The sequence below is a fragment of the Ruegeria sp. CL6 genome (assembly GCF_056536465.1).
In genome coordinates this window covers 337,104-394,774 of record NZ_JBQFPR010000003.1, presented here as the reverse complement: position 1 = coordinate 394,774, position 57,671 = coordinate 337,104, and the positions used below count along the sequence as shown (strand labels likewise).

General features: G+C 56.9%; 49 protein-coding genes, 1 tRNA gene and 4 pseudogenes (1 of these 54 only partly in view). 27 read left to right on the top strand and 27 right to left on the bottom strand.

What is annotated here, in order from left to right:
• Positions 1–1,061, top strand: the 3' portion of a protein-coding gene (locus ACR0LH_RS11505) for a terminase gpA endonuclease subunit (protein ID WP_480721047.1). 196 nt of this gene lie to the left of the window's left edge; 1,061 of the gene's 1,257 nt are visible here — the last part of the coding sequence; the start codon falls outside the window, past its left edge; the stop codon is at positions 1,059–1,061.
• Positions 998–2,124 (top strand): IS3 family transposase gene (locus tag ACR0LH_RS11500; protein WP_480721046.1). Its coding sequence is split into 2 segments (ribosomal slippage): positions 998–1,262 and positions 1,262–2,124, totalling 1,128 coding nucleotides; the frame shifts between segments, so codons are not numbered across the junction. The genes ACR0LH_RS11505 and ACR0LH_RS11500 overlap by 64 nt, the downstream gene beginning before the upstream one ends.
• Positions 2,125–2,651: 527 nt before the next feature.
• On the opposite strand, the pseudogene ACR0LH_RS11495 reads toward ACR0LH_RS11500, so the two are convergent.
• The 4 genes and pseudogenes from ACR0LH_RS11495 to ACR0LH_RS11480 form a co-directional block, all read right to left on the bottom strand.
• Positions 2,652–3,293, bottom strand: a pseudogene (locus tag ACR0LH_RS11495) (IS6 family transposase).
• 135 nt (positions 3,294–3,428) lie between these two features.
• Positions 3,429–5,171, bottom strand: coding sequence for a DCC1-like thiol-disulfide oxidoreductase family protein (locus ACR0LH_RS11490; protein ID WP_480721045.1), 1,743 nt, complete (start codon positions 5,169–5,171; stop codon positions 3,429–3,431).
• Positions 5,168–6,133, bottom strand: coding sequence for a sterol desaturase family protein (locus ACR0LH_RS11485; RefSeq protein ID WP_480721044.1), 966 nt, complete (start codon positions 6,131–6,133; stop codon positions 5,168–5,170). Before ACR0LH_RS11485 ends, ACR0LH_RS11490 begins: the two co-directional genes overlap by 4 nt.
• A gap of 1,066 nt (positions 6,134–7,199) precedes the next feature.
• Positions 7,200–7,811 carry a TetR/AcrR family transcriptional regulator gene (locus ACR0LH_RS11480; protein WP_170668968.1) on the bottom strand — a complete coding sequence of 204 codons (612 nt, stop codon included), beginning with the start codon at positions 7,809–7,811 and terminating at the stop codon, positions 7,200–7,202.
• 114 nt (positions 7,812–7,925) lie between these two features.
• Between ACR0LH_RS11480 and ACR0LH_RS11475 the strand changes: the two genes are divergently transcribed.
• From ACR0LH_RS11475 to ACR0LH_RS11455, 5 genes and pseudogenes are all read left to right on the top strand, one after another.
• Positions 7,926–9,479, top strand: coding sequence for a phospholipase D-like domain-containing protein (locus tag ACR0LH_RS11475; RefSeq protein WP_480721043.1), 1,554 nt, complete (start codon positions 7,926–7,928; stop codon positions 9,477–9,479).
• Positions 9,480–9,677: 198 nt separating this feature from the next.
• Entirely contained in the window at positions 9,678–9,926 is a 249-nt protein-coding gene (locus ACR0LH_RS11470) for a hypothetical protein (protein WP_170668966.1), read from the top strand.
• A 332-nt stretch (positions 9,927–10,258) separates the two neighbouring features.
• Positions 10,259–10,621: pseudogene (locus ACR0LH_RS11465) on the top strand (IS5 family transposase); the annotation flags it as partial.
• Positions 10,622–10,625: 4 nt separating this feature from the next.
• Entirely contained in the window at positions 10,626–11,015 is a 390-nt protein-coding gene (locus ACR0LH_RS11460) for an IS5 family transposase (RefSeq protein ID WP_480721042.1), read from the top strand.
• 8 nt (positions 11,016–11,023) lie between these two features.
• Positions 11,024–11,197: pseudogene (locus ACR0LH_RS11455) on the top strand (3-hydroxyisobutyrate dehydrogenase); the annotation flags it as partial.
• A gap of 36 nt (positions 11,198–11,233) precedes the next feature.
• Here ACR0LH_RS11455 and ACR0LH_RS11450 read toward each other — a convergent pair.
• Entirely contained in the window at positions 11,234–12,130 is an 897-nt protein-coding gene (locus tag ACR0LH_RS11450; RefSeq protein WP_170618822.1) for a LysR family transcriptional regulator, read from the bottom strand.
• Between the two features lie 100 nt (positions 12,131–12,230).
• On the opposite strand from ACR0LH_RS11450, the gene ACR0LH_RS11445 reads away from it, so the two are divergent.
• From ACR0LH_RS11445 to ACR0LH_RS11430, 4 genes and pseudogenes are all read left to right on the top strand, one after another.
• Positions 12,231–13,415 (top strand): lipid-transfer protein, encoded by a 1,185-nt coding sequence (locus tag ACR0LH_RS11445; RefSeq protein ID WP_170618823.1) that lies wholly within the window; start codon positions 12,231–12,233, stop codon positions 13,413–13,415.
• A 32-nt stretch (positions 13,416–13,447) separates the two neighbouring features.
• The gene (locus tag ACR0LH_RS11440) at positions 13,448–14,596 is read left to right on the top strand and encodes an acyl-CoA dehydrogenase family protein (protein WP_480721040.1); all 1,149 of its coding nucleotides are present in this window, start codon (positions 13,448–13,450) and stop codon (positions 14,594–14,596) included.
• A gap of 13 nt (positions 14,597–14,609) precedes the next feature.
• On the top strand, positions 14,610–15,434 hold the full coding sequence (locus ACR0LH_RS11435; RefSeq protein ID WP_480721039.1) for an SDR family NAD(P)-dependent oxidoreductase: 825 nt from the start codon (positions 14,610–14,612) through the stop codon (positions 15,432–15,434).
• A 160-nt stretch (positions 15,435–15,594) separates the two neighbouring features.
• Positions 15,595–15,748: pseudogene (locus ACR0LH_RS11430) on the top strand (IS6 family transposase); the annotation flags it as partial.
• 548 nt (positions 15,749–16,296) lie between these two features.
• Here the strand turns inward: ACR0LH_RS11430 and ACR0LH_RS11425 are convergent.
• Positions 16,297–17,595, bottom strand: coding sequence for a nucleotide disphospho-sugar-binding domain-containing protein (locus tag ACR0LH_RS11425; RefSeq protein ID WP_480693330.1), 1,299 nt, complete (start codon positions 17,593–17,595; stop codon positions 16,297–16,299).
• 4 nt (positions 17,596–17,599) lie between these two features.
• On the bottom strand, positions 17,600–18,718 hold the full coding sequence (locus ACR0LH_RS11420) for a GntR family transcriptional regulator (RefSeq protein ID WP_480721037.1): 1,119 nt from the start codon (positions 18,716–18,718) through the stop codon (positions 17,600–17,602).
• Here ACR0LH_RS11420 and ACR0LH_RS11415 point away from each other — a divergent pair.
• The 8 genes from ACR0LH_RS11415 (at position 18,702) to ACR0LH_RS11380 (ending at position 26,111) form a co-directional block, all read left to right on the top strand.
• Entirely contained in the window at positions 18,702–19,772 is a 1,071-nt protein-coding gene (locus ACR0LH_RS11415; protein WP_170486029.1) for a polyamine ABC transporter substrate-binding protein, read from the top strand. The genes ACR0LH_RS11420 and ACR0LH_RS11415 overlap by 17 nt on opposite strands.
• Before the next feature lie 78 nt (positions 19,773–19,850).
• Complete coding sequence (locus tag ACR0LH_RS11410) at positions 19,851–20,705, top strand: ABC transporter permease (RefSeq protein WP_170463247.1); 855 nt, start codon at positions 19,851–19,853, stop codon at positions 20,703–20,705.
• Positions 20,705–21,487, top strand: coding sequence for an ABC transporter permease (locus tag ACR0LH_RS11405; RefSeq protein WP_170486028.1), 783 nt, complete (start codon positions 20,705–20,707; stop codon positions 21,485–21,487). The genes ACR0LH_RS11410 and ACR0LH_RS11405 overlap by 1 nt, the downstream gene beginning before the upstream one ends.
• On the top strand, positions 21,484–22,545 hold the full coding sequence (locus ACR0LH_RS11400) for an ABC transporter ATP-binding protein (protein ID WP_170486027.1): 1,062 nt from the start codon (positions 21,484–21,486) through the stop codon (positions 22,543–22,545). Before ACR0LH_RS11405 ends, ACR0LH_RS11400 begins: the two co-directional genes overlap by 4 nt.
• A gap of 24 nt (positions 22,546–22,569) precedes the next feature.
• A complete protein-coding gene (locus ACR0LH_RS11395) occupies positions 22,570–23,856 on the top strand; it encodes a nucleotide disphospho-sugar-binding domain-containing protein (protein ID WP_170486026.1) in 1,287 nt (428 codons plus the stop codon).
• Positions 23,853–24,218 carry a cupin domain-containing protein gene (locus tag ACR0LH_RS11390; protein ID WP_170463251.1) on the top strand — a complete coding sequence of 122 codons (366 nt, stop codon included), beginning with the start codon at positions 23,853–23,855 and terminating at the stop codon, positions 24,216–24,218. The genes ACR0LH_RS11395 and ACR0LH_RS11390 overlap by 4 nt, the downstream gene beginning before the upstream one ends.
• Positions 24,215–24,559 (top strand): cupin domain-containing protein, encoded by a 345-nt coding sequence (locus ACR0LH_RS11385; protein ID WP_010442245.1) that lies wholly within the window; start codon positions 24,215–24,217, stop codon positions 24,557–24,559. The genes ACR0LH_RS11390 and ACR0LH_RS11385 overlap by 4 nt, the downstream gene beginning before the upstream one ends.
• Before the next feature lie 34 nt (positions 24,560–24,593).
• Positions 24,594–26,111, top strand: coding sequence for an aldehyde dehydrogenase family protein (locus ACR0LH_RS11380; RefSeq protein ID WP_170486025.1), 1,518 nt, complete (start codon positions 24,594–24,596; stop codon positions 26,109–26,111).
• Positions 26,112–26,401: 290 nt separating this feature from the next.
• Here the strand turns inward: ACR0LH_RS11380 and ACR0LH_RS11375 are convergent, their stop codons facing one another.
• The 4 genes from ACR0LH_RS11375 to ACR0LH_RS11360 form a co-directional block, all read right to left on the bottom strand.
• On the bottom strand, positions 26,402–27,259 hold the full coding sequence (locus tag ACR0LH_RS11375; RefSeq protein WP_170782226.1) for a DUF302 domain-containing protein: 858 nt from the start codon (positions 27,257–27,259) through the stop codon (positions 26,402–26,404).
• A 16-nt stretch (positions 27,260–27,275) separates the two neighbouring features.
• On the bottom strand, positions 27,276–27,713 hold the full coding sequence (locus ACR0LH_RS11370; protein ID WP_480721035.1) for a DUF4345 domain-containing protein: 438 nt from the start codon (positions 27,711–27,713) through the stop codon (positions 27,276–27,278).
• Between the two features lie 63 nt (positions 27,714–27,776).
• Positions 27,777–29,339, bottom strand: a complete 1,563-nt coding sequence (locus ACR0LH_RS11365; RefSeq protein WP_170782225.1) for an arylsulfatase — start codon at positions 29,337–29,339, stop codon at positions 27,777–27,779.
• 587 nt (positions 29,340–29,926) lie between these two features.
• A tRNA-Ser gene (locus ACR0LH_RS11360) sits at positions 29,927–30,016 on the bottom strand.
• 320 nt (positions 30,017–30,336) lie between these two features.
• Here ACR0LH_RS11360 and ACR0LH_RS11355 point away from each other — a divergent pair.
• Positions 30,337–31,350, top strand: a complete 1,014-nt coding sequence (locus tag ACR0LH_RS11355) for a FecR family protein (RefSeq protein ID WP_480721034.1) — start codon at positions 30,337–30,339, stop codon at positions 31,348–31,350.
• Positions 31,351–31,383: 33 nt separating this feature from the next.
• Positions 31,384–33,618, top strand: a complete 2,235-nt coding sequence (locus ACR0LH_RS11350; RefSeq protein ID WP_480721033.1) for a CHASE2 domain-containing protein — start codon at positions 31,384–31,386, stop codon at positions 33,616–33,618.
• Between the two features lie 67 nt (positions 33,619–33,685).
• Here the strand turns inward: ACR0LH_RS11350 and ACR0LH_RS11345 are convergent, their stop codons facing one another.
• From ACR0LH_RS11345 to ACR0LH_RS11335, 3 genes are all read right to left on the bottom strand, one after another.
• Entirely contained in the window at positions 33,686–34,765 is a 1,080-nt protein-coding gene (locus ACR0LH_RS11345) for a hypothetical protein (protein WP_480721031.1), read from the bottom strand.
• Positions 34,766–34,918: 153 nt separating this feature from the next.
• On the bottom strand, positions 34,919–35,236 hold the full coding sequence (locus ACR0LH_RS11340) for a DUF3775 domain-containing protein (RefSeq protein WP_170387622.1): 318 nt from the start codon (positions 35,234–35,236) through the stop codon (positions 34,919–34,921).
• An 88-nt stretch (positions 35,237–35,324) separates the two neighbouring features.
• Positions 35,325–36,098 carry a DUF1365 domain-containing protein gene (locus tag ACR0LH_RS11335; protein ID WP_480721030.1) on the bottom strand — a complete coding sequence of 258 codons (774 nt, stop codon included), beginning with the start codon at positions 36,096–36,098 and terminating at the stop codon, positions 35,325–35,327.
• 246 nt (positions 36,099–36,344) lie between these two features.
• Between ACR0LH_RS11335 and ACR0LH_RS11330 the strand changes: the two genes are divergently transcribed.
• From ACR0LH_RS11330 to ACR0LH_RS11320, 3 genes are read left to right on the top strand one after another with little or no spacing between them, the layout of a single operon-like run.
• Complete coding sequence (locus ACR0LH_RS11330; protein WP_480681287.1) at positions 36,345–36,902, top strand: sigma-70 family RNA polymerase sigma factor; 558 nt, start codon at positions 36,345–36,347, stop codon at positions 36,900–36,902.
• Between the two features lie 10 nt (positions 36,903–36,912).
• The gene (locus ACR0LH_RS11325) at positions 36,913–37,563 is read left to right on the top strand and encodes a ChrR family anti-sigma-E factor (RefSeq protein ID WP_170483669.1); all 651 of its coding nucleotides are present in this window, start codon (positions 36,913–36,915) and stop codon (positions 37,561–37,563) included.
• A 59-nt stretch (positions 37,564–37,622) separates the two neighbouring features.
• A complete protein-coding gene (locus tag ACR0LH_RS11320; protein ID WP_480721028.1) occupies positions 37,623–38,024 on the top strand; it encodes a hypothetical protein in 402 nt (133 codons plus the stop codon).
• A 3-nt stretch (positions 38,025–38,027) separates the two neighbouring features.
• Here the strand turns inward: ACR0LH_RS11320 and ACR0LH_RS11315 are convergent, their stop codons facing one another.
• From ACR0LH_RS11315 to ACR0LH_RS11290, 6 genes are all read right to left on the bottom strand, one after another.
• Positions 38,028–39,257: a DNA recombination protein RmuC gene (locus tag ACR0LH_RS11315; RefSeq protein ID WP_480721026.1), complete on the bottom strand. Its 1,230-nt coding sequence runs from the start codon at positions 39,255–39,257 to the stop codon at positions 38,028–38,030.
• 52 nt (positions 39,258–39,309) lie between these two features.
• Positions 39,310–41,160 carry a DNA mismatch repair endonuclease MutL gene (gene mutL / locus ACR0LH_RS11310; protein WP_480721025.1) on the bottom strand — a complete coding sequence of 617 codons (1,851 nt, stop codon included), beginning with the start codon at positions 41,158–41,160 and terminating at the stop codon, positions 39,310–39,312.
• 278 nt (positions 41,161–41,438) lie between these two features.
• A complete protein-coding gene (locus tag ACR0LH_RS11305; RefSeq protein WP_170602275.1) occupies positions 41,439–42,368 on the bottom strand; it encodes a metal ABC transporter permease in 930 nt (309 codons plus the stop codon).
• Positions 42,365–43,570: a metal ABC transporter permease gene (locus ACR0LH_RS11300; protein WP_170483658.1), complete on the bottom strand. Its 1,206-nt coding sequence runs from the start codon at positions 43,568–43,570 to the stop codon at positions 42,365–42,367. The genes ACR0LH_RS11305 and ACR0LH_RS11300 overlap by 4 nt, the downstream gene beginning before the upstream one ends.
• Before the next feature lie 2 nt (positions 43,571–43,572).
• Entirely contained in the window at positions 43,573–44,376 is an 804-nt protein-coding gene (locus tag ACR0LH_RS11295; protein ID WP_170387992.1) for a metal ABC transporter ATP-binding protein, read from the bottom strand.
• 3 nt (positions 44,377–44,379) lie between these two features.
• Positions 44,380–45,333, bottom strand: coding sequence for a metal ABC transporter solute-binding protein, Zn/Mn family (locus tag ACR0LH_RS11290; protein ID WP_480721023.1), 954 nt, complete (start codon positions 45,331–45,333; stop codon positions 44,380–44,382).
• A 199-nt stretch (positions 45,334–45,532) separates the two neighbouring features.
• Between ACR0LH_RS11290 and deoC the strand changes: the two genes are divergently transcribed.
• Genes deoC through ACR0LH_RS11275 form a run of 3 tightly spaced genes read left to right on the top strand, consistent with a single transcriptional unit; the run spans position 45,533 to position 49,118 of the window.
• Positions 45,533–46,531, top strand: a complete 999-nt coding sequence (deoC, locus tag ACR0LH_RS11285) for a deoxyribose-phosphate aldolase (protein ID WP_480721022.1) — start codon at positions 45,533–45,535, stop codon at positions 46,529–46,531.
• 10 nt (positions 46,532–46,541) lie between these two features.
• Positions 46,542–48,875, top strand: coding sequence for an aldehyde dehydrogenase family protein (locus ACR0LH_RS11280; protein WP_480721021.1), 2,334 nt, complete (start codon positions 46,542–46,544; stop codon positions 48,873–48,875).
• Between the two features lie 48 nt (positions 48,876–48,923).
• On the top strand, positions 48,924–49,118 hold the full coding sequence (locus tag ACR0LH_RS11275; RefSeq protein WP_480721020.1) for an SDR family oxidoreductase: 195 nt from the start codon (positions 48,924–48,926) through the stop codon (positions 49,116–49,118).
• Positions 49,119–49,140: 22 nt separating this feature from the next.
• Here the strand turns inward: ACR0LH_RS11275 and ACR0LH_RS11270 are convergent, their stop codons facing one another.
• The 7 genes from ACR0LH_RS11270 to ACR0LH_RS11240 all read right to left on the bottom strand — a co-directional run bounded on the left by ACR0LH_RS11270 (position 49,141) and on the right by ACR0LH_RS11240 (position 57,608).
• Positions 49,141–50,451, bottom strand: a complete 1,311-nt coding sequence (locus ACR0LH_RS11270) for a M16 family metallopeptidase (RefSeq protein WP_480721019.1) — start codon at positions 50,449–50,451, stop codon at positions 49,141–49,143.
• Positions 50,448–51,788: a M16 family metallopeptidase gene (locus ACR0LH_RS11265; RefSeq protein ID WP_170483648.1), complete on the bottom strand. Its 1,341-nt coding sequence runs from the start codon at positions 51,786–51,788 to the stop codon at positions 50,448–50,450. The genes ACR0LH_RS11270 and ACR0LH_RS11265 overlap by 4 nt, the downstream gene beginning before the upstream one ends.
• Positions 51,789–51,870: 82 nt before the next feature.
• The gene (locus ACR0LH_RS11260) at positions 51,871–52,389 is read right to left on the bottom strand and encodes a DUF3035 domain-containing protein (RefSeq protein ID WP_480721018.1); all 519 of its coding nucleotides are present in this window, start codon (positions 52,387–52,389) and stop codon (positions 51,871–51,873) included.
• 50 nt (positions 52,390–52,439) lie between these two features.
• The gene (lspA, locus tag ACR0LH_RS11255; protein ID WP_170387653.1) at positions 52,440–52,910 is read right to left on the bottom strand and encodes a signal peptidase II; all 471 of its coding nucleotides are present in this window, start codon (positions 52,908–52,910) and stop codon (positions 52,440–52,442) included.
• Positions 52,910–54,499 carry a bifunctional phosphoribosylaminoimidazolecarboxamide formyltransferase/IMP cyclohydrolase gene (gene purH / locus ACR0LH_RS11250; protein WP_480721016.1) on the bottom strand — a complete coding sequence of 530 codons (1,590 nt, stop codon included), beginning with the start codon at positions 54,497–54,499 and terminating at the stop codon, positions 52,910–52,912. The genes lspA and purH overlap by 1 nt, the downstream gene beginning before the upstream one ends.
• 22 nt (positions 54,500–54,521) lie before the next feature.
• Positions 54,522–56,261, bottom strand: a complete 1,740-nt coding sequence (locus tag ACR0LH_RS11245) for a heparinase II/III family protein (protein WP_480721014.1) — start codon at positions 56,259–56,261, stop codon at positions 54,522–54,524.
• A 90-nt stretch (positions 56,262–56,351) separates the two neighbouring features.
• Positions 56,352–57,608 carry an RsmB/NOP family class I SAM-dependent RNA methyltransferase gene (locus tag ACR0LH_RS11240; protein ID WP_480721013.1) on the bottom strand — a complete coding sequence of 419 codons (1,257 nt, stop codon included), beginning with the start codon at positions 57,606–57,608 and terminating at the stop codon, positions 56,352–56,354.
• Between the last annotated feature and the right edge of the window lie 63 nt (positions 57,609–57,671).

Here is a 57,671-nt window from a genome sequence, read left to right as displayed (position 1 = left end):
AGCGCGTGACGATCCTGAAGAGCGCCCGCGTCGGCGCGACACAGTTGATGGTTGGGGCGCTCGGGCACTTCGTCCAGAACGACCCCAGCCCGGTCCTGTGCGTGGTCCCCGCTGAAGCCGACGCCCGGCACCTGATGGTGTCCGTCATCGAACCGACCTTTGGCGAGTCTCCTGCGCTGCGGGCGGCACTTTCGACCGACGCATCGGGCCGCGATTTGCTGATGCACCGCCATTTCGCGGGCGGCAGCCTGTCCATCGTCTCGGCCCGCGCCCCGCGCAACCTGCGCGCCCGGACGGCCCGCATCCTCTTCGCCGATGAGATCGACGCCTACGAACTGAGCGCGGGCGTGGAGGGCGACCCCGTGGAATTGGCCATGCGGCGAACCATGACCTACGGCAATCGGAAGATCGTCTTGGCCAGCACGCCGGTCGATGCAGAGACCAGCCGCATCCTGCGGGCTTATGACCAGAGCGACAAGCGGGTCTTCGAGGTCCCGTGCCCCGGCTGCGAAGAGTTCCAAGAGATCGTTTGGGCGGACATTCGGTGGAACGACGGCAAGCCCGAGACGGCCCATTGGGTCTGTCCCGAGTGCGGCAGCGTGGTCGAAGATCGGCAGAAGCCCCGGATGGTCGCAGAGGGTCGCTGGCGGGCCACAGCGCCGCATGTGGAGGGGCACCGGGGCTACAAGCTGACCAGCCTGACCAGCACGCTCCCGAACGCCTCGTGGCCCCGTCTGGCAGCTGAGTTCCTTCAGGCCAAGCGCAGCCCGACCACGTTGAAGCCGTGGCTGAACACGGTGCTGGGCGAGCCGTGGCGCGGCGAAGGCGACGATCTGGACGACGCCGAGCTGGCGTCCATGCGCGAGCCTATCGGTCTCGACCGGCTGCCGCCCGAAACCCTCTACCTGACCGGCGGCGCGGACGTGCAGAAAGACCGGATCGAACTGACGACGCTGGGCTGGACAGCCGACGACGTGGCGCTGGTGCTGGCCCACGAATGGCAAACAAGAGACCAAAGCCCGAAGAGATTGTCTCGAAGTTACGGCAGGTTGAAGTTCTGATGGGGCAAGGCATGTCCCGTCTTGATGCGATCAGGCAGATCGGCGTTGTTGAACAAACCTATTACCGCTGGAGAAAGAAGTACGGTGGAATGGGTGTAGATCAGTTGAAAGAACTCAAGCGGCTTCAGAAAGAGAACGAGCGACTGAGACGCGCGGTTTCAGATCTGACGCTGGACAAACTGATCCTGACGGAAGCCGCAAAGGGAAACTACTGAGCCCCGCTCGTCGTCGTGCCTGCATCGATCATGTTCGTAGCCATCTGAACGTTTCCGAGAGACGCGCCTGCCGCGTGCTTGGACAACACCGGTCCACGCAACGGCGTGTCCCAGAAGGTCGCGCAGACGAAGACCGATTGGTGGCCGACATGATCGAGCTGACCCGTCAATACGGTCGATATGGCTATCGCAGGATCGCTGCACTGCTGAGAGAGGCTGGCTGGTCTGTCAGTGATGGGCGGATTGAACGGCTTTGGCGACGGGAGGGGCTGAAAGTGCCAGTGAAACAACCGAAGAAAGGACGGCTCTGGCTGAACGATGGGTCGTGTGTTCGGCTACGGCCAGAGTTTCGCAACCATGTTTGGTCGTATGACTTCGTCCATTGCCGAACCGATGATGGAAAAGCCTTCCGAACGCTGAACATCCTTGATGAATACAGTAGGGAATGCTTGGCAATCAGGGTTGAGCGGAAACTGAACTCGACCGATGTAATCGACGTTCTGACGGATCTGTTCATACTTCGCGGCGTGCCGAGTTTCATACGTTCTGACAATGGGCCGGAATTTGTCGCCCAGGCTGTCCGAGACTGGATTGCTGCCGTCGGCGCCAAGACGGCTTACATCGAACCCGGCAGCCCATGGGAGAACGGATATTGTGAAAGCTTCAATGGCCGGTTCAGGGATGAGCTACTCAACGGAGAGATCTTCTACAGCTTGCGCGAAGCACAAATCCTGATCGAACAATGGAGAAAACACTACAACACAAAACGACCCCACAGTGCTCTGGGTTACCGCCCGCCAGCGCCCGAAACCATCATCCCGATGGATCACAGGCCGATGATGCACTAACAATCAACTTGGACCAGTCAGTTGAGGCTGCTCACAGATAGGTCTTCTTGATTCGTGTCAGGTGTGTGCGAGGACGCCAAAGCCAAGGCTTGATTAAAGTCCAGGATCTTTCCAGAAGTATTGGTAAGATCATCAGCTACTCCCAGCGCATGATAGGTGTAACTTCCCTCCAAGTCAGCCGTTCTCACTAGCCATCGTCCAGCAGTGGACTCAGTTCTTCGTCGGTAGCAAAGGCTTCTACCAGTGTTGATCCTATGGGCATAAGGGCTGCTCCTTGGCTTCAGAAGCATCCTACTCTTAGGTGTAGTCAGGTCGATCTTAGGCATCAGGTGGCTCAGAAAATGGTTAAACTCTCGTGTCAGAGCCATCTGTGTTTATCTGTGGATAGGAAGTATACCCCCTAAGACAGAGACAAGATTTACTGGGGTTAACCAGTGTTATCTCTGATTTTCATAGCAAAAAAGTGTGGGTGGCGGTGCTGTCAGACGAATTCGAACCAGTCTCAGTTTGCCGCGGAAATCGCGAACTTATCCGGAACAAAGTTGACGCCACTCGCTAAGAGCGGCGGCGCGGGTCAGCTTGAAGGTATCTCTGCTGGCGAGCGATCTTTCCTGGTTGAAGTGGTTGTAAACGGAGGAATAGACGGAGGCGAATTTCTGCAAACTTCGCATGCGCCTGAAACGTTGCATGACGCGTTCTCGTCGTCGAAACGGCAGGTGCGAATTCTCAACCCGGTTATTGAGCCACCTGCCCGTCTGTTGTTTTTCATTGGCGCTCAGCTCTTTGAGCGCGGCTCTGTATGAGGCGAATCGATCCGTCACGACGTTTTCCGCTTTACCGTGGCGCTTCATCAATTTCCTGAGGAATTTCAATGCCGCCTGCTTGTTTCGACGTTTGGTAACGATTGCTTCCAGCACTTCGCCCTCATGATCGACGGCCCGCCAGAGGTAGTGTCTCTTGCCGTTGATCTTCACAAAGATCCCGTCAAGGTGTCAACGCCAGCGGCTCGATTTCATCCCTTCGATCCGGCGCTTCCGGATCTCGGCCGCGAACAGCGGCCACAACCGATGCCGCCAAAACCGCACCGTTTCGTGGCTTCCGTCCACGCCGCGCTCGTGCAGCAGGCCCTCAACGTTCCGAAGCGACAGAGGGAACCGAACGTAGAGCATCACCGCCAGGCGGATGATCTCGGGGCTGCTTTTGAACTACTTGAAAGGGCTGTCTTTGTTCATTGGCAGACGCTAGCCAGCGCTTTGTTGCGCCTCAAGCCAATTTCCTCTGACAGAGACCGATCCGAAGCATTACTAGATCGTGCAGTGCTCCGGCGTTTCCAATTGAACCGGCTGGAAGTGGAACCACTTGCGCACCCAGGGATGATGCAGCGTGCCCGCGATCTCATCCGCAAAATCAGCGCGACCGACGTCACGATAGAACGTGCCGTTCAGTTCAAAGCTGACCTGTACCTCCGGATTGTCGTCCATATGTGCCAGCAGGTCATACCAGACCACGGCGAAATTGCGCGCCTGATAGCCTTTCAGCAGACGGCTGTTCTCCGAGCCGGTAATGACCGCGACATCCTCAAGGTATGTAAAGGGTCCGGGCGGGTTTGGGAGAACGAGGTGGTTGCTGATGCCCTGTTCCAAGCGCAGGTTGGCAAACATGTTTATCGATTGCGCGGTCTTGAGGCCCATATAAGGCATGATCGCACTGAGAAAGTATAGCGACGTGGCGAAGGCGCCGATTGCGATGGCGGAGCGTCCGGGCCGATCACGGGTTTCGCCCGGCACATGTCCGCCATAGCGCAGGATCAGATAGCACAGCGGCAGCACCAAGGGCATAAGGTATATGTTCGCCAGCGTGAAGTTGTACTGGGACATTGCCATGGCGCCGCCGGCAATCAACATCACAAAGACACCCAGATAAAGTGGCCGCTTGGCGTTCCGGCGTATCAGCATCATTTCAGGCGATGCGTTGATCCGGTCGAGTTGGCTGGCGCTCAGGAACAGCACGTGCAGGGAGATTGTCAGCGTTGTGAATGCAAGATAGGCCGCATAGTTGCTCAGGCCCAAAAGCAAGTGAAAGACTATGCCGCAAACCAGGCCGATGTAGCGGGTGCGCGTAAAGATAAGCGCAAGCATGATCGCCCCTTCAACAACGAAGGTTCCATAGATCGCGAGAATGTCTATCGCCCGACCCTGAATTGCGTGCAGCGGCCACGGCATTTCAGCCCATAAAGCCATCGCGCAGGAGGTCTCGGGGTTCAAAAAATCCGTGTTGATCTTGTGAAATATGCCGAAGACGTACATCACGAGTAGTCCGCCGCATCCGGCCAATCGGAAGTTGGCGAATATATCCGACGCCGGTTGGGACCGAATGGCCGCCACCGCAAAGGAAAGCCAGTAGCCAACGACAACGATATTGCGCAGGATCGTGTGATTGGACTGGGCCGGCGCTTGCACGATGGCGCTGATCAGGCTCGCCAGCATCAATAGTGCTAGCGCGCGCGCCGACTTCGGGCGCGCCAGCACAAAAATAGCAGCCGCAAATACGGCGATCAGATCAGATTGTGGCGGAAAGCGACCGTAGGCAAAGGCGTAGTTGAAGACGTGGAAAAGCGAAAACAAGGCAAAGATTGACGCGAAAAGCGTTTGCCGCGCGGCAACATGCGCACCGGGCTCGCTTAGGCCTTGCTGTCCCATAGAAAAAAGCGTGATCCAGCGCCCAGTGCGCAGGACCGGGTAAGTTATCGCCGCCACCATCGGATTCGAGAAAATTGCGCCGTTCAGCTTGTTGAACCAATTGACCGGTGTCGACATCAACGCAAGCTGATTTGTCGCTTCTCCGCCGCAGTAGCGGCGGCCTCCGATCTCGACCACCATCCCCTGATCCAGATCGAACCCCTGAACCTGCAATTCGCGGCGCATCTCGGCGTGTTCACGCAGGTCGATCAGGCGCAGGTGACCGACGGCTTCTTTCAGCCGAAGCATTGTGACATAGCGGGCACAAAAGGGGCATTCGCCGTCGTAGTAGACGTCGACCGTGCTCATGTGTCCGTGTCCCGCGATGGGTGAATGGATGTGCCGCGGGTGATGTCTTCCCAGACTTCGACGAAGGGGCCGATAAGGGCATCGTAAAGCGTCGGATGCTTTTGCGGAATTTTGTTCCCGTCTCCGTCCGCGAGGCCGAAGTCTAATTCTTCATAGCCGTCTGGAACATAGAGCGTCCCGAAGATCCAGTCCCAGATGGCGAATACCTCGCCGTAGTTCTTGTCGTGATGTTTGAGGTCGCTGGAATGATGGATCTGGTGCTGGGCCGGGCTGATCAGGATATGTTCCATGACGCGACCGTAACTCAGCCAGATGTGGCTGTGCCTGATGTTTGCCCCGAAGAACACATAAGCATTGAAGGCCAGTGCACCCGCATAGATGATCCAGTTATCGATCCGTCCGACGAGGCCCCAAAGCACGAGCGCCGAGACAAGGCCGACGAGAACTGAAATGATGATAGCCTGCACAGCGTAATAGCAAGGATGGGCGCGCATGAAGGTGAGCGGTGTCATCACCTCCGCGGAATGGTGCACGGCGTGAAATGGCCACAGACACCGCGTTTCATGGTGCAGGTAGTGGTTGAAGAACCGGCCCAGATCCTGCGCCAGAAACAAGAGCAGGGCGGCAACTGCCCCCTTAATCCATCCGGTATCCGTATCTGCCGGGCCGCCAAGCCATTGAAGAATTTCAATCGTGACGAATGGCGTGAAGATCAAAGCGGAAATCGCGCCGGTGGCCAGAAAGAAGGTATTGAAAACGGCAACTTTGAGGTCCACGAGCGTGGATGGATGGATGTAAAGCTCACGCGGCAGCGCAAAGCGCAAGAACCGGTCCGGTTTGCCGCGGATAAGCCAGACAATGTAAACGATGACCAACGTCGACGCGACGTAGATCGGGGAGAAGAGGTATTTTACGGCAAACGAATCGCTCAGTTGATCCAGGATGCCTGACAGGATTTCCATTTCGCCTTCCCACTTTTTTACCAGAATATTCGCCTTCCCACTTTTTTACCAGAATAGCGAAAAAAATTGGCGCGGCCTTGGCCCGTTCGCGTTGTTATTGAGGCAAATTTTGGGAACGACTGATCTACGCGATCGGCTGCGCCGAGATCGCGGCTTGAACGCTTCGGGAACTGTGGCGCGAATCCTTGGTGGCCAGTCCTCGCGGTTATGGGCCACCTTCGTGCCGGTTCGGCCGATCGCGGACAGACTTGTCCTCGCGCCAGCAGGCCCGAGGCAGCAGCAGAGTACCCCCGACCAAAGCGGAACAATCTGCCATCACTGACGCGTGGGCCAACAAGTAGCTCCGTCACGCACCATGAACCCCACGCTGCGCGCCTCGTTCATTGAGAACGCCATGCGCAACGACCCGGAGCGCGCGTCCGCCGAATACCTCCCCCACGCACGGACAATTCTAGTCCAAAGCTGTGAGCATGCGCCGTGCCGATCACACGGGCCGTGCTGCATCGTGCTTTGAGACGCGCCGGCAGCATGTTCGATCCATAGGTAAAGTATGCAAAGCTCATCGCTGCTCTCTTGACCCGAGAACGCCAACCATTGATTTTACTTTCAAAGAACTATCCCCCCTTCGACCCGTACTCCTTTGCAAAAGACAAGGCGGAGTCCAAACGATCCGGAGTCGGATTTGGTGGAGCAAGAGCCGAAGCACCAGGCACCAGTGCCCAGCCCTATTCTTCAATAATGATCTCGAGGTGCAGTATTAGCTTTCCTCGAGAACGAGCATCCGTCAGCCCGCGCCCGATTGCCCACTAGGAATGCTGTCCGAGCATCCAAACCTCAAGAATATGTCTTAAGAAATCTCGCGCTGTATCGTCCTTGTGCTGAATATACTCCGCTTGGGTGCGGGCTGCCAACCAGCTAATCATACAAGCTGTGAGGATAGGCAGCTCTGAGCCCAAGTGGACGATTGAAGTTGACGTAAACTGTTTTTCGACCTGCATTGATCAAAGTTTACTAATGGAAGGGAAAGCCTGGCTGTTATTCTCGAAGAGACGACCTCATACATTGGTCATATCTCGTTTTCTTGCATACTCTTTCTAATCCCGGTTACGTAATTCTTCATTAAAGACTCGATATACGACTCCGAGGTTTCATATCGGGATAACTTGTCTGAGGCGTCAAGGGCGGCGATTCCATAGAGGCAAGCCCAAAGAACACGAGCGTCATGAATGGCTTCATCAACATGGCTCTCTGGGTACAATGGGCGAATTGCCGCGACACCAATATCAATAAGATTGAAAATGGCACGATCGTATTTTTCGGGAGTTACCTTTCCCGGTGGCAACTTGTGTTCAAACACTGCGCTCCAAAGGTTGGAGTTTTTCTGAGTAAATTCCAAATAGGACTTCGCTAACTCCGTCAATGCCTTCTCGGGCGAGCCATCCAAGATCACGCCCGACAAATACGTGTGAAGGCTCCGCAATGTGTTGACGTGCAATTCCAGAATTAGATCATCGCGATTTTCAAAAATCAGATAAAGCGTCCCTGATGTGTACCCAATTTCCCTAGCGATACGCCTAATTGTCAGCTTTTCGAGACCTTCGCTCGCAACTAGTTTCGTTGCCGATTTTAAAATCATTTCCCTAAGCTCTGCACGGGTATGGTCTGATCTCCTTGCCACTTAAACCTCTGAAACTGTACAATTAATATCCTCTAAATATTATATATTGATCATTGATTATTTTCAACATATGATAAATAATCAGTGATCAATAAATGTTAAGTGAGTTCAAAGATGTTTGGGGCACTTCGCGTTTTCAAAGTTTTCTTGCTTAGACAAATTGACGGAACGTCGCTCTGCGCAGGGGCGCTCTTCCTAACATTGAGCGCGTGCACCTTGTTCGTTGAAACATCACCAATGGTTTCACGCTCAATGCCCCAAATATCTCCCTACACCCCCGTCAAAAAATCTTTAAACGTTGAGGTGAAAACAAAAACATCCTATGCATTAGTCAAACCGCTCCGAGACGGATTGGAAGCGTTGGGTAACCGTTTGAACGCCATTGATCAGGCTCAAAAAACACTTGATGTTAGCCTGTTCATTCTGCGAGAAGACGATGCCGGTCATCTATTTGTAAGCAAAGTCCTGAATGCGGCTGATCGAGGAGTAAATGTCCGATTGCTCTTCGATGACTTGTTCAATCGACGAACCGCAAATCAGTTCTTTGCGCTAGACAATCACCCCAACATTGAAGTCCGCGTTTTCAATCCATACTCGCGCCTTAGCCCGACGCTATTTTCCTTTATAGTTGACTACGAAAAAAGCCGACGGCGAATGCATAGCCGATTTCAAATCTCTGATAACCTCTACGCAATTATTGGAGGTAGAAATATCGCTGATGAGTACTTCGCAGATAACGGCACTTCCAAGTTCCTTGATTTCGAAATTGGGGTTCGCGGCGAGAAAGTGAAGGCCATTTCTGAAGCATTCGAGCTCTACTGGACCGATAAATGGAGCGAAGACATCTCTAGCCTTCAGTTGCTGCCTCCAATGGTCGGCCTCGATGATCTTCGCGTTACCGCACGCCGAAGGGCAGAAGAAGCGTGGCAAGGAACATATCGGGACCTGCAAAAACCATCTGAAAGACGACCGCTGAAGAACGATGGAATTAGCGCCAAGGTTTCTTTTGTATCGGACGTTCCGGGAAAAATACGTAGGCATAAATTTGAGGGTCGATACCTCGTTTCGCAATCGCACTACGACGAGATCGCTCGAGCGACAGAAAAAGTATTGATTGTCACACCCTACTTCATTCCAACGGACAAGGGCGCCAGTCTTCTGGAGCGGTTGAGCGACAAGGGCATTCGGGTCGAAGTCGTGACCAATTCCTTAGCTTCGACCAACCATGTGTCCGTGCATGGTGGATACTCCCAGTATCGTGCGAGGTTGTTAAAGGCCGGGGTAAAAGTCTTCGAGTTAAAACCATTCAATAGCACAAACTTTGGCAAGGCTGGCCCGATACTTACTCTTCACGGAAAGTACACAGTCATTGACGGTAAAACCACTGTTGTAACGACCATGAACTTTGATCCAATTTCCATTACCGGAAACTTGGAATCCAGCGTTACGGTTCATAGCGCTAGCTTCGCGCGTTTAGTTTTAAGCGACACAAAAAACCTAATTTTAAATGGTTGCTACCGGCTAGCCCTGAACTACAATGGCAACTTGGTTTGGTATGAAGAAACAGGTTTAGGAACAGTTGCGTTTGACGATGAGCCAGGAGCATCAATCGGTCGAAATTTCATCTCCGATTTCGTCGCCGCATTAAAAATCGAAGGCCTGCTCTGAATTCAACTTGATTATCTGCATCGATCGTCAATCAGCGGCGGACCAACAAGTAAACATAAAACACTATTCCATTATAGGAATGGATGACGTGAAACCTTCCAGTGTGGATTTTTACTTTAATATTAAATGTTTGCGGTTCGAGTGATGCTTCATATCCGATCTTTTACTTTAGCAATTACCAGCAAAGGGAGATGAGAAATGCTGAGCAAGACTATTCAAATAACTCTTATCTGTATTGTTGTAACCGCATGCGAGACAAAGGCGCAAAAAGCTGAAACCGCATTCATGCGCGAACAGCTGATTGCATCAGGCCAAAGCACGAAACCGGCCGATGAGCTCCGAGAAAAGCACATAGGTAAAAATCTAGCTATAACTTCAGCAGCAGTACTGACCTCTCCAATCTGGGTCCCACTCGCAATTGTGTCGTGGCCGGCATTGGGGCTTTGAGCTGTTCACGCCGTTATGGTTCAGTTAACGCTGAGTCAGCTTTAGACCGTATGCTGAACAAGCGATACATGTTCAAATTGGCAGCAAAGTCCGCAATGCGGTCGTTCACGCTAGTTGCAGCGAACGGCCGCTTCGAGCCCAAAGCAGTCGGAAGATCTCTGTTGCTTTGGGGTTGATAAGCGGTCATGGCTGTGGGGATGGCTAGTTCAAACAGTTTTACAAGCGTTTCATCGCTAGAATTAAAGATGCACACTATGCGAGTTTTCTAGGGTCAGAACCCATTGATTTCTTCGGGGTTGCGTGTTTCACGGTTCGAAAACCGAGCGGTGAACATGTCTGATCTGTTTTGGCTGACCGACGCCCAGATGGCGCGTCTTGAGCCCTTCTTCCCAAAGTCTCATGGCAAACCCCGCGTCGATGACCGGCGGGTGTTGAGCGGGATAGTCTTCATTAATCGCGATGGTTTGCGCTGGCGCGATGCGCCGAATGAATACGGCCCGCACAAGACGCTCTACAACCGCTGGAAACGTTGGAGCGACAAGGGCATCTTCGCCCGGATGATGGTCGGATTGGCCGCTGAGCACGGCGAAGATAAGACCGTGATGATAGATGCGACCTACCTGAAGGCGCACCGCACAGTGACCAGTTTGGGCGTCAAAAAGGGGGCGTGGGCGCCTGATCGGTCGGACCAAGGGCGGCATGAACACGAAGCTGCACGCTATCTGCGACAGCAAGGGACGCCCACTCAACTTGTTTGTGACGGCTGGGCAGGTCAGCGATTGCATCGGCGCACGGGCATTGTTGAGCAGCCTGCCAGATGTCGAATGGCTGCTTGGGGATCGCGGATATGACGCTGATTGGTTCCGGGAAACGTTGAAAGACAAAGGGATACGCGCGTGCATCCCAGGCCGGAAGCAGCGGAAGAAAGCGGTGAAGTACGACAAGCGTCGCTACAAACGTCGCAATCGGATCGAGATCATGTTCGGAAGGCTGAAAGATTGGCGGCGAGTGGCAACCCGATACGACAGGTGCCCAAAGGTCTTCCTCTCAGCCATCGCACTGGCGGCTACCGTCATCTATTGGCTATGAGTCCTGACCCTAAGGATCTGCGACTTTCGCAACACGCTGCAGAAGCAGCAGTTGCTGATACGCCGTTGGGGCTCGTTGCGACGCAACTCTATGAACAATATGTAGAAAATGAGAAAGGGCTCGGCACTGACTTTTCGGCAATGTTACCGCGCTTTGCCGAAGGCACACGTTCTGGTGGGTGAGAATGGAACACTGATTCCACCGCGCTCGCCGTCCTATCAACCAGTGGGTGGGAAAAGCTCCAGTTTTCCCAGAAATCGCTGCAGAGCCTTGCCCATAGGTTGCGACTTGCGCGTCGCCACCGCCATGGGCAGTGCTCCTCCCATGTCGAAGTCGAGAATGGAAAATCTGCTGGAAAACTCATGACTGTCCGCGAAATTTCCCAACACCACGCCTATTGCGTCGGATTGATCAATCAGGCGTGCGGTAATGGGGTAGGTTTCGATGACATGAACGCGACGCAGCGGGTTTCCACCAAGGAATTCCAAAACGGTGAGAAGTGGAGATACCAGCGGTCCCTGAATGTCGGGAACAATGATTGGAAACATCGCGATATCCTGGGGCAGCAAGTCATTGCGACCAACAAGCGGATGCGTCTTGCGCGCATAAACGAAGGGCCGCATGGGCGGTAACTCCCGACTTACCACTCCCGGTTCGGCATCTAACGCCAGTTTCGGCCCGACGAGTGCGTCAATGTCACCTTGGCGGAACAACATGATTCCGGTTTCGAAATTGCTAGCACGCATGTGCAAGCGTACGTCCGAGTCCGCTAGCAATAGGGCTTCGACGCACCGGTTCATCAGGCCTTCCAACGACCCAGGTGTTACGCCTACGCGCAACAGCAAATCCTTCGTCTTGCGCCCTTCTTTTGCATCCATCGCGAGTTGATCGACATCAGAGAGAATACGCGCAGTGCGATCAACAAAATCACGTCCTGCCGGAGTGGTTACGACTCCGTGGGCCTTGCGATCAAAGAGCGCAAAGCCCAGCTCGCTTTCAATGTCGGCGACGGCTTTTGTCACGGCAGACTGACTGATGTTCAAACCTTTTGCGGCGACCGAGACGGAGCCTGCGCGATCAACAGCCACGACGTATGAGAGTTTTGTGAAGTTCATTGGGTATTCCAAAAACAGATAAACACTGAGAATATTCTATTTGTAATATGATCAGAATTCTAGGAAAACACGCGCGAGAAAAAATATGCGGAGTCGGAACATGACGGCACGAAACATAGTCGCAGGCGTTGGCATGACAAAGTTCGCCAAGCCGGGTCAGTCTGAAACCTATGATGTGATGGCTGCCGCTGCCATAAGGCAAGCCCTGGATGATGCTGGGCTGACTTACAGTGACATCCGTCAGGCCTATGCCGGTTACGTTTATGGCGACAGCACGTGCGGTCAGAAAGCACTCTATAACGTCGGCATGACAGGCATCCCAGTCATAAACGTGAACAACAATTGTTCGACGGGATCGACAGCGTTGTTTCTCGCTCGGCAAGCGATTGAACATGGCATTGCGGAATGTGTTCTTGCCGTTGGTTTTGAACAGATGAAGCCCGGCGCCTTGGGGAGTGTGTTTACAGACCGACCCAGCCCGTTTGACGATTTTGACGAAGCCTGTGACATACTCGTGGGTAATGGGGATATCCCACTGGCTCTGAGGTACTTTGGTGGAGCTGGGAAATCCCATATGGAGAAGTATGGAACCACGTTGACAGACTTCGCGCGGATCAGGGCTAAGGCCAGTCGTCACGCCTCGCGCAATCCGCTGGCGTTGTTTGACAAAGAGGTAAGTCCTCAAGAGGTCCTTGACGCCCCGGTCGTGTGGAACGGTGTCATGACCCGGCTGATGGCTTGCCCGCCCACCTGTGGCGCAGCTGCAGCGATCCTTTGCAGTTCTGACTTCGCCAAACAGCATGACATAGACGCCCACGTTTCAATCGCTGCGCAGGCGATGACAACAGACACTCCGTCAACCTTTGAGGCAGAGGACATGATGCAGGTGGTGGGGTACGATATGACAGTATCGGCCGCGTCTCAGGTTTATGAAGCTGCGGGCATCGGCGCGGAAGATGTCGATGTGGTTGAGCTGCATGATTGCTTTGCTCAAAACGAACTCGTCACTTATGAGGCCTTGGGGCTTTGCCCCGAGGGAGACGCCCAGAAGTTTATTGCCGACGAAGACAATACCTATGGCGGCAAATATGTGACGAACCCTTCCGGTGGCCTATTGTCCAAGGGCCATCCGCTGGGCGCGACAGGTTTGGCACAATGCTATGAGCTGACCCACCAGTTGCGCGGGACCGCCGATAAGCGTCAGGTCGAAAACGCGCGCCTCGCGCTCCAGCACAATCTCGGTATTGGCGGTGCGTGCGTCGTCACGCTTTACCAGGCAGCTTAACGCACAAAAAACCATCAACGAGGATAGTTCAAATGACCACACATCCCTGGATGAACGAAGACCATTGCGCGTTCGCAGGCAGCGTTGAGAGGTTTTTCGCTGAAGAGTTTGAACCCAACCGCGAACAATGGGCAGAAGATGGTTTGGTGCCACGATCTTTCTGGAAGAAGGCTGGAGAACTGGGCATCCTCGGCGCAACGATCCCGGAAGAGTATGGCGGATTGGGGCTTACCCAGCACTTTGACGTTGTAAGTTATCTGGAACAGTCCAAGGCGGGTGACAGTGGCTGGGGGCTGTCCGTACACAACATCGCGACACATTACATTCTGGCGTTTGGCACCGAAGATCAAAAACACCGTTGGCTGCCCAAGCTGGCAACCGGAGATTACGTTGCTGCTATTGCCATGACAGAGCCAGGTACCGGCTCGGACCTACAGGCAGTGAAAACAACGGCGATCCAGGATGGGAACGAATACGTCATTAACGGTTCCAAGACATTCATTACGAATGGGTCGAGCGCCGATCTCCTGCTTCTTGTCGCCAAAACCGATGCGAAAGCAAAGGCCAAGGGCGTGTCCCTTCTGGTCGTCGAAACAGCTGAGTTGGAAGGTTACAGTGTTGGTCGCAAGCTGAAGAAGCTGGGTATGAAGCGTAACGACACTGCGGAGCTGAACTTCGAAGATGTGCGTGTGCCACGCTCGGCGCTTCTGGGCAAAGAGGAAGGCAACGGCTTTTACCAATTGATGCAGCAATTGCCGTGGGAGCGGCTGCTGCTGGGTTACATGGCTCTGGGTGCATCTCAGTGCGCATTGAAGGCCACCCTTGAATTTGTGCGTGAGCGGAAAGCGTTCGGTAAACGAATTATGGATTTCCAGAACTCGCGCTTCAAACTGGCCGAGGCGGCGACGAAGATCGAATTGCTCGCGGCTTACTTGGATAAATGTCTGGTAGAGCTCGAAGCCGGAAACCTGACAGCAGAAAGCGCCGCTATGGCAAAATGGTGGGGAACTCAAATCCAGTGTGAAATTGTTGATGAATGCCTTCAACTGCACGGAGGCTACGGGTACATGAGCGAATACCTCATTTCAGAGCTTTACGCTGACGCGCGCGTGCAAAAGATCTACGGCGGCACAAACGAGATCATGAAAGAACTCATCGCACGATCTCTCGACATCGACTAAATCGGAATAACACATGAAAAAACTTGACAACAAAACGGCTTACGTCACAGGGGCGGGCCGGGGGATCGGACGTGCGGTTGCTTTGAAACTGGCGTCCGAGGGTGCAAATGTAATCGTCAACGATCTTGACATGGCCCCGGCAACAAAGGTTGTGGCAGAAATCCAAGACCTTGGTCAGAAAGCAATTTCTGTCTCAGGAAGTGTTGTGGAAGAGGGGTTCGCGGAACGCTTCATAAATGCAGGCGTAGACGCGTTTGGTGGCCTGGACATCATTGTTAACAATGCAGGCTACACTTGGGACGGCTTCGCGGCCAAAATGACAGATGATCAGTTCGATGCGATGCTCGATGTGCACGTAAAAGCACCTTTTCGCATCTTGCGGGCAGCTGCGCCTCATATCCGTGGCTATGCAGAAAAAGAAAACTTAGAAAACCGCGAAGTGTTTCGCAAAATTGTCAACATCTCTTCCATCGCCGGGCTGGGTGGCAATGCTGGCCAGGCCAATTATGCTTCTGGCAAGTCGGCTGTGCTAGGTCTCACCAAAACGTTGGCGAAGGAATGGGGGCGAATGAAAGTCAACGTGAATTGCGTGGCTTTCGGTTACATTGCGACGCGGCTCACCGAAGCCACTGAAGAGAAAAAGTCGATCGAAGTTGATGGCAACAAGGTAGGCATTGGCATTCCACCTAAAAGTGCGGACGCATTCAGCGCAATGGTTCCTCTGGGGCGCGCTGGTACGCCTGAGGAAGCCGCGGACGGTGTGTACCTCTTCTGTTGCCCTGAATCGAACTATGTGTCGGGCCAAACACTCGTGGTCGGTGGTGGTCTAGTGCTGTAACGGCTTTGAAGTGGCACTACGAAGAAGTCGAACCGTCCGGCGCGATGCCGATATGAGTCAGGTTCTGTCTTTAGACATGCAACCCAGTGAGCGGGCTTCTAGTGGTCTTGTCAGAAGTACTTTGCTTGAGCGGGGCAGGGGTGTTGCGTAGCTTTTGCCCATGACCAATCCTGCCTCTTTCAAGTATTTCAAAACCAGCCCCGAGATCATCCGCCTTGCGGTGATGTTGTACATCCGCTTCCCGCTCTCGCTTCGGAATGTCGAAGATTTGTTGCACGAGCGAGGCATCTACGTGAGTCACGAGGCTGTCCGATATTGGTGGAACAGGTTTGGCCCGGTGTTTGCATCAGAGATCCGAAGAAAGCGTGTTCAGCAACTTCGTGCATACTCGAAATGGAAGTGGCACGTCGACGAGGTCTTTGTGAAGGTGAACGGCAAGGATGAACGCGTGTCCATCCAGTCCCCCAAAATCGAAGCCGGGCACGTCCGGCTGCCTGTTTCGGCGTCATGGAAAGAGGCCTTCATCACCGAAGTCGCGGCTTTCCCGAACGGCAAACACGATGATTAGGTCGATAGTATGTCATAGGCGCTTTTTGCACTCGATCGGAAGCTGCACGAACTGCGCCACTGTTCCCGTTACAAAGGTAAATTGGGGCGGGTTCTGTGATAACGGCAAATGTCGTTGTAGGAATTGGAAAGCTATCAACAAATGACCGCTTTCTGTCGCGAGGCAGCCATTGACGCACACCGCAGCGAAGGTCCGCTCAGAGCCCAAACCGACACGTTAGGTTCAGTGATTTAGAGGTCATTGCGATGCACCCTTCCATCCTTCATGACAAAACGGATGATCGACGGGAATAACCTAGATTCGGTTAGGATTTACACAATCCAGAATTTTCTGAGCAGCTAACTGAACCGACTTTCTCAACTGCATGATCTCTGAGTTCGCAGCCAGCCGGGCCTTCATCTCCGCGTCCCCAAGGAGTTGGTTAATCGAATTATCCAACTGATCCGGTGTCCAATCCCATCGATTTACCCTGAGTCCGACACTGGTCTCAACTGCCCGCTGGGCGTTATCGTGTCCGTCCCAGCAATAGGGAAGGATCAGCGACGGGACCCCGAAATACAGCGCTTCGCAAAAGCTGTTGTTGCCGCCGTGGTGAATAAACAGATCGCATTGTTCAACCACGGAAGGCTGCGGGAACCATTCCTGCAGATGAACATTGTCTGGGACTCTGGAATAGGCATCGATTTGGGCCCCGACATTGACTAGAAACCTCATGTCCATTGTCTTGAATACGTCGAACAGGCTCTCAAAGAATGGGACATCCATGGCGCCCAGACTGCCAAAACTCACGTACACCAGAGGCCCGTCGTTTCGGGGCATTTGAGGTACACGGTAAGGACCTTCCTGGCGAACGCAGCCTTCGAGAAAGGTGAATTGTCCAGAGTCCAGCACCTGATCACGATCATGGCGAATGATAGATGGCGCTAAAAGAAGGTTTTGATGCGGTGATGTTTCTAGGAACTCACCTTCAGGCAATAGCTCAAGCCCCTTATCCTGGCGAAATTTGTTGTAGCGAGCATGAATTGGGCCAAGGGTCTCCAGGTACTGGTCTCGAAATGCCGCACACCCGGCAGCGTCAGATGCCGGCAGACCGGACAGGTACGGCGGTAGGCAGTTGTCTGGCAACTCGGTTTCCGCGCAAGAAATAACCCTGACCCATGGGCACTCGGATCGTACGATGGCCGGGAACATGATGACGTTGTCGAGGACGACGACATCTGGGTTGATCCGCTCTAGCGCCGTTTCCAACCCCTGTTCGACCGATTCCGCTGTCTCGACGATTGCGTTCCAAACGGGCTCTACATAGGTGGTTAGTTGGTCAGTTGGATGCATGTTAAAATGCGGCAGATGATGGCTCAGGAATTCCTGCCAGTAGGTCTGGGTTTCCTCTTCTGTCAACTCTGACTGAACAGGGACGGCGAACTCGTCAAAACCGTAATCTGCGAATACGCCACCAAAGCCACCGTGGGTGAGGAAAACGGGGTGTGCACCCATTGCGCGAAGTTCCTGAGCGATCCCCACACAATTCAGTGCAGCCCCAAAACTAGCTTCGGGGAAAAACGCGATTACGGGTGCTTCCTTGCGGTTCATCATTCACTCACCGGATTGACCCGCGGGTTGCTTGGACTAGCGCCGGAGCACCACGATTGGCGACGCTGGGCCTTTGGTGCATTGAAAGCCGCAAGTGCACCCTCATCTGATCCGCCGCAAGATCGAAATGATCCTGTTCGATGAAATCAAGGATACGCAGATGTTCATCGAGCGCCTGCCTCATCCGAAAGTCGATCATACCGAATGATCCGCCTGGCAGGTGGCGCAACCCATGATGGGCCATGAGAGCAGAAGCTAGATACTGGTTTCCGGACGATCGAGCGATGAGCTTGTGAAAGGCAAGATCCGCGTCTTGGAAATCCTGGCTATTGAAAGAGTTTTCCGACTGCGCCAGAAGCGCTTCGGTCTGGCTGCGGACCAGATCGGCGCGCTTGGTGTCCAACTTGAAACCGTCGGACAGAATGGCCTGCGGTTCCAGTATCAGACGAAATTCGTAGCTCTCTATTCGTCCGGAGCGGTCTCCCGGCATGCGCGTAAAAACCCAGGATTGACCTTCGGCTTTCTGAATCACGCCTTGGGCCAGGAGGGCTTCGAGCGCACGCTGTGCAGCGCTGCGGGAAACCGAATATCTGCGGATCAGGTCTGTGACATTGATGGCACCGTCCAGGCGTCGGGCGCCGCGATCTCGTAGGATGGCACCAGCGAGATCCACGCCTGCTCTGACCGCATGCTGGTTGAGTATCGAATGCCCCTTTTCGGGTTCGCATTCTAGGACAAACCCGCCTTCTGCCGCTTTGCGTGCCATCCCCTCCTTTTCCAGCAGCCTCAATGCGGATCTAACCGGAGTGCGAGAGACGCTGCACGAATCAGCAAGGGTTTTTTCCACCAGTCTGTCGCCCTGATGCAAATCGAGATCCATCGCAACATCCAGTATTTTTTGAGCAAGTTTCAAGTATTTGCTTGGTGGCATAAGAAGACGGCTTTCGTCACACTCAGTTAATATACAATAAAAACGGTATCTTAAATGGCTTTTCCGGGCCACACAAAAATGATTCAAAAAATTGTTGAGTTTTATTTCATCAAAAAATACCGTGACTGCATTATATATCTCGCCCCAGAAGCGAGCGCGGATGTCAAGGGAGGAAGACATGACCAACAAGTTCACCAATTCGTTCCGTTTGCCATTTGCTTGGCTCACCGCCGGGGCGACCTGCGCACTCAGCGTATTCGCCGGAGCGGCCCAAGCAGAAAAAATCGTGATCTCGAACTGGGACGGCTACATGCCGCCGGACCTGCTGGAGAATTTCACCAAGGAAACCGGTATCGAGGCCGAGCTCTCGGTGCATGGCACTAACGAAGAAATCATGGGCAAGGTCGTAGCCGGTGGAGGAAAGGGCTACGACGTTCTTTTCGTCTCGTCGCCTTTTGCCGAGGCGTTAAACAACCTGGGGCTGGTGGCTGCAATCGACCACGACAAGGTTCCGAATGCCTCTAACCTGTATGGCGAAGCTAAAGAACTAGCCCATGATCCGGGCAACAACTATTCAATGCCATACGCTTGGGGCACGACGGGCTTATGCTACCGGTCAGACCTGATGCCAGAGCCAACTTCGTGGAACGATCTGCTCAAACCCTCTGACGACCTTAAAGGCAAAGTGACAATGCTCTCGACGGATCGCTGGCTGATGGGGGCTGCTGCGCTAGCCCTCGGAAAGTCGCTGAACGATACGTCGGATGAGACGTTGGCGGCTGCAAAGGACCTGCTGGTTGCGGCGAAGCAGGATCTGCTGGCCTACGACGACGCAACTTTTTATCTGAAGTTGGTATCGGGCGAGGCAACGATGGTTCACGCCTGGGATGGCTGGTGCAACTACGGCATCGGTGAAAACGCGGACATCAAGTACACGATACCATCAGAAGGATCGGATCTGTGGGTAGATGCGCTAGTCATCGCGGATGCATCTGAAAACAAAGATGCGGCGCATGCCTTTGTGAACTATGTCTTGGGCGCGGACGTCGGTGTCTGGGTTGCCAGCAATATCCTTTACAAAACGCCGAACAAGGCTGCAATGGAGGCGCTGGACCCCTCCTTGATCGAAACCTTCCCGAACATGGGAATGTCGCCTGCAGACCTTACCAAGTATGAGCAGTTGCGCGATCTCGGCAATGGCCAGAAACCCTTTGCACGGACCGTGACCGAAATCATGGCCGCACAGTAAGTGATCAAACCCTGAGCAAAACCCGACCCGAACAAAGGGTCGGGCCTGTACGACATCACTCCACAGATTGCCAAGAATATGACCAATCGACTGAAATCGGTGATCTTGCTGGGGCCGGGCTTGGGCTGGCTTGCGCTTCTTATGGTGGTGCCGTGTGGTCTTATTTTTACCTATGCGTTTTTTGAACGCGGTATCTATGGCGGCATCGACCACGTCTTTACATTTGAAAATTTTGTGCGGGCCGCCGATCCTCTTTACCTTGGGATCTTCTTACGCTCGGCTAAGATCGCATTTCTAGCCACGATAATCGCGATCCTGATCGCCTATCCGGCGGCCTATGCCATCACGCTGGCGCCGCGCCGTTGGCAGACCGGTTTACTGATCTTGGTGATCCTGCCGTTCTGGTCCAACTACCTAATCCGCACTTACGCCTGGATCGTGATGCTTAACCGCGAGGGCTTGATCAATAATACTCTCCAGGGGGCAGGCTTGATCGATGAGCCGCTGTCTCTGCTTTATAACAATTTCGCGGTGATCGTTGGGCTTGTCTACAACTACACCCCCTTTGTGGTTCTGGCGATCTATTCGTCGCTGAACCGCATAAATGTCGAAACCATAGAAGCCTCGGAAGATCTTGGAGCGCCCGCTTGGACCACTTTCTACCGGGTGATACTGCCACAGACCGTTCCCGGCATTGCGGCAGGTGGTGTCTTTGTTTTTGTATTGTCGATCGGCAATTTCATTACGCCCGATTTGCTTGGTGGCGGGCGACTTCAGATGGTTGGAAACCTGATCTATGACCAGTTCCTGAGCGCCCGCGACTGGCCGTTCGGAGCAACGCTGTCGATGTTCCTGATTGCGATTATGATGGGGCTTTTGTTCGCACAGGCGGTATTGGCCAATCGCGCAGCGGGACAGAGAGGGCAGGACTGATGCGGGACCGATCCAACATGGGCCTGAAGCTGCACCTGGTTTTGTTTTACACCTTTCTCTATGTGCCGATCCTTGTGCTCATGGCGTTAAGCTTTAACCGGGCCGGACTTCCAACTGTATGGACCGGGTTTTCGTTGGAATGGTACGGCAAGTTGTTTACCGCGGATCCAATACTGTCGGCGGCGCGCAACACGCTAATCGTGGCCTTAATCTCGACCGTTCTGGCGACAATAATCGGCACGCTTTTGGCGGTCGGTGTCGAGACACGGCGTAATTCTTCAGTTCTAGACGCGGTTCTGTTCGCACCGATGATCATCCCCGACATAGTTCTGGCCATCGCGCTCTTGTCCTTTTTCACCCTACTCAACATGACGCTGGGGCTTCATTCGATCATCCTCAGCCATGTCGTTTTTAACATAGCCTTTGTTGTCGCCGTGGTGCGTACGCGGATGCGCAATTTCGACCATTCGATACTTGAGGCCAGCGCCGACCTTGGGGCCAGCGAATTTACCACCTTTCGCCGCATCCTGCTGCCCGCCATCGCGCCGGGGGTTATCGCCGGGGCGCTGTTGTCTTTCACCCTGTCTGTGGACGAATTCATTATTGCCTTCTTTACCGCCGGTGCTGGGCAATCCTCGACCACGTTGCCGATGCAGATTTACGCAATGATCCGATTTGGCGTCACGCCGGAAATCAATGCGATGGCTACCATCGTCATGTTCGTTTCGTTCACGCTGGTCTTCTTCGCGCAGCGTGCCGACAAAGAGGTTTTCAGCCGATGAGCCAAGGGATTCAACTCAGGAATATAACAAAGCGATACGGTTTGGTGACCGCGATCGACAATGTTTCACTGGATATTCGCGATAACGAGTTCTTTGCACTTTTGGGCCCATCGGGCTGCGGCAAGACCACACTATTGCGGACGCTGGCAGGATTCGAAACGCCACAGGAAGGACAGGTAATCGTTGCCGGGCAGGACGTGACAAACATACGTCCCAGCAGGCGGCCCCTGAACCTGATGTTCCAATCCTATGCCTTGTTTCCGCACATGAGCGTCGAAAAAAACATCGCCTATGGGTTAGAAATGGAGAAATTACCCATGGACGAAATTGCCACGCGAGTGGCCGAGGTTCTGGAAAGTGCGAAACTTTCGGGATTTGCCGGGCGCAAGCCGGATAAGCTTTCTGGTGGGCAGCGACAGCGGGTTGCTTTGGCGCGCGCGCTGGTCAAAAGGCCAAAAGTCCTGTTGCTGGATGAGCCCCTTTCAGCTCTGGACAAGAAACTACGAGAAGAGATGCAGCTGGAGCTCAAACGGTTGCAGCACGAGGTGGGGATTACATTTCTAATTGTGACCCATGACCAGGAAGAGGCCCTAGTCATGGCCGACCGGATCGCGGTCTTGCATGATGGCAAGCTGGCGCAGGTCGGTACTCCTCACGAGCTCTACGAACACCCCGGATCGCGCTTTGTTGCAGATTTTATCGGCGTGATGAACTTTCTGGATGGTAACGCCGTCGACGGCGGTGTCGATGTCGACGGGGCGGGAATGCTGAGGGGCGTTTCCGAGCTGCGCGGTGCTGCAACGATCGCTGTGCGCCCGGAACGGGTCAGCCTGATGCAGACCGCCCCTCAAGATGGACGCAACTGCCTTCCCGGCACTGTTGAAGAAGTCGCCTATCACGGGTCAGACCTGGGTGTGCATGTACGCGTTTGCGGCGGGAGGAGCACCCTTTCCGCCCGCGTTCCCGCCAGCCAAGCCGACCGTGAAAATATCCAGCCGGGTCAGGATGTCCACTGCGTATGGGACGCGAAACATTCCCGCATCCTTCCCAACTGCTAAGCCAAATCTAACCGGAGACCTACAATGTCACAGAAAACCATCGCCTTCTTCCCCGAAGCTGCCTTTGGCCCTGCGCTGAATTCGGTTGGCATCGCGCAGGCCTGCGAGAAACTGGGCCATAAGGCTGTATTTCTAAGCGATCCCGGCTTTGTCGAGGTATATGAAGGTTATGGGTTTGAGGCGCATCCTGTTGCCCTGTCCGAGCCGATGGAACCCGAGGCGATGGCAAAGTTCTGGGAGGATTTCATCAACGGTCACATCCCAAATTTTCGCAAAGCCCCGATCGACCAGATCGATAACTACGTCAAGGATTGCTGGGAGGCGATCGTCGACAGCGCAAAATGGGCGCAAAAAGATCTGCCCGAGGTATTGGCAAAAATCAAACCAGATATGATCTGCGTGGATAATGTCATTATGTTCCCAGCCATCAAGCAGTTCGGCGTACCGTGGGTGCGGATCATCTCATGTTCCGAAAACGAAATCCCGGACCCGATTGTGCCGCCGCACTTATCGGGCTGCCGGGTGGATGACCGCGAGGGCATGGAGGCCTATGAGGCAAAGTTCCACGATGTGATCAAGCCGATCCACGACGACTACAATGCGTTCCTAGCCAGATGCAACGAAGACGCCTATCCGATTGGAGAGTTTTTCGAAGCGTCGCCCACAATGAACCTTCTGCTTTATCCCGAGCCGGCAAAGTACGAACGGCAGAACCCACTGGACCCAAACCGGTTTCAGTATCTTGAAGGTTGCGTGCGCGAAGAAGAACCCTTTGAGGTGCCAACGTTTAAGTCCAACAATGACAAACCACTTCTCTATGTATCTTTCGGGTCGCTTGGCGCAGGCGACACCGACCTGCTAAAGAGGATCATTTCGACCATTTCCAGGTTGCCCTACCGGGCGCTCGTAAATGTCGGGGATTACATTGACGAATACACAGACATTCCCGACAACGTGCACATACAGAGCTGGTATCCCCAGCCTTCGGTAATTCCGCAGGTTGACGCGGTGATACATCATGGCGGTAACAACTCGTTCACAGAGTGCCTATATTTCGGCAAAGCAGCAATCATTATGCCCTATGTCTGGGACGGCCACGATAACGCCACCCGTGTTCAGGAAACCGGCCACGGGTTCGGGTTTCACCGATACGACTGGACCGATGATGAATTGGCTATTGCCCTCGACAAATGTATCAACGATCCAGGAATGCAGGCGAAGATGGCGGCAACCTCTGCTCACATGCAGTCACGGCATGGCCCGACCAAGGCAGCTGGCATTCTCGACGAAATCCTGAAAGCCGCGGAATGAGCAGCGCCCCGCATCTTTCGGAAATCTCGACCCGCACCGACCTCACGGACTGGGGGCTACAGCCGGACATGATTGAAGGCCAGTCGCATTCATCGGGTATGCTGGTTCACAAGGGTCCTGACAACCGGCCGGAGATCGGCGCATGGGTCTGTACTCCAGGCCGCTGGCGCCTAACGATACCGCGTGACGAGTTCTGCTATTTTGTGCAAGGCCGCGCGGTCTATCGGTCGGATGCAGGCGAAAGCATCGAAGTTACGCCCGGAACGGCCGTACTATTCCTCGCCGGTTGGGTAGGGGAATGCACTGTCGAGGAAACATTGCGCAACACCTACTACCTAACGGATCGCGAACCTGAAACATGACCACGCCACGTATGCAAAACCCGCTCCAGCAGACTGATCTTGTCGATTGGGGGGTAATCCCGACGATGATTGAAGGGCAATCCCGCACCTCGGGAAAGTTGATCCACAAGGGGCCTGACGGCCAGTCAGAATGCGGCCTTTGGGTCTGCACTCCCGGTAAGTGGGAATGTCACGTCACCAAGGACGAGTTCTGCCACTTTCTGGAAGGCCGCTGTACCTATGTCCATGAAAGCGGCGAGGTAATTGAGATTACGCCCGATACGGCGGCCTTTTTTCCGCAGGACTGGAAAGGCGTTTGCACTGTCCACGAGACGGTCAAGAAAGTGTACATGATCCGCTAACGGCTCAATGCCTGTCAAATAAGGAGGCTGCCAAATGCGTGACCCGTTCAAATCCAGCTACTACCTTAACCCCAAGCATGTGCCATTGGAGGGTGGTGGGACCACTCTGTTCAACCCGTCTACCTTGCAGCCCGTCGGGGTTTTTGGTGAACCGTCGTCGCAGATCGTGGACCAGGTTCTGGACCGGGTCAATGCGGCGCAAAGGAAGTGGTCTGCAATGGACTGCAAGTCTCGCGCGCGGGTATTGCACCAGATCGCCAACGACATCGATAGCGGCGACATGACTGAGATCGCCCGCTTGATGACACTGGAAACGGGCAAACCTTACCCTGAATCGATCGGCGAGATTGCGAACATCCCGCCGGTTTTCCGGTACTATGCCGAGATGGCGCGCAATGACGCTGGCAAGATCGCCGGCACGATGCAAACTGGATCTTTTCAGTATCAGACATTCGAGCCCTACGGCGTATCCGTGCATGTGGTTCCGTACAATTTTCCCCTCATTCTTGGCTGCTGGTCGATGGCCGCATCACTTGCCGCAGGTAACGGTGTAGTGTTGAAAGCCTCACCCGCAGGAACTTTGTGCACGATGGCGTTCATGGAGTTTTTTCGAGCGTTGCCCCAAGACCTGATAGCTTGCCTGCCGGGGGGGGCAGACGTGGGCAAACAGCTGATTGCCAGCCCCAAAACCCATGTGGTCGCTTTTACAGGGTCCGTGCCGACAGGTCGTGCAGTCGCAGTGGCCGCAGCAGAGAACCTGAAACCCGCAGTGATCGAGGCTGGGGGAAGCGATCCACTGATCGTCAGTAAACACGCCGACATCGCGGTCGCTGCCGCCGGGGCGGTTACCGCTGCATTTTTGCAGTCGGGCCAGGTTTGCACATCGTCTGAACGGATTTTTGTAGTGGATGACGTGTACGACGATTTTGTCGATGAATTCGTGACCCGAACCCGGAAACTGCGCATCGGTGACGGCATGGGGGTGGCGGAAATCGGACCTTTGGTCTCCAAGGGGGTGCGCGACAAGGTCGAGCGGCTAGTGCGCGATGCAACTGAGAAAGGCGCGGTGGTTGAGGTAGGAGGCGGTATCCCGGATGACGTCGGGCCGGGTTGGTTTTTCGAACCAACGATCCTGACCGGCGTCACGACGGACATGGCGCTAACTCAGGAAGAGGTCTTTGGGCCAGTCGCCTCGGTCATTCGGGTGAGCGACTTTGACCAAGCGCTTGAAATGGCAAACGCGTCACAATTCGGTCTTGGCGGATGCCTGTTTACCGGCGACTTGGACGAGGCATTTCAAGGGGTGAACAAGCTACAGGTGGGGATGGTCTGGGTCAACAACCCGCTCGTAGACAACGATGCCTTGCCTTTTGGCGGCGTCAAGAATTCTGGGCTTGGGCGCACGCTAGGCCTTCAAGGCCTCGAGGCTTTCAGACGACCCAAGATGGTCGTGATTGATCCAAAGGCGAAGGAGGCGGATTGGTGGTATCCATATCCCGACGACTGGTTCTATTCAGATGACGTACAGGGCGGGAGAAAGCACACCGGCTAGGGTGATCGGTGCGACCTGATCGACTCTACAACTGAAGATGAGATAACGGCAGGATTGTCCGCAACGCAGACGTTCACGGAATTCTGCCGAATGACCGCACCGAGCCCATTTTGACCAATGCTGCACGATACCCCAATGACGGCAAAGCGCAGAAAGCGGCCTTTGCAAAGTCTAACGAACGGCCCAAAGCGTGGTAGGCCTGTTGTGTTGAAAACCGCTGAAATCAACCCAAAGCGGACGACGAAAAGATGGCAAATCTGCAAAGGTTTTTTGCGTTTTCCTAACAGCGGCTACTCAATTGCCTTGCGAAATGTCTCGGTCAGCCGTTTGTTCAATCCGTGATGAGGTTCGGCTGAAGAACCGTAGTGCAACTCCGCCAAGGCAGCGATGTCATTGAAAATGACCACGGAGCCGCCCTCTTCATTCGCATAAACCAGTAGTTTTTGGCAAAAGGCATCCAAACCAATTGCTGGAAAGCCCGCCATTGCCACGCCACCGGGTGCTGGTCCGCCGAACAGCAAGAGAACCGTATCCGGTAGCGCCACCCCTAGTTGGGAAGCTTCGGTCGCAAAATCGATTTCTCCAAACCAGACAGTATCGTCCTGCCCCATCACGGCTGTCCTGAGACGTTCGACTGCCTCTGGTACGCTGAGCTGAGATCGCAGTTCGATGATGCCATAGTTAGTATTCAATCCGTTGGTCGGCGCTGGTGCTGCATCTAAGTCCTTAAGAACTTCGAGCAACTTGCTCTGAAACGAATTCAACGCCTGGGTGTTGTTCAGATCATGCCGAACTTTGATAAACTGAGAGTCTGTGTAGACGATCTGCGGGCGACCATCCTGATCGAATGAAAGAACGCGAAACGGAAGGTCCAGACCTGCTCGTACGTTCTCTTCCAGTACAGGTGTGTTTATCTCCGGATCAGAGAAAATGAGTACACGAGACGCTGGCATTTCTACGCCTTCGGCTTTGGCCAGACGCGAATGATCTATCGATGCGATTGGAGTAGCTCCCGCTTCGGCAACGGCAGTCTCAATCCCTAAGAAGTTTTCGTCCACCGCAGTCTGGCCAGATGAAGATTGTGCAAAAGCGGATGTCGAAACTGACAGAGTTGCAATCATCGAGAAAACAAAGCCAAACCTCACCATTTTACTACTTCCTATTTCACCGTACTTTTTTAAGAGAAACCGCCGCCAGAGCTGCAAAAGCTATCTCGGCTGCAAGATAAAAGAGAAGTATCCCGTTCGGAACTCCATCGATAAGGATGCTTAGTATGCGTCCAACGGCCAGTCCTGACATAAACAAAAAAAGAACCCACAGCGCGGGGCGTTGTAATTCTGGTTTTGAAGCGGCTGCCAACCAAAACAAAGCGTTTGCCAGATAAAGACCCATAATCGCTCGGAAGACATGCGTCTGATTCGTTCCTTCTACCGGGAAGCCCAGCAAAACTGGGATCGAACTGCCTGGCATCAGACCATACGATAACGCAATTGGCACGAGACCAACGGCAGCAAGCAAAAGGACTAATCTAGCACTCATGGAGGCCTCCTTTTGGTAGAGGTTTTGCTTTTTTGCATAATTACCAATCGGTTTTTGGGGCATCCGATGATCCGAGCCGGATGCCCTCGCCACTGTCAGAAAAGCGTATTGAATGCCTCGCTTCTTCTACTGAGAGATGCCGCCTTCGGTTGATGTTTGTTCCTCAACATGGTCTTGATTGGCGACCGGCTTCCCGCGCGGAGGGAACTCCTCGAAGGTAGCGAGATGTGCCTGCACTAGACGGGCGGCTGGACCGAATGCCCACATTTTCTCGCCCATCCAGCGGACGTACATCCCGCTTTCATCCGCAGCTTTCTCATAAGGATCGCGGCGAAGGTTGAAAAGCAAGGGGGCGACCAACTCTTCCTTCGGGCCTGACCAGCCATGGTTTTGAACGACAAAGTGCGCTTTCCAATCGTTGTAGCGTACTGCTTGGAGGTCCGTACCCTGATAGTAGATCAGCTCGCGGCGATTGCTCTCTTTATCCTCACCTGTCAGGTAAGATAGTTGGTTGTAGCCATCGAGATGCACTTTATAGCCTTCATATCCCTCTAGGAGCTTTTCTCTTAGATCTGTCGGACCTCCAGCCGCTGCTACAAATGTTGGCATCCAGTCCATTCCGCTGAAGATGCCGTTCAAGACTTGACCTTCAGGAATTTTGCCCGGCCAGCGAATAATCGCAGGAACTCTAAAGCCACCTTCCCAGGTAGTACCCTTTTCCCCATGAAACGGTGTCGTACCACCATCAGGCCACGTCAGTGTTTCCGGGCCATTGTCGGCGGTGAACATCACTATGGTATTATCGGCAACTCCTAGATCCTCAAGGTGGCTGAGAACGTTACCAACGTTGTTGTCCAACTCCTTCATGACAACATCCTGAAGTCCGCGCCCATTGCCCAACATAGCTTCGTATTCGGGGCTGAGGTGGGTCCAGACGTGTGCACGGGCTGGAGCCATCCAGACAAAAAACGGAGTGTCCGACTCTACTGCACGAGAAATGAAGTCCTTCGTGTAAGATGTCACTTCGTCATCCAAAGTCTTTTGGCGCTCAGGAGGCGCAGGCCCGTCATCAATAATGCGCTGCTTCCCGACTTTTCCAAATCGCGGGTCGACTGTTTCGTCTACTTCCTCTGTTGCAAATGAATGAATGATGTTGCGAGGCGCAAATTGCGCGTTGAATTCTGGGTCGTCTGGCCAATCCGGATCAGACGTATATTCCATAGCATTCAAGTGATACAGCCAGCCCCAATACTCGTCGAAACCTTTTGTAGTCGGTAGGAACTCATTGAGATCGCCTAGGTGGTTTTTTCCGAACTGCCCCGTCGTATACCCCAACTTTTTCAGGAACATCGGAAGCGTTGGGTCATCTGGGTTTAAACCTATCGGATCTCCCGGCAGTCCAACCGTGTGCATACCAGTCCGTATTGGCAATTGTCCGGTCATGAAAGCTGATCGACCGGCAGTACAACTTGGCTCGGCATAATAATCTGTGAGACGAGCACCCTCAGAGGAGAGGCGATCCAAGTTCGGCGTCTCGATGCTTTTGACACCTCCGTGGTAAACGCCGACGCTCGCCCAACCCACGTCATCTGCCATGATGACAAGAATGTTGGGCGGGGTATGTTCGTCGGCCCAAGCTCCAGTGAAAGCAAAGCAGACGGCACCCGTTACTGAGATAAGCTTGTTCATTAAGACCTCCCGACTTGGTACTTCTTACCAACCATAGGAAAAACATCGGCTTAGAGGAACGGTCTGATTTGTTAACTTTTTGGGCTCAGCACCTTGGTGCAAGAAATTTCTTCGACCAAAAAGCCCGCCAAGCCGGAATTGCAAAGTCCTGGGTTGAATGTCCGGTTTGGGCTGACTGCGGTCCTTTGGAGTAAAAATGCGGATGGCTGCAATGTCCGCAAAGTAGACGTTCAAGCAAGTTGCAGCGAATGACCGTTTAGACTTCCAAAGCGGTCGTTCGCGCTTGGTGCAACAAATGACCAAAAGGCTTATGTACTCTCGGCGAAACGCACGAGTAGCTGCACGGATGGTCTTGTCTCGTCTGACACAGCAGTCAAAATGCCCGGACATCCCGCGCTTACTAAGCGTGGGGTATAAACAAAATCGCGCGGCGTCCGGGTGAGGCCGGGAGGGGGTGCGACAATCCGACTCGGCTGGCGGTGAGCAGGTTGCTTTGCCAAAGCCATGTAATGCAAAATTCCACAAGGGGGCAAATAAGGGGGCTGGCAACTTTCGAGCCAATTAACCCATTGATTTTATAAGAAATATGGCGGAGACGAAGGGATTCGAACCCTCGAGACGGTTTCCCGCCTACTCCCTTAGCAGGGGAGCGCCTTCGACCACTCGGCCACGTCTCCGCTGGCCGGTATATCCTCGGCGGTGGACCAGATACAAGGCGATTTTCCCGTGCATCGTCAATTTTCTGGAAACCGGCACCTATTTGATATCCGTCGTCCCGAAACCTCTGCCAATCCTATGAGAATAGGTCTGCAGATCGGGGCGAATTATGGCCTCCTCGGACGTGCAAAAGTAACCAACTTGCCAAAACCACGGTGTTTAAGGCATATTTGGCTAGACATATTTTCAGCATCAATAAAAAAACACGCGATTTTCCAGAGGCTAAAACCGGGCAGTGAGCGCATCGCTCACGACATAATCTATTTGGGGGAATAGAAGCTTGGCCTGGTTCAGAGTATTCATAATTGTTTTGTGTATTTCGCTGGTGCCCGCAACGGCATTTTCCAATATCGGCACGGTTATCGGCGTCAAGCAGGGCGCCGAGATAACACGCGCCGGAGAATCACGGCCGCTTCAATCCGGTATGGAGGTCGCATCAGGAGATGCGATTTCAACAGACGGCAATGGATTGGTCCAACTCGTTTTCGTGGATGAGACCAAAATCGCCATTGGTCCGAACGCCAGCATGATTCTGGACGTGACGATGCTGCGCGGCAACCGCAAGGCCAAGTCTTTTGCGGTTCAAGCCTTGGGCGGCAGCTTTCGTTTCATCTCGGGCAAAAGCAAGAAACGGGCCTATTCGATCCAAACACCGACAGCGACAATGGCCGTTCGTGGCACGACGTTCGACATGTGGGTGGTGCCCGGCACCCAAAGCGCGATGTTGGTACTGGAAGGCAACGTTGAAATGTGCAGCCTGAGTGGAAGCTGTCGGTCAACCGGGCGCCAGTGCAGCCTGTTTGCCACGAGCCAGCAGGGAAATGTCGGGCGCCCCGTGGATCAGGAACAATATGAACTGGCTCTGCAAAACGGTTTCCCCTTTATCCAATCGCAGGAAAACCTGCTTAGTCCGCTGCAAATCGATATTGGCGGATGTGCCGGAGAGCTTGCGCCTGTTCCGGTCCTGAAATCTGACGCACCGGTTCCAACACCTGTACGGCGGCAAAGGGCTGCATTCCGAGAAGCCCCGGCCCCCACCAGCAGGCCACAGTCGCCTGAGCCTCGGTCACCTGAACCTCGGACGCCAGAGCCGCCTACACCTGAACCACCCACGCCAGAGCCGCCGACGCCAGAGCCACCGACGCCGGAACCGCAAACCAAGACAAACCGCTCGGGTCACGGGGACGGCAGCAATCCGGGTGGGCAAAACAGAAACGCTCGTGGCTTTGGGAACCCCGGAAAGGGGAAGGGGCCGGGCAACGGGAAGGGGAAAGGCAATCAAGCAGCGCGTTAACATGGGCATCGCCCAGTGACTTCGGAGGTTAACGTGACCGTGAAGCCCAAAGAAAAGATTGGCCGGAGGCGCGGCTTTCGGCTGGTGGGCCTGGGCCTGATCCTGATCGGTTGTTTCATCAGGGTCATGGATCCTTACCCTGTGCGGATGACCCGGCTGATCTACTTTGACATTCTTCAGCGCATCATGCCGCGGGAATACAACCCGGATTTGCCGGTCCGGGTTCTGGACATCGACGAAAAGTCATTGGCGAATTGGGGCCAATGGCCGTGGCCGCGAACAATTCTGGCACAGATGGTTGAAAACCTGGGCGAATACGGTGCCGCGGCGATTGCGTTTGATATGTTGTTTGTTGAACCAGACAGGTATTCGCCGGCTCGGTTGCTCAACGATCCTGCCCTCGCAGGCGTTCTTACGGTAGAACGTCGCGCGCAAAAGATGGACTACGATGTTCTGTTCGGGCTGGAAGTCGCCAACTGGCCCGTCGTGATGGGAACAGCGGCACGGCTTTCGCACGAAGGCAGTCAGGTGACTCCGAAAACCGGAATTATCGAAATCGGTGAAAACCCGACTGCCGGGCTGATTGCCGTCCCCTATTGGACTCCGATCGCGCCGCCGCTCGACCGCAGCGCAGCCGGGATCGGCGGAGTGAATGTATCCCCGCTGGGTGGAACGGGAATTGTGCGGCGTGTTCCGGTGCTGTGGGGCGGCCCCAATGGTCCCCTCCCCGGTCTTGGGATCGAAGCCTTGAGGGTTGCAATCGGCGCACCATTTATTCTGGCCGAAGGTGCGCCCGATGAAAAAGGGATCATGCTGGCGGTCGAACTGGGTGATTTTCGGTTGCCGACGACCGAAAACGGCGAGGTCTGGGTTCGGTACCGGCAAGACAGGCCCGAGCTTTACCTCTCGGCCGATGATGTCATGCAAAATCCGAACGACCCGGCGTTGAGGGCGGAAATCGAGGGCCGGATCATTCTGGTTGGCACTTCGGCGGCTGGTCTGTTCGACATGCATCAGACGTCGCTGGGGGAATCTGTCCCGGGCGTTTCGATCCATGCTCAGATGCTGGAACAGATAATTACCGGGGAAATGCTCAGCCGTTCGGACGTCACAGCCGCGCTCGAATTGCTGTCCTTCGTGCTGCTTGGTCTGATTGTAATTGCGGTCATGTCCAGCTTTGGTGCGGTCGCCTCGTTTGTTGCGGGCGGCGCGGCCGCCGCAGTTGTTCTGGGCACCAGTTGGCTGGCCTTCCAGAACCAGCTTGTCTTGTTCGATGTGACATTTCCGCTGATGGGCGGGATGGCCAATTTTGGCTTGCTCGCCGGGTATCTGTTCGTTTCGACCGAGCGGGAAAAACGGGAAATCCGGCAGGTCTTTTCGCACTATGTCGCCCCCGAGATTCTGGATGAAATGGAAATTTCAGGCCACAGTCTGCAACTGGGCGGCGAGACTCAGGAGATCACGGTGATGTTCTCGGACATCCGGGGGTTCACACCGCTGTCCGAGTCCGTGTCGGCCACCGACCTTGTCGCGTTGCTGAACGAGCTTTTTTCAAAGGTGGGCGACCAGATTTTGAAGGAAAGGGGTACGATCGACAAGTTCATCGGGGATGCTGTCATGGCATTCTGGAACGCGCCCCTTCCGGTCGAGGACCATCCGTGTCGGGCTGCGCACGCAGCGCTGTTGATGCGCAAGGCACTGGTGAACTTCAACGCGTCGGACGTCATGCGGGGCCGGCCGCCCATCGCCTTGGCAACAGGATGCGCGACAGGTCAGGCGTGTGTGGGCAATATCGGTTCCCGAAGCAGGTTCAACTATACCGTCATTGGCGATGTCGTGAATGTCGCGGCGCGGATCGAGCAGAGTTGCCGTCATGTCGACTACGATATTCTGGTCTCAAGCGCGGTCTACCGGGCAGCTCGGCAGGATTTAGCCATGCTGGAGGCAGGGTTTGTCGATCTCAAGGGCAAGTCCGACCTCGAGGCTGTTTACGCTCTGGTCGGTGACAAAACCCTGATAGACAGTCCAGAATTCCAAAAGCTGTCACAGGCACATGCTGATCTTATCGCGGCAGTACGCGAGCGCCATTCGCACCTGCGCATCGAACGGATGTGCCACCGTTGCGCGGCAATGGCGGCGGATATCGAACCCGGCCTGCGACAGTTTTATCTGACGCTGCCGGGGCGGGCTGCGGATTTCCGGTCGGATGTCCAGTCGAGTCAGGTTATCTTCAGCCATCACGGTCACGCCCGGCGACCCTCTGCCTGAGCCGAGGCGTCCAGTACACTCCAGACATCCCAAAATTGGCTAGCCCTGCTGCCTGCAACACGCTGTCCTAGCGTAGCTCGCTCATACCGAGTGTGTTTTCAACGAGAAACTGGGCTGCTGGCTCCAATTCTTCACTGATCAATATCGAGCGGAACCGGGAATTCAGCACGTCCGTTTCCCAAGACTTCGCGGCAAGGGCAATCCAGACCGCAAGCGAGGCGTCTTTCTCCAGCTCACGCTCGAAGATTCTCAGGATTTGGGTTTGATGCTCGAACCGGGCGGTCCCACCATCTGTCAGGGCCTGAACCAAGTCCCGCTTGGCTTCGAGAGCGTGGTTGGATTGCGTCAAGGCACCACCAATCGCCTCGATTGCCTCAGAGCCATCAACCTCGATGCCTGCAAGCGCCCAATCATAAAGGTTCAAGTCGCCGACGCCCAGCGCCGTGCGGTACCGCGTTCTGACCGCCTGCGCAGCTTCGGGGCCGGATTGCAGGCCCAGCAACCTTATGATCGCCGGGGCATACGCAAGGCGGTTTCTATCATTCAGCTCCTGCAAGAGCGGGGAAATCGGGTGCGGAACGCGCAACTGCCTGACAATCTCATAAGGTGCGCGGTGAAACTCGATCAGTGCCGCATTCCGCAATACGTCGTCTTCGTGCCCCAGAAAGTTGCCGAAGAACGACACACGGGCAGGATCAGCCGATTGCCCAAAAGCCCACGCGCGTCCCTGTTCGCGTATCTCCGATACGAACTCCGCGCGTTCTGGAGTCATCAGGAACCCTTTGCTCCAGCCTGTTGAAAGGCTGCGACCGGCTTTGTCCCGCAACCCGTCTCCATAAATCATGAGAACGGTTCTGTTCGGATCTACGCGAAACGCGGATCTGGTCACGCTGTCGACCAGATACGGAATGTCCGGCAAGCCTGAAACCTGCTTTGGCGTCCCTTTCAGGATTGAAACAGGCGAATACCTGAAGGGATTTTCCGGTGTTGGCGCCGCCAGCACGATCACGCGCGCCGACAGGATGCGGTCAGCCAACGAATATTCTGGCAGGGTGATGCAGACAGGACAGGCCATAGACGGACGCGGAGCAACAACACCACCCGCGAGGAACGCCAAGACCGAAACCGTCAGCAACGCGGATCGCATCGCTTACCCTCCCTTGTCCTTGCCCAGAGTGCGCGACGGCATTCCCGGGCTACAGGAGCAGGCTACCCGATCACTGGCATCTGGGCGACAGTTCTGTGCAGGTGATCAGACGGGTTGAGAAATCCGTGCCCGCCCCTCCTGCCGTCCGCAAGGCTACATCAGGTCGTTTTCAACGTCCTCGGCTGAGATACCAAGCGAATCCAGGCCATTCTCAAGGTGGTCCGACAGGTGCGGCGTTCCGATCAGATAGTCCGCGCACGGAGTAGACGCCTCGGCCTTGGCGGTTGCGATGGCTTCGGCCAGATCCTCGGCGAAAAAGCTCTCGCGTCCGATCCACATGACGGCAACCAGTTCGGCCTGTTCATCTTCGCTCATCCGGTCGATGAAAGCGCGCAATTCGCCCTCGGCCCGGTTCAGTTCCCGCCCCATCATGGCGACCTGAGCGACTTTTCTTGCCGAGATTTCCAACATGACCCAACTCCTTCGTGTTCGCGGTTTCCATTCTACCACAAACACTCGGCGTGGCCTGAGTCTTTGATCTTACGCAAATAACGCCCGCTTATGGCTCGCGGACCCGCGAGATTGGATGATCCGGGACAGGAGCGGAACGAAACGGGCGAAACCGGGCCTTTTTCAGTTTCAGTTTCAGCGCCTGCCACAGGATCAGAGCAAACGCGCGCCGCGCGCCAAACGGTCTGCGTATCAACGACCAGAGGATCGCTCGGTCCGTCAGCGCAGCACGTGGGCCGGTAAGCGTTGCAATCAGCCCGCCATTCTCGCGCCCGTAGTCTATCCAGACGCCGACCCTGTCGGCTCGGAAGTCAAACCGGAACGTATAGGTGCCTTCGATCTTCTGGAACGGTGACACATGCATCAGCTTGTCGGCCACAATCCGGTCTGACGGTTGAATCGGCGCAAAGTTTGGATTGTGGCACAGATAGCTGTGGCGCGTGCCGTAAGTATTGGTCACTTCGGCCACAACAGCATAAAGCACGTCTTCCGCGTCAAAGCAGAACCAGAAGCTGACCGGATTGAACACGTGCCCGAAAACGCGCGGCTGGGTCAACAGCATGATCCGGTTCGGCTGCGTGACCCCGAGGTCATGGAACTGCTCGCGCAGCCACGCGGCACCGCGCCCTTTGCCGGGCTCTCCACCGTGATCGCGATCCCGCCAGTTCGTTACATTTGCCCCGTTGACAGAGAACAACGCGGGCGTAGGACCGGTATTTTCCGGGTCCAGCAGGATGTAGTCGAGCGAATACCGAAAGGCGTTTTCTATCGCGCCTTTCCGCCCGTGATACGTATGCCCCGCGATGTGATCGACCCGCTTCATGCGACCTTTTCCAATCTGTCTGTAAACCGTTCAAACGGCGGCCTTTTCCTCAGACCTTATACAGATATTCTACGAAGCGAATGCCCATATGGATTATTATTTGCCACAGAAAGTGATCCGCCTTGGGCAGCCCCGCGTAATGTGGTTATGTTTACCGAGATCGATACCGCGAGCTTGGATGAACCGGTGGCCGACGGGCCCCTAGCAAAAACCTGGCACGCGAAGGAACGTACCAGGGGCAGGCCGGTGAACGAAGCAAACGGCAGTTGCAATACCAAGACCGAGTGGGTTGGACATGTGACCCGCATTCGGGATGCGCAGGATCAGGCGGCATTTGCCGAACTGTTCCAGTACTTTGCGCCACGCATCAAGGCGTTCCTGATCAAATCGGGGTCTGATGCGGCGATGGCCGAGGAATGCGCGCAAGAGGTGATGGCGACCTTGTGGCACAAGGCGCATCTGTTCGACCCCTCGCGTGCGACAGTGGCCACTTGGGTCTTCACGATCGCACGGAACAAACGCATTGACGTCCTGCGCAAGCAACGGCGGCCGGAACCCGAGGATCTGGGTTGGGGTCCCGAGGCAGAACCGGAACAGCATGACGTCGTTGCGTTGCAACAGGAAACCGCGCAATTGCGCGACGCATTGTCGGCGTTGCCAGAAGCGCAGAGAGAACTGATCGAAAAGGCGTATTTCGGCGACCTGAGTCACCGAGAGATTGCGTCTCAGACCGGGTTGCCCCTGGGTACGATCAAATCACGTATACGGCTGGCGCTGGACCGCTTGCGCCACGCGATGAACTGAGATGATGACGATGAGCAACAAGATCAAACATCACCTGACAGATGACCTGCTGATGGCTTATGCCGCAGGCGGTCTGCCAGAAGCATTCGACCTGATGGTCGCAACGCATCTGTCGTTGTGCGACCACTGCCGCGCGCGCGCCGAAAGTTTTGAGGCCGTTGGCGGGTGTGTCTTGCAGGATCAGGATGATAGTGCGGCGCTGAGCGACGGTTCGCTGGCCGCAACCATGGCGCTGATCGCCAAGGGTGCGCCGGTGGCCAAGCCAGCGCGCCCCGGCTGTTCCGTGCTTCCCGCGCCGCTGCAGGATTATGTCGGCGGCGACGTGAATGCCATCCAGTGGCGCTCGATCGGGATGGGCGTTAAACAGGCGATCCTGCCCACAACGCGCGAAGCGACAGCCCGATTGCTGTTTATCCCGGCAGGGGCCGCCGTGCCGGATCACAGTCACAATGGCATGGAACTGACGATGGTCCTGCAAGGGGCTTTCTCGGACGAAGTCGACCATTTTGCGCGCGGCGATGTCGAGATTGCGGATGAAGACCTGCACCACATGCCAACGGCGGACATCTCTGAGGATTGCATTTGCCTGGCCGTGACGGATGCGCCGCTAAAGTTCAGCAAGCTGATGCCGCGCCTGTTCCAGCCCTTTCTACGCATCTGACCTGAACAGCCGTTTTGTGCTACACTGAGACTTCGACCCTGCAATCGGAGGATGTAGTCATGAAAGCACTTGCTCTGACCCTTGCCTGTATCGGGTTCACCACGCCTGCCAATGCACAGAGCGTTTCCGACGTGAAGTTTGAGACAGGCAACTATGGCGCGATGGTCAACGGAACCGTTACGGGCAAAGAGTATTTTGACTACCGACTGGGTGCGAAAGCCGGGCAGGAACTATTCGCAGAACTTCAGGTCAGCCACACCAACGGGTATGGTGTAATCTACTTTAACGTCCTACCTCCGGGCAGCGACGGCGCAGCAATCTACAACGGGTCCATCAACGGGAATACCGCACGGGTTGAACTGCCAGAAGACGGAGATTACACGATCCGCGTATACCTCATGGGCAATGATCGGGACACTGACAAGACGGTTGGGTACAATCTGGACCTCTCGATCCAGTAGCGCTTAGGCCTCACTTTTACCAAGCGGCACCACGTTGGCGTGATCCTCCGGCGCGAGTTCCTCGAAATCGAAATTGTCCAGACGCTGCGCGCGACGTCCGGCTTTTTCAGCGCTGATCTTGATGTCCGAGATATCCTTGGCCGCCTGTCCAAAGTGACGGTCCAGATTGGCCACGCGGTCGCCCAGCCGTTCGACATCCTTGTGCAGCATCCCCAATTCCTTGCGGATGGCCCCCGCCTGTTCCCGCATCCGCGCGTCTTTCAGGATCGCGCGCATGGTGTTCAGCGTCGCCATGCAGGTGGTGGGCGAGACGATCCAGACTCGTTTTTTGAAACTCTCCTGCACCAGTTCGGGGAACTTGGCGTGCAACTCGGCATAGACAGCCTCGGACGGTAGGAACATCAGCGCGCCATCGGCAGTTTCGCCGTCCAGAATGTATTTTTCGGCAATATCGGTGATGTGTTTGCGCACCGTGCTGCGGAACATCTGAACGGCGGCCTTCAGCTCCATGTCATTGGTTGCACCGATCAGCGCCTCATAAGCCTCCAAAGGGAATTTGCTATCGATCACGATCGGCCCCGGCGGGTTCGGCAAATGGATCAGGCAATCCGCCCGACGTCCGTTCGACAGCGTCGCCTGCAACTGAAAACTGTCCGAGGGCAGCGCCTTGGACACGATATCGTTCAACTGAATCTCACCAAACGCACCGCGCGTCTGCTTGTTCGACAGAATGTCCTGCAACGACAGCACATCGCCCGATAGTTTGGTGATATTGTCCTGCGCCTTGTCGATGGCGGCCAGCCGTTCCTGCAACTGCGTCAGCGAGGTCGCGGTCTGTTTCGACGAACCATGCAGCGATTCCTTCATCCGCTCCTGCATCTCGGCCAGCGCGCGGGCGGACTTCATCGCGTTGTCCGCCAGCCTGTCATTCATCTGCTGCTGGACCGAGGACAGCCGCGCCTCAACCGTCTGGATCACCTGAACCTGCGCATTGGCCTGCGTGTCCGAGACATGCTGGAGGCCGCCGCGCAACTGTTCCTGCCCTTGCCCCAACTGCTGCACATTCTGTCCCAGATGCGCCATCTGCCGCGCCAATGGCTCTGCCATTCGCGCCGAGCGGTTGGCGGCACGCAAAGACAGGAAAAGCAATAGCAGGATCAGCGCGACAATGCCGCCGCCGATCAGGATCACGGGGTCGTTCAATGCAATCTGGGTGCCAGCAATCTCGATCATGTCGCCTCGGGTGTTCTTGTTTTATTCTTCTTACCGCGCAGCACGCGCGGGATCAACTGCGCCCGAACAGACGTTCGATATCGGCCAGTTTCAGTTCCACATAGGTCGGCCGCCCGTGGTTACACTGCCCGGAATGGGGCGTCGCCTCCATCTCGCGCAGCAGGGCGTTCATCTCCTCGGCCCGCATCCGACGGCCCGACCGGACCGAGCCATGGCAGGCCACCCGGCTGAGGATCGCCTCGATCCGCGCTTGCACGGTCTGGCTTTCGCCCTGATCGGCCAGTTCATCAAGGATATCCAGGATCATCGCGCGGGCATCGACTTCGCCCAGTATCGCCGGGGTTTCGCGCACGGCGATGGCCCCGCCGCCAAAGGGCTCCAGCGTCAAGCCAAGGCGTGTCAGGTCGTCGGCCACGGCCATCAGGCGCGCGCAGTCGCTTTCGGACAGCTCCACGATCTCGGGGATCAGCAGCGCCTGCGCAGCCACGCCATTTTCAGCCATCTGACGTTTGAGCTTTTCATAGACCAGACGTTCATGCGCGGCATGCTGGTCGACAATGACCATCCCGTCAGCGGTCTGGGCAATGATGTAGTTCTCATGCACCTGACCGCGCGCCGCGCCCAACGGCAAGTCCTGCGCCGGAGGCTCTTCTGTGACCACGGGCGCAGGTTCCACAATACTGCCGCTGTAATCCCGCGACAGCTCGGCAAACCCGGGTGCTTGCGCCTGATATGCCACCTGCCGCGCGACCTGAGAAGGGCGGTCCATCTGGTAAACGCGCACTGGTGCAGGCTGCGCCGGTTCGGGCTTCATCGCGCCCAGAGTTGCATTGGCCACGGTCGAGGATGCCCGGTGCCCTGCCTCGGCCAGCGCGTGCCGCAAGGCCGAAACGATCAGCCCCCGCGCCACGCCCGGATCGCGAAACCGAACCTCGGATTTTGCTGGGTGGACGTTCACATCCACCAGCGTCGGGTCACAGTCGATGAACAAAGCCGCTGCCGGGTGGCGGTCGCGGCTGAGAAAATCGAAATACGCTGCCCGCAAGGCGCCGGTCAGCATCTTGTCGCGCACAGGGCGGCCATTGACGAACAGATACTGCGCCACCGCCGCGCCCCGAGAATAGGTCGGCAAGGCGGCATACCCATAGAGGCGTATCCCCTCGCGCGTGGCGTCGATTTGCAGGGCATTCTCAGCAAACTCGCGCCCGATCACGCGGGCAAGCCGGGCGTGCAGCGCATCGAACAGGTCGCCATTCTCGCGGTCGGCGCGAAACGTCACACGCCCCTCGCCCCCGCCCGAGACATCGCGCAGGGTGAAGGTGATCGCAGGCTCGGCCATCGCCAAGCGCTTGACGGTGTCCGCGATCGCCTGCGCCTCGGCCCGGTCGGTACGCATGAATTTCAGACGCGCGGGCGTGGCAAAAAACAGGTCGCGCAGTTCAACCACCGTACCTGCACGCAGAGCGGCGGGTTTCACGGCCTCCATCTTGCCGCCCGCGACATGGATCGAAGCGGCCTCATCCCCCGCTACGCGGCTGGTGATTGTCAGCCGCCCTACCGCGCCCAACGACGGCAGCGCCTCGCCCCGGAACCCGAAAGTATGAATGTTCAGCAGGTCGGACCCGTCGATTTTGGACGTCGCGTGGCGAGACAGCGCCAGTGGCAAATCCTCGCCGGAAATACCGCACCCATCGTCGGTGACGCGAATGAGTGTCTTGCCGCCGTCGGCAATATCTATCGCAATTCGTGTCGAACCCGCGTCGATCGCGTTCTCGACCAGCTCTTTCACAGCAGAGGCTGGCCGTTCGACAACCTCACCCGCTGCAATACGATTGATCGCCGCGTCGTCAAGCTGACGAATGATGGGTCGCGTTTCGCTGATATTGTGGTTTGCCTGCGCCATACCCCTAGAGCTAGCACAGCCGCATACGATTCTGCCACAGGTTTGGGATGGTCAATTTTCTGGCGAGGGGGCGTTCGGACAATCGCGTCGCGTTTACGAGAGGCGGCGAACATCGTCGCAATTGTCCGAACGAACCGTTGTGAGTGGTGGACGTTCTTTAGCAATACGTGGTTCGTAGCACGAAGAACCGCGTGTGACTCTTAAACTCTGGACCGTGACACATCTTGGGCGGAGATCAGCCGATAAACCATATCCTGACACAGCAAGATCATGCCGAATCATGCAGCGCCGGGCGCGCCGGTCCGTGTCCGGCACGGCCCCCAAACAGCGGCACAGGCAAGGATCAGGCCGGATACGGTCGCAATCATTCCGGCCGCGCTGACCGCATCCGTCGCGCCCAGCCACAAAGGTCCGTAGCCTGCCAGAACATACCCGGCAACGGCCGAAATCACCGCGAAAACCACGCTCCACCCGATTTGAGTTTCCAGCCGATTGGTCATCATGCGCGCCGCCGCAGGAGGGCATATGAACATTGCGATCACGATGATCGAGCCTACGGCATCAAACGCCGCAACAGCCGCAATCGCCGCGACAATCACCAACGCCATGCCGAGGGCTCCGGTCCTGATGCCGATCGTTCGGGCAAATCCCTCGTCAAAGGTAGAGATTTTCAGCGGCCGCCAGAACAGCCACGTAAACAAGGTGACTCCGGCCAAGGTCAGCGCGATCCGGGGCAATTCCGGCGGCAAGCCAGCCAGCGCCTGAATATCCCACAGTGATGTCCATCCCACCGCGTCCAACCAGATCAGGCTTTCCAGATTGCCATACAGTGCGTGTTCGACGTCCAGATGAACGGTCGAGGTGTCGGTTTGTTCCAGCAGCAGCACCCCGCCCGCAAACATGGTGGTGAAGACAACCCCCATTGCCGCACCGGGTTCAATCTGGCCCAACCTCCGTATGGCCTCGATCATCATGACGGCAACAACCGCCGCGCCTGCTGCGCCCAGCATCATCGGCCAGGTCGAGATTGCTCCGGTCAGCAGGAACGCCACAACGATACCAGGCAAAACGACGTGGCTGATCGCATCACCGATCAGCGCTTGTTTGCGCAGCACAAGAAAGTTGCCCGGCAGGGCGCAGGCGATGGCTGCGAAAGTCCCGATCAAAAGCGGCGTCAGGGATAGGGGGACGAATTCTTCTCCGCTCATGGGTTCACTCCCTGCGGCCCACCGATCTGACGGTCAATTTCGATGATCTGATCCCGTGTCAGAACGGTTTCAATGTCGCGCAACCCGTCATACAGAACCGCCGTGGCCTCATGCGCCTGATCCGCGCGGACGATCTCCCACCGTTTTTCGTCGCGCAGCGCTTTTGCAGCGCGCGCCCTGCCCGCCTCTGTCGCAACCCCATCGGCCCGTACCAGCCCGGCGCTGCGCAACAGGCGAAGCGTCAACGGTTCGTATATCTTTTGCCCCTGCGCCAGCGCCAAAAGCCCTTGCCTGATGTGAACCTGGCGCTGAAAGCGCAGGTGGCGAAGAACGGCAGCCAGAACGCCCCTGACAGGCGCAAACAACAGGGACAGGGCAAACAGGGCGAAACTGACCAGAACGATGATCGGTCCCGTGGGTAAGTTGGGGGCCGAGGCCGACAGCGCCGCACCCAGATAGCCCGAAAGCCCTCCGGTCAGCCCGGCCAACAGCACAACACGCTCTGATCGCTCGGTCCAGAAACGCGCAGCAACGGGCGGGATGATCAACAGCGCAACGATCAGGATCAACCCGACAATCTTCAACCCTACGACGGTCACGGCCATGACCAACCCCATCATCGCAAGGTCAATGCGATGCACCGCATGCCCTTGCGCCGCAGCATATTCCGCGTCAAACGCCACCAGTGTCATGGGACGGCGAATGATCAACACCAGCGCCAGCGTCGCTGCCCCTCCGACGGCTATGATCAGAGCGTCGGCCCACAGCATTCCCGCGGTCGAACCCAGCAGAAACCCCTCCAGCCCCGCCTGACGGCCCACGCCCATCGTCTGAATCACCGTCAGCAGGACGATACCGAACCCAAAGAACACGGACAGGACTGCGCCGATTGCAGCGTCCTCGGCCAGCCTCGTGTACCGGGTCAGCCAATTCATACAGAGAAGGCCAACCCCGGCGGACAGAGCCGACCCGACCAGAAGGCCAATCAGGTTGCGACCGTCGCCCCCAAGCGCGACCAGAACCATAAAGGCCAGACACACGCCCGGCAGGGTCGCATGGCTGATCGCGTCGCTGACCAAAGCGCGCTTGCGTAGAAACAGAAAAGTTCCGGTAACCCCCGCAGAGATTCCCAACAAGGTCGCACCGACAGCGACCAGCGTGGCGTTATAGCCAAGCTGCAGGGTCAGGGCATCCCAAAGCATGTTTACCCCAGCGCGCGTGAGATCTGGTCGATCTGAGCGGTGGCCAGACGGCCTCCATACGCCGATTGCAGGGTTTCGGCGGTGAACGCCTCGGCCACCGGGCCTTCCGCCACTTTGCGCGTGTTGATGAGGAAGACGTGGTCGAAATAATCGGTGACAGTCGCCAGATCGTGATGCACGGCGACGACTGTCTTGCCGGCCTCTCTCAACGATTTCAGCACGGCGATGATCGCCTTTTCCGTGGCCGCGTCAACGCCTGCGAAAGGCTCATCCAGCAAATAGAGATCGGCATCCTGTGCCAAGGCACGCGCCAGAAAGACACGTTGCTGCTGCCCTCCCGACAACTGACCGATCTGGCGATCCGCAAAGTCACGCATTCCGACACGCTGCAGACAGTCCATCGCACGCGACATATGACGTGCCCTGATCCGGCCCAACAGACCGAGTTGTCGCGACAAACCCATCAAGACCACGTCAATCACACGGGTCGGAAAATCCCAGTCGACACTGGCCCGCTGCGGGACATAGGCGATCCGTTCGCGCTGTTTGTCCAGCGGCTTGCCGAACACCGTGACCTGACCCGACAGCGGTGAGACAATACCCAAAGCCGCCTTTAGCAGTGTCGATTTCCCCGCGCCGTTCGGCCCGATAATGGCGGTCATAGCACCCGGCTGCACGGTCATGTCTACCGAAAACACCGCCGGTTTCTGACCGTATGAGACCGTCAGGCCGCGAACAGCCAGAGGGCTTTGGTCAAGGCCGTGCTCTGATATTGAAAGACCTTGTTCAGCCGCCAGCTCGAGCATCACTCAAAACCCCGCCGACAGTTTTCCGTTCATGCCGCGGTCAGGCACATCCGCGCCCAGCGCCCCTGCAATCACGGTAATGTTGTGATCCAGCATCCCGACATAGGTGCCTTCGTAGGTTCCCGGCTCGCCCATAGCGTCCGAATATAGCTCGCCGCCAACGCCAACCTCGTGGCCCTTTGCAGCAGCACCTTCAATCAGGGCGCGCATCGACCGGTCAGAAACCGAGCTTTCGACGAATACTGCCGTAAGCTGTTGATCCACAAGCGTGTCGACCAGTTCACCAATCCGGTTCAGACCGGCCTCGGACTGGGTCGAGATCCCCTGAATACCCATCACCTCGTAGCCATATTCAGCACCGAAATAGCCAAACGCGTCATGGGCCGTGACCAGAACGCGATTGTTTTCGGGAACCGAGGCAAGAGCTTCGGCAGCATAGCTTTCAAGCTGGGAAATCTCGGCCAGATGTGCCTGAGCATTGGCGGCAAAGATGTCTTCGGCCTCGGGTCGCGCCTCGGTCAGCGCCGCCTGAACCTCAATCACTACGTCACGCCACAGGGCGGGGCTCATCCACAGGTGAGGATCGAATTTGTCGGCATAGTCGTCATGCGCGCGCAGCTTGGCCTTTTCGACGCCCTCTGCAACCGCCACGACAGGACGTTTGCGGCCAAGATCGTGAAAGAAATCTTCCATCTGCGCCTCAAGATACAGCCCGTGCCACAGGATCAGATCGGCCCGTGTCATAGCGACAATGTCACTGCGGGTCTGCCGATAGGCGTGCGGGTCCACACCCGGACCCATCAGACCCTTGACCTCAACCTGATCGCCGCCGATCTGACGTGCAGCATCAGCGATCATACCGGTTGTGGCGACCACTTTCAGCGGTGCTTCAGCCCAGGCCGTAAATGGCAGTGCAGCGGCAAACGCCAACGCTGCAAGAAAGGTGCGACGAATCATGTAAGACCCCGATTTGGTATCCCCTTGAGAATGAATATGCGAACCATTCGCAACTAAGTCAACGCTATTGCGAATTATTCGCAAGAAAACGCCCAAATTTGTCCATTTGGTCAAAAAAGTTGCCTGCGAGAGACCAGTTTGCCTTTCATTTAGGCGCAACCCGTGCGAATTTGGCCCGAAATTCCCAAAGGATGTGAAGATGGATACGCAGAGCTCAGACAGCCCAGTGCGCACCGCGCATCTGCCGCAAGTGACCGAACCCAGAAATCCCGGAATGGACCTTGATCTGGACTGGGTGCGCAGTGTTCAAGCCAACACCTCGGCTATTGAACGCCGCGCCGCTACGTTGTCCGGTCGACGGTCGGTCAAGAAAGACTACCAAGCCGCGTGGCTGTTGAAGGCGATCACGATGATCGACCTGACGACGCTGTCCGGTGACGATACGGTAGGCCGTGTGCGGCGTCTGTGCGCCAAGGCCCGTCAGCCGATCGCACCCGCGCTGTTGCAGGCGATGGACATGCCGCCGATCACCACGGGCGCCGTCTGCGTCTATCACGATATGGTCGAAACCGCCGTAGATGCGCTGAAAGGCACCGGCATCCCGGTCGCTGCCGTCTCAACCGGGTTTCCAGCGGGACTGTCGCCATTTCACCTGCGCGTGGCCGAGATTGAGGAAAGCGTCAATGCAGGGGCAGAGGAAATCGACATCGTTATTTCTCGCCGCCACGTCCTGTCGGGCGATTGGCAGGCTTTGTATGACGAGATGAAGGCGTTCCGAACCGCCTGCGGTGATGCCCACGTCAAGGCCATCCTCGCGACCGGAGAGCTGGGTAGCCTGCGCAACGTCGCGCGCGCCTCGGTCGTGTGCATGATGGCGGGGGCGGAATTCATCAAGACGTCGACCGGTAAAGAAAGCGTCAACGCCACTCTGCCCGTCACCCTCGTGATGGTCCGCGCGATCCGCGATTACTATGACCGCACCGGATATCGCGTCGGTTACAAACCTGCGGGCGGGATTTCCAAGGCGAAAGACGCTCTGGTCTACTTGTCGCTGATCAAGGACGAGCTGGGCGACCGCTGGCTGGAGCCGGACCTGTTCCGCTTTGGCGCGTCATCGCTGTTGGGCGATATTGAACGACAGTTGGAACACTATGTCACCGGCGCGTACTCCGCTGGCTACCGCCACTCCATGGGCTGAGGAAAGAACAATGACAGTCAAAGAAATCTTCGAGACCATGGATTACGGCCCCGCCCCCGAAAGCGCTGCCGAGGCGTTGGCCTGGCTGGTCGATCAGGGCGGGAAATTCGGCCACTACATTGACGGTGCCTTCACCAAGCCGGGCAAAGGCTTTGAAAGCCGCAATCCGGCGACCGGAGCGGTTCTGGCCAAGCTGACCCAAGCCAAGCAAGGTGACGTGGACGCCGCCGTTTCCGCCGCTCGCAAAGCGCAGCCAAAGTGGGAGAAACTGGGCGGTGCTGGCCGTGCACGGTACCTCTATGCCATTGCGCGGCTGTTGCAGAAACATTCGCGCCTGTTCGCGGTGCTGGAAAGCCTCGACAATGGCAAGCCGATCCGGGAATCGCGCGACATCGACATCCCTCTGGTCCAGCGGCATTTCTACTATCACGCAGGCATGGCCCAGTTGATGGAGAGCGAGCTGCCCGACGCGCAGGCCTTGGGTGTGTGCGGTCAGATCATTCCGTGGAACTTCCCCCTGCTGATGTTGGCGTGGAAAGTGGCCCCCGCTTTGGCGATGGGGAACACGGTGGTTCTGAAGCCCGCCGAATATACCTCGCTTACCGCGCTGCTGTTTGCCGATATCTGTTCGCAAGCAGGGCTGCCTAAAGGCGTGGTCAATATCGTCACCGGCGACGGTGCGGTGGGCGAGATGATCGTGGCCTCGGATGTGGACAAGATCGCCTTTACCGGCTCGACCGTTGTGGGGCGGCGCATCCGCGAAGCGACGGCGGGTTCAGGCAAGGAACTGACGTTAGAGCTGGGCGGCAAGTCCGCATACATCGTCTTTGACGACGCGGATATTGATTCAGCCATCGAAGGGCTGGTTGATGCGATCTGGTTCAATCAGGGGCAGGTCTGCTGTGCAGGCTCGCGTCTTCTGGTACAGGAAGGGATTGCTGATCGCTTCCATGCCAAACTGCGCGCGCGGATGGACAACCTGCGCATTGGCGACCCGCTGGATAAATGCATCGACGTCGGCGCGGTCGTGGACCCGGTTCAGTTGCAGACCATCAAGGGTATGGTGGAAAGCAACACCGCAGGTGACCTCTATCAAGCCGACTGCGCGCTGCCCGAGAATGGCTGCTACTACCCGCCGACGCTGATTTCGGGGCTGGAGACATCCGATCCGCTGATGCAGGAGGAAATCTTTGGCCCGGTTCTGGTGTCGTCCACCTTCCGCACCCCGTCCGAGGCGGTCGAGCTGGCCAATAACACCCGCTATGGGCTGGCCGCGACGGTCTGGACCGAGAACGTGAACCTCGCGCTGGACATCGCGCCGAAACTGGTTGCCGGCGTGGTCTGGGTGAATGCCACCAACCTGTTTGACGCCGCCGCCGGTTTTGGTGGCGTGCGCGAAAGCGGGTTCGGGCGCGAAGGCGGCTGGGAGGGTCTGACCGCCTATACCAAGCCCAAGGGCAAGACCAAGGCGCTGACGAAACTTGACGCCACCACCGGCGAGGGTGCGCCAATCGATCCGATCGACCGCACTGCAAAAATGTATGTCGGCGGCAAGCAGGCGCGGCCCGATGGCGGCTATTCCAAACCCATTTGGGGCAAATCCGGCCTATTGGGGCATGTGGGTCTGGCGAACCGCAAGGACGTACGCAACGCGGTCGAGGCTGCGGCGGGTGCAAAAGGCTGGTCCAAGACCACGGGCCACCTGCGGGCGCAGATCCTGTATTATATTGGCGAAAACCTCTCGGCCCGAGCGGATGAATTCGCCGCACGGATCGACGCCATGACCGGCGGCAAGACCGGCGCGTCAGAGGTCGAAGCCTCGATTCAGCGCCTGTTCACAGCGGCAGCATGGGCCGACAAGTATGACGGTCAGGTTCACGGAGTGCCGATCCGGGGCGTGGCCATTGCGATGAAGGAACCCGTGGGCGTGATCGGCGCGCTTTGCGCGGATGAGGCACCATTGCTGGGTCTGGTCTCGGCCATGGCCCCGGCGATCGCGATGGGCAACCGGGTGGTTCTGGCCGCGTCCGAGCCTTACCCGCTGGCTGCAACGGATTTCTACCAGATCCTTGAAACCTCGGACGTGCCCGCAGGCGTGGTCAACATCCTGACCGGCAGCCATGCGGAACTGGCGAAACCGCTGGCATCGCATCTGAACGTGGATGCGGTCTGGTCGTTCTCATCCACGGACCTGTCAAAAGAGATCGAGGTCGTCTCGGCCGGAAACCTCAAACGCACGTGGGTCAACAACGCCAAGGCAACCGATTGGAGCGTGGACCAAACGCGCCGGTTCCTTCAGGCTGCGACCGAGGTCAAGAACATCTGGGTGCCCTACGGAGAATAGGGCTCCCGCCTAAAGGCAGGCGTTGATCAGATCACCCGCACCCTGTCCATGGAATGGGGCGTCGATGTCCCCATTGGACGATGGGGCACCGTTCAGGACGTGGCCAATGCCTGCCTGTTTCTCAGCTCGGACATGACCAGCTATATCAGCGGGACTGTTCTATCCGTGGATGGCGCACTTTATCAGCGCGGGTCGGGAAAGTTCGGGCAGATGCTGCGCGCTGCCGCAGGGAAAAAGGGCTAAGCAACGCTCAGCCCCGTTTGCATCAGTTCGTCGTTTCCAGACCTTCAGGCTTGCCGACAACGGTGAAATGCAGCCCTTCGGGGTCAAGCAATTCACTGGCCACGCGGTTCACGTCTTGCAGCGTGACCGCGTTTACCTTGTCGTTGCGGGTCGAGATGTAGTCAATCGGCAGGTCGTCCATCTGCATCCCGACCATGATGCTGGCAATCTGGCCGTTCCCGTCAAACCGCAGCGGATAGGCCCCGGTCAGATAGGTCTTGGCATCATCCAGCTCTTTCTGCGTCACCCCTTCGGACGCCGCGCGTGCCCATTCGTTTCGGATCACGTCAACCGCCTCGGCGATGCGATCATTCGCGGACGACACCGACCCCAGATAGACCGAGGCCAAGTCCTTGGGCACGAGATAGGTCGCCACGCCATAGGTCAGCCCACGCTTTTCTCGCACTTCCTGCATCAGGCGGCTTTCAAATCCACCGCCACCCAGAATGTGGTTCAGAACAAACGCGGCAAAGAAATCGGGATCGTCGCGATCAATGCCTGCATGCCCGAACAAGGCGACAGACTGCGGAGTGTCAAACTCAACGACGCTGACACCGCCGGGAATAGTAACCTCGGCACGGTCAGGAATTGGCTTTCCGGTCTCGGGCAGATCGGCCAGCAGTTTATCCAGCAGAACACCAAGCTCCTCGGCCGTTATGTCCCCTACGGCACCTACATACAGCCGGTCCTTCGCAAACACGTTCGCAAAAGCGGTGGCAACGTCGGCACGGGTCAGGGCGGTCACACTGTCAATGGTGCCTTTCCCCTCGGACCCATAAGGATGGTCTCCATAGGCCATACGCGCAAAATTGCGCCCAGCGATATCATTTGGGTCTGTCTGGTCCGAACGCAGACCCGACAGGACCTGCGCCCTGACACGATCGACGGCATCCTGATCGAACCGAGGTTCGTGGAGCGTGGTGTGCAGCAGATCAATCACCTCATCCCGGTTTTCGGTCAAAAACTGAGCTGAGACAGAAACCGTGTCGTCGCTTGCGTTATATCTGAACGAAGCCGCCAACGATTCCAATTCGCGCGCATAGGTGCGGGCGTCCATGTCCCCGGCCCCTTCTTCGATCAGGCCGCTCATCAGATATGTGGCCCCGCGCTTGTCAGGATCATCCAATGACGTACCCCCCCGAAAGCGCAGTTCCAGCGCGGTGAAGGGGATCGAGTGATCTTCGACCAGCCAAGCCGTGATCCCGCCGGGTGAGGTGACCTCCTGAATCTCAATCTCGGCCCATGCGGGCAATGCGATGACAAATGCGATCAGGGTTGCGAAAATCCGTTTCATTGCGTCACCTCGTCGTCACGCATCAGCCAGCCGGTTACAGAAGCCTCGGGCTGGAACACTTCGCGGGCCGCAGCTATGATCTCGTCTCCGGTCACGGCCTGAAGGATATCGGGCCACGCCTGCACATCCTCGACCGTCAACCCGCTGGTCAGGGCACGGCCATACCGGTTGCCAATACCATCCACGTTGTCGCGCGCATAAGTTTGCGAGGCGCGAAGCTGCATCTTGATCCGATCCAGATCCTCTTGGTTCACACCTTCGGCAATAAAGTCAGCCACGGCCTGATCCATAGCATCTTCTGCTTCCTGCAAGGACACGCCCTGCGCGGGTACGATCAGCAGGTCAAAGGTTGTATCGTCCAGTGACACGCCGCGATAGAAAGCGGCTGTATAAACGGCTTTCTGCTGCTCGAATTGCAGCTTTTCGTTTAAATAGGCTGTGTTTCCACCGCCCAGCAATTCTGCCAGCAAGAACAGCGCGGCCGCTTTTTCCTGCGCACCGGGGTCACGCTCGGGCGCGAGGTAGCTGCGCTGAACATAAGGCTGCGATACGCGCGGGTCTTTGTAGGTCAGGCGACGCTCGGCGGTTTGCGGTGGTTCCTGAGACCGAACCCGTTCGGGCAGGTCCGGGTTGGCGGGGATCACGCCATAATACTGATCCGCCAGTGCCTTGACCTCGTCAGGCTGCACATCGCCCGTGACCACAAGGATCGCGTTGTTTGGCGCATAGTGGGTCTGGTAGAAGGACAGCGCGTCCTCCATGTCCAGCGTTTCCATCTCATGCCGCCAGCCGATGATCGGAACGCCGTAACGGTGGTTCAGGTACTGCGCGGCGTTCATCTGTTCGCCAAACAGGGCACGCGGGTTGTTTTCGGTGCGCTGGTTGCGTTCTTCAAGGATCACGTCACGCTCGGTGCGGATATCTTCGTCGGACAAGCGGATGTTGCGCATCCGGTCCGCTTCCATCTGCATCATCAATTCCAGCCTGTCGGCTGCAACACGCTGAAAATAGGCGGTATAGTCATACGACGTGAACGCGTTGTCATTGCCGCCATTGGCAGCGACGGTTGTAGAAAACTCACCCGGAGCAAGCGTATCCGTACCCTTGAACAGCAAATGTTCCAGGAAATGGGCGACGCCGGACGAGCCTACGGGCTCGTCAGCTGACCCTGCGCGATACCAGACCATATGCTGCACCACCGGAGCGCGGTGATCTTCAACCACGACGACATCCATGCCGTTGTCCAGCGTGAAGGTAGTGACCGCCTCAAGGCCATCTTCGGCAAAAACCGGTGTGGCGGCGATCAGGGCGGCCGACAATGCCAAGGCCCGAACCATAGGGCATCCTCCGTTTCGTTTTGTGATGTTCAAACTACGGTGGTGCGGCGCAGGTTCAAGGCCGATAACGAAAAGTTAAGGATTATTCATCGACCGGTGGCGAGGAAGGCGTTTCTATACCCGCACGCCGCGCAGCTTCGTTCTGAAGATCGGCATCAAGGGCTTCGCGGCGATATATCTGTGAGTAACGGTCCACCTTGAACAGGCGCAACCGGGTCCAGCGACCCTGCTTCTTACGGAACGCGGCGTCTTCGGATTCAACGACTTGCCGTGTGTTCGACGGCACACCATAACGGCTCGAGGCGGTCACAAGCGCCGCGTCAGTCGACGGGATCGGTGTGTTCGGGTTCAACGCCGCAGCACTACCGCCCAGCGCCACGACCGCGTCCGCGTTGGGCGTCGGGTCCGTCAGATTGCCCCCGCCGGGTGTCGGAGCTGGCAGAAACTGGTAGTCCTTTGGCTGCGTCAGCGGCTTGACCGGCAAGACCGAGAATTCATCCGGCCCCGGGCCCGGCGCCTCAAGATGGCGCAAGCCGATATCGGAACATCCCGCCGTGGTAACGGCCAATGTCACTGCAATAATGGAACGCGGCAACCGCATCAAAGTCTCCAGCCTGTTTGAGGGGCTTTTATCGCATTTCCCCGGGCGCGTCACGAGTGCTTTTTGCCGTCGAACAGCATCAAACCGATCGCTCCTGCAAAAATGAAGACATCTGCAAGGTTGAACACAAAGGGATTGTCGATACCGCAGCAGGACATATTCAGAAAATCCAGAACATAACCGTAGAGAACACGGTCAATGACATTTCCCAACGCGCCTCCAATCAGAAGCCCGCCGGACAGCAGCACTATTCGCGAAGGGGCAGAGCGCAGCAACCAGATCAGAACGGCGACGGAAATCACCAGTGAAACGCCGATCAGCACCCACCGAGAAGCGTCGCTGTCCCCTTGGAACAACCCGAAATTGATACCCCGATTCTCGCCGTACTTGAACACCAGCAGGGGCGGCAGAACATCGATACTGCCCTCGGCCACGCGCATGACATGCACGACCAGATACTTGCTGATTTGGTCGATCGCAATCGCGCCTAGCGCGGCCCAGAGCAGTAGACGATACCCCATCAGTGGCGGAAATGGCGCATGCCGGTGAAGACCATCGCAAGACCGGCCTCGTCCGCCGCTGCGATCACCTCGTCATCGCGCATCGAGCCGCCGGGCTGGATCACGCAGGTCGCGCCAGCCTCTGCCGCCTCCATCAACCCGTCGGGGAAGGGGAAGAACGCGTCCGACGCCACCGCCGAGCCGATGGTCAGCGGTTGGGCCAAGCCCAGCACGTCGGCCATGCGTTCAGCTTTCTTGGCCGCGATCAGGGCCGAGTCCACGCGGCTCATCTGGCCTGCGCCCACACCCACGGTCGCGCCATCCTTGACGTAGACGATGGCGTTGGATTTGACATGTTTTGCGACTTTCCACGCGAATAGAAGATCGCGCATCTGTTCCTCGGTCGGGGCCTTCTTGGTGACGACTTTCAGGTCGTCCATGCCAACAAAGCCGTTGTCCTTATCCTGCACCAGCAGGCCGCCGGCCACCTGACGCACGGTCTTGCCGCCTGCGGTCACATCCGGCAGCGCCTCGGTCGTCAGCAGGCGCAGGTTCTTCTTTGCGGCGAAGATCGCCTTGGCTTCGTCCGAAGCGCCGGGGGTAATCACGACCTCGGTGAAAATCCCGGTGATCTCTTGCGCGGTTTCCGCGTCCAAAGGCTGATTCAGCGCAACGATCCCGCCAAAAGCCGAGGTGCGGTCGCAATCGAAGGCAGACTTGTATGCCTCTAGCAGAGTTGCGCCCGTAGCAACGCCACACGGGTTGGCATGTTTGATGATGGCGCAGGCCGCCCCTTTCGCCGGGTCAAACTCAGCCACCAATTCAAACGCCGCATCGGTGTCATTGATGTTGTTATAGCTCAGTTCCTTGCCCTGATGCTGTACGGCAGTCGCCACGCCGGGGCGGTTTGTGCCGTCCGTATAGAACGCGGCTTGTTGGTGGCTGTTCTCGCCATAGCGCAGGGTCTGCTTCAACTCACCAGCGAAGGCACGGCGCTTGGGCGCCTCAAGCTGCAATGCATCGGCCATCCAATTCGACACGGCGGTATCATAGGCAGCGGTTCGGGCATACGCCTTTTGCGCCAGCCATTGACGGAAACCCAGTGAGGTCTTGCCGTAGTTTTCCTCTAGCTGATCCAACAGCGACGTGTAGTCTTCGACGTCCACCACAACATTCACAAAAGCATGGTTCTTGGACGCCGCGCGGATCATCGCCGGGCCGCCGATGTCAATGTTTTCGATGCACTCGTCATAGCCTGCGCCTTTGGCGACAGTTGCCTCGAACGGATAGAGATTCACCACCAGCAGGTCGATCGCGCCAATGCCGTGTTCTTCCATCGCCGCGACATGGGTGTCATTGTCGCGCAGAGCCAGCAGCCCGCCATGCACCATCGGATGCAGGGTTTTCACCCGACCGTCCATCATTTCGGGAAAACCGGTAACCTCGCTGACATCCTTGACCTCAAGCCCCGCATCCCGCAGCGCCTTGGCGGTGCCGCCGGTCGACAACAGCTCGACCCCGCGCTCGGCCAGCGCCTTTCCCAGGTCAATCAGCCCTGTCTTGTCGGAAACGGAAAGCAACGCGCGGCGCACGGGGTGAAGATCGGTCATGGGTCCAAAGGTCCTTTTGGCGTCAGTCGAATACGGGCTCGTCCCGGTGCACGTCGCGCACGGCATAGGCTGTATCCTGCGCCTTGCTAAACGTCCACTGGATGCGCGTCGCATACTCCATCGCGCGGCCAGATAGAACGATCTGTTTTGTCGCGCGTGGCTTCAGACGCCCTTTCTCAAGGTAAACGCTTGGTTCAACAGATAATTTAGAAACCCCGTCGTGGCGGAACACCCAAATTTCACCGCTCTTGAGCGCCATCGACACCGCCGCACCGCCCAGATCAATGGCCGCATCCACATCAGGATGCAGATGAAACCTTACGTCAAACTCGATTCCCTGGAGTGTCGAGGCATCCATCGCCTTGTTGAATTGTCGCTTGGCCTTGTCGGTCGCGGTCAGCAGGATGTCTTCACCCGTCAATTCACGCCCGTCAAAGCGCAACTCGAACGTGCGCGCATGAGTCAGCCCGAAAACCTTGGCATAGCCATCGTGCCCTGCCATGAACCGTCTGCCTTCAAAAGCGTCCTCGAACTCGACCGGCACGTCCTGCGGCGCGTCAACCAGAGCCTCTTTTTCGGTCCCCGCGACCGGGTCCGTCAAACGAGCGCTGGAATAGCCGTCCAGACACAAAGTCGAATGAGACGGCGTAGCGCGCCCGGCCCGACGCCATTCAAGCCCGAAACTCTCACCCGCTCCGCAATTTACGATCAGCGGCCGCCGACCGGACGTCATTTCAAACGCCAATGTCGACGCATGTGCGTTGTAGGACGCAGCCCCTTTCGGAGGCGGGCTGGCGTCGACGATTACGCTGGTCCGCGCCGCGTACAGCCTGGCGAACCCCATCGTCAGCCCGTCCGCATGTTGCGGCCGAACCCCGCTTTGGGCCAAAGCTTGATCCAGCCGCCCTTCTAACCCGCGACCGCCCCCATGAAACCGCGCCAACGCGCCGTCCGAATGTCGTAGATTTCGTAAGGTGGGCGCGATCCGTTTGATCGCGTCGGCCTGTGCTGCTGGCGTGCCCCGGCCCAACTCACTGAGAGCAGCCGATGTCCAGGCAAGCAACGTAAACACTTCCAGCAATTCTTCGGGGTTTCGCGTCGATATACCACCCTTTTGATCAATCTGCTTTTCGCACTCTCGCGCAAGGGCGCGAAGGGCCGGATCAGCCATCTGCTCTAGGCCCTGCAGCGCCAGCCCCGCCTGCACCAGCCCCGCCAATGCCTCGAACCGAGGAAGCCCGGGTGTCGCGGCCCGCCACCGCTTGGACAGGAACCACGATTGCTGCGCCAGAGAGCGAAAGAATACTCTGGTCTGCTTTTCGTCCATTCCGCGCAGCAAAAACGCCGAATGGTTGATCCAACGTAAAACGCGTCGACCTGTCAGGTCCGGTGCCCAGCCTGGCCCCTGACCGCGCCCATGCGCGTCAATCCAACCCCAGATCCAGCGTTGCGCCTTTTCGCGCGCCCGCATATCCCCGACGGCGGCCAGATCATCCAACCATGCAAACCCGTGGCGTTCGCTATCGAAACCGGTACTTGGCGCAGTCACGTCCCACAGGCCGGTATCCTGCGCCTCGACCAGAAATCCGGCGAACAGCAAGTTACCCGCCACAAGCTGCCGACCGCGTGCGAATGAGCCTACTGTGCGCGGCTCGGGCTCACCCACAAACCCGGCGACGGCTTTGCGCCGCTGACTGAACCGCGCGTAAATACGGTTCTGAAACCGCGTCCATCGATTGGCCATGGTATCTGAGTTCGACATGCCGCTCGTTACTCTGCCTCTTGCGCTCTGCTGGCGCCTGAGACCCAACGATAGACCGCCCCGCCCGTCAAGTCACCGAAAAGCGTCGACCTATGCCGATTTGTTCAGGCACGCGATATAGAACCCATCCATTCCACCGCGATCCGCCCAGTAATCGGGACGCAGACGCAGGCCGCCTTCCTCAGTGATCCAGTCTTTTTCGACCCCAGCCACCATGACGGCCTCGCGATCGACCTGCATGTCGGGATATTGGGGCAACGCCTCCTCGATCTGAACCTCACCCTCGTCGGGCAACAGGGAACAGGTGCAATACACCAACCGCCCGCCCCGTTTCAGCAGGGTCCAGGCATGTGCCAGCATCTGGGCCTGAAGCTCGATCAGCCCGCCGAATTCCGATCCGTCCTTGGCAAAGGGCAAATCAGGGTGCCGCCGAATGGTGCCCGTGGCGGAACATGGCGCGTCCAACAGAATGGCATCGTACTGGCCCTGATGCTCCAACGCATCCCCAGCGATGACTGTGGCCTTCAGCCCGGTGCGCACAAGGTTTTCCCGCACACGCTCGAGCCGCGACTCCGAGATGTCCAGCGCCGTGACTTCGGCCCCTTCTGCTGCCAACTGCAAGGTCTTGCCGCCCGGTGCGGCACACAGGTCCAGTATTTTCTCGCCCGGTTTGGGTGCCAGCACTCGAACCGGCAGCGCCGCCGCCGCGTCTTGCACCCACCAGTCGCCGCGATCATATCCCGGCAACGCCGAGACCTGACCCGCATCACGCACCCGACGCGATCCGGTCGGCAAAGCCTCACCCGGACCAGCGACACTGGGCTTGGCGGATATATCCAACGGAGCGCCGTCGAAATGTGCCTTTTCCATGCCTGCCACCGCCTCGGCACCCCATGCCATGACAAGCGGGTCGCGCAACCATTCGGGCAGGCGCGGCACACGCATCTTTGGCCAGGCGTCCGGCCCTTCGGCGGCCACTTTGCGCAGAACTGCGTTCACCAACCCCTTGAGGCGGCCGTGCTTGCGCGAGCGGCCCACGATTTCGACCATGGAATTGACGACACCATGCGCCGCCTCACCGTGGCACAGCTCAACCGCGCCAAGACGCAGGGCGTTGTGGACCGTCAGTGCAGGTGTCCGGTTCAGGTGATTGTCCAGCAGACGGTCGGCCCGCTCTAATCCGCGCAGGGTTTCCAGCGTCAGGCGCTGCGCCCGCGCGCGATCTTCTGGGCCCAATCTGTCCAGTGCGCCGGCGGCCAGACACTCGGGCAACAGCCGTCCTTCTCCTAGGATCTGATCCAGCAGATAGATCGCGCTGCGTCGCGCTGCCGTTGCGTTGTCGGACATGGAATCGCCTTTCGATACGCCGCGCTTGCATTGCCAAGCGGGGACGGGGGCGTATATCAAGCC

Coding starts and splice junctions, on each gene's coding strand:
- ACR0LH_RS11260 (WP_480721018.1), bottom strand. CDS start 52,389: ATGCGGTTGCCGCGTTCCATTATTGCAGTGACATTGGCCGTTACCACG.
- ACR0LH_RS11390 (WP_170463251.1), top strand. CDS start 23,853: ATGAGCAGCGCCCCGCATCTTTCGGAAATCTCGACCCGCACCGACCTC.
- ACR0LH_RS11305 (WP_170602275.1), bottom strand. CDS start 42,368: ATGAGCGGAGAAGAATTCGTCCCCCTATCCCTGACGCCGCTTTTGATC.
- ACR0LH_RS11290 (WP_480721023.1), bottom strand. CDS start 45,333: ATGATTCGTCGCACCTTTCTTGCAGCGTTGGCGTTTGCCGCTGCACTG.
- ACR0LH_RS11460 (WP_480721042.1), top strand. CDS start 10,626: ATGAACACGAAGCTGCACGCTATCTGCGACAGCAAGGGACGCCCACTC.
- ACR0LH_RS11335 (WP_480721030.1), bottom strand. CDS start 36,098: ATGAAGCGGGTCGATCACATCGCGGGGCATACGTATCACGGGCGGAAA.
- ACR0LH_RS11475 (WP_480721043.1), top strand. CDS start 7,926: ATGTTTGGGGCACTTCGCGTTTTCAAAGTTTTCTTGCTTAGACAAATT.
- ACR0LH_RS11435 (WP_480721039.1), top strand. CDS start 14,610: ATGAAAAAACTTGACAACAAAACGGCTTACGTCACAGGGGCGGGCCGG.
- ACR0LH_RS11240 (WP_480721013.1), bottom strand. CDS start 57,608: ATGTCCGACAACGCAACGGCAGCGCGACGCAGCGCGATCTATCTGCTG.
- ACR0LH_RS11280 (WP_480721021.1), top strand. CDS start 46,542: ATGACAGTCAAAGAAATCTTCGAGACCATGGATTACGGCCCCGCCCCC.
- ACR0LH_RS11295 (WP_170387992.1), bottom strand. CDS start 44,376: ATGCTCGAGCTGGCGGCTGAACAAGGTCTTTCAATATCAGAGCACGGC.
- ACR0LH_RS11440 (WP_480721040.1), top strand. CDS start 13,448: ATGACCACACATCCCTGGATGAACGAAGACCATTGCGCGTTCGCAGGC.
- ACR0LH_RS11245 (WP_480721014.1), bottom strand. CDS start 56,261: ATGTCGAACTCAGATACCATGGCCAATCGATGGACGCGGTTTCAGAAC.
- ACR0LH_RS11320 (WP_480721028.1), top strand. CDS start 37,623: ATGAAAGCACTTGCTCTGACCCTTGCCTGTATCGGGTTCACCACGCCT.
- ACR0LH_RS11405 (WP_170486028.1), top strand. CDS start 20,705: ATGCGGGACCGATCCAACATGGGCCTGAAGCTGCACCTGGTTTTGTTT.
- ACR0LH_RS11345 (WP_480721031.1), bottom strand. CDS start 34,765: ATGCGATCCGCGTTGCTGACGGTTTCGGTCTTGGCGTTCCTCGCGGGT.
- ACR0LH_RS11315 (WP_480721026.1), bottom strand. CDS start 39,257: ATGATCGAGATTGCTGGCACCCAGATTGCATTGAACGACCCCGTGATC.
- ACR0LH_RS11415 (WP_170486029.1), top strand. CDS start 18,702: ATGACCAACAAGTTCACCAATTCGTTCCGTTTGCCATTTGCTTGGCTC.
- ACR0LH_RS11485 (WP_480721044.1), bottom strand. CDS start 6,133: ATGGAAATCCTGTCAGGCATCCTGGATCAACTGAGCGATTCGTTTGCC.
- deoC (WP_480721022.1), top strand. CDS start 45,533: ATGGATACGCAGAGCTCAGACAGCCCAGTGCGCACCGCGCATCTGCCG.
- ACR0LH_RS11265 (WP_170483648.1), bottom strand. CDS start 51,788: ATGGTTCGGGCCTTGGCATTGTCGGCCGCCCTGATCGCCGCCACACCG.
- ACR0LH_RS11400 (WP_170486027.1), top strand. CDS start 21,484: ATGAGCCAAGGGATTCAACTCAGGAATATAACAAAGCGATACGGTTTG.
- ACR0LH_RS11270 (WP_480721019.1), bottom strand. CDS start 50,451: ATGAAACGGATTTTCGCAACCCTGATCGCATTTGTCATCGCATTGCCC.
- mutL (WP_480721025.1), bottom strand. CDS start 41,160: ATGGCGCAGGCAAACCACAATATCAGCGAAACGCGACCCATCATTCGT.
- ACR0LH_RS11375 (WP_170782226.1), bottom strand. CDS start 27,259: ATGGTGAGGTTTGGCTTTGTTTTCTCGATGATTGCAACTCTGTCAGTT.
- ACR0LH_RS11380 (WP_170486025.1), top strand. CDS start 24,594: ATGCGTGACCCGTTCAAATCCAGCTACTACCTTAACCCCAAGCATGTG.
- ACR0LH_RS11450 (WP_170618822.1), bottom strand. CDS start 12,130: ATGAACTTCACAAAACTCTCATACGTCGTGGCTGTTGATCGCGCAGGC.
- ACR0LH_RS11425 (WP_480693330.1), bottom strand. CDS start 17,595: ATGATGAACCGCAAGGAAGCACCCGTAATCGCGTTTTTCCCCGAAGCT.
- ACR0LH_RS11365 (WP_170782225.1), bottom strand. CDS start 29,339: ATGAACAAGCTTATCTCAGTAACGGGTGCCGTCTGCTTTGCTTTCACT.
- ACR0LH_RS11395 (WP_170486026.1), top strand. CDS start 22,570: ATGTCACAGAAAACCATCGCCTTCTTCCCCGAAGCTGCCTTTGGCCCT.
- ACR0LH_RS11300 (WP_170483658.1), bottom strand. CDS start 43,570: ATGCTTTGGGATGCCCTGACCCTGCAGCTTGGCTATAACGCCACGCTG.
- ACR0LH_RS11370 (WP_480721035.1), bottom strand. CDS start 27,713: ATGCCCCAAAAACCGATTGGTAATTATGCAAAAAAGCAAAACCTCTAC.
- purH (WP_480721016.1), bottom strand. CDS start 54,499: ATGACCGATCTTCACCCCGTGCGCCGCGCGTTGCTTTCCGTTTCCGAC.
- ACR0LH_RS11340 (WP_170387622.1), bottom strand. CDS start 35,236: ATGTTGGAAATCTCGGCAAGAAAAGTCGCTCAGGTCGCCATGATGGGG.
- ACR0LH_RS11325 (WP_170483669.1), top strand. CDS start 36,913: ATGAGCAACAAGATCAAACATCACCTGACAGATGACCTGCTGATGGCT.
- ACR0LH_RS11445 (WP_170618823.1), top strand. CDS start 12,231: ATGACGGCACGAAACATAGTCGCAGGCGTTGGCATGACAAAGTTCGCC.
- ACR0LH_RS11275 (WP_480721020.1), top strand. CDS start 48,924: ATGGAATGGGGCGTCGATGTCCCCATTGGACGATGGGGCACCGTTCAG.
- ACR0LH_RS11385 (WP_010442245.1), top strand. CDS start 24,215: ATGACCACGCCACGTATGCAAAACCCGCTCCAGCAGACTGATCTTGTC.
- ACR0LH_RS11410 (WP_170463247.1), top strand. CDS start 19,851: ATGACCAATCGACTGAAATCGGTGATCTTGCTGGGGCCGGGCTTGGGC.
- ACR0LH_RS11470 (WP_170668966.1), top strand. CDS start 9,678: ATGCTGAGCAAGACTATTCAAATAACTCTTATCTGTATTGTTGTAACC.
- ACR0LH_RS11490 (WP_480721045.1), bottom strand. CDS start 5,171: ATGAGCACGGTCGACGTCTACTACGACGGCGAATGCCCCTTTTGTGCC.
- lspA (WP_170387653.1), bottom strand. CDS start 52,910: ATGGGGTATCGTCTACTGCTCTGGGCCGCGCTAGGCGCGATTGCGATC.